This is a genomic window from Sandaracinaceae bacterium, assembly GCA_016706685.1.
Classification (GTDB): Bacteria; Myxococcota_A; Polyangia; order Polyangiales; family Houyiibacteriaceae; genus JADJJE01.
In genome coordinates this window covers 1-56,935 of the sequence record JADJJE010000003.1, presented here as the reverse complement: position 1 = coordinate 56,935, position 56,935 = coordinate 1, and the positions used below count along the sequence as shown (strand labels likewise).

At 70.3% G+C, this 56,935-nt stretch carries 49 protein-coding genes and 2 pseudogenes (1 of these 51 cut by a window edge); 29 read left to right on the top strand and 22 right to left on the bottom strand.

Annotation, left to right across the window (positions count from 1 at the left end):
• Together IPI43_06065 and glgC are read right to left on the bottom strand one after the other, a co-directional pair.
• Window positions 1-183 carry the 5' portion of a hypothetical protein gene (locus IPI43_06065; GenBank protein ID MBK7773688.1) on the bottom strand. 84 nt of this gene lie to the left of the window's left edge, so 183 of the gene's 267 nt are visible here — the first part of the coding sequence; its start codon is at window positions 181-183; the stop codon falls past the left edge of the window.
• A 42-nt stretch (window positions 184-225) separates the two neighbouring features.
• Window positions 226-1,488 (bottom strand): glucose-1-phosphate adenylyltransferase, encoded by a 1,263-nt coding sequence (glgC, locus tag IPI43_06060; protein ID MBK7773687.1) that lies wholly within the window; start codon window positions 1,486-1,488, stop codon window positions 226-228.
• Window positions 1,489-1,597: 109 nt separating this feature from the next.
• Between glgC and IPI43_06055 the strand changes: the two genes are divergently transcribed.
• From IPI43_06055 to IPI43_06045, 3 genes are all read left to right on the top strand, one after another.
• Window positions 1,598-4,111: a glycogen/starch/alpha-glucan phosphorylase gene (locus IPI43_06055; GenBank protein MBK7773686.1), complete on the top strand. Its 2,514-nt coding sequence runs from the start codon at window positions 1,598-1,600 to the stop codon at window positions 4,109-4,111.
• Between the two features lie 34 nt (window positions 4,112-4,145).
• Window positions 4,146-5,954: a hypothetical protein gene (locus IPI43_06050; protein ID MBK7773685.1), complete on the top strand. Its 1,809-nt coding sequence runs from the start codon at window positions 4,146-4,148 to the stop codon at window positions 5,952-5,954.
• 108 nt (window positions 5,955-6,062) lie between these two features.
• Window positions 6,063-6,506: a hypothetical protein gene (locus IPI43_06045; GenBank protein MBK7773684.1), complete on the top strand. Its 444-nt coding sequence runs from the start codon at window positions 6,063-6,065 to the stop codon at window positions 6,504-6,506.
• 25 nt (window positions 6,507-6,531) lie between these two features.
• Here IPI43_06045 and IPI43_06040 read toward each other — a convergent pair whose 3' ends face one another.
• A complete protein-coding gene (locus IPI43_06040) occupies window positions 6,532-6,960 on the bottom strand; it encodes a hypothetical protein (GenBank protein ID MBK7773683.1) in 429 nt (142 codons plus the stop codon).
• 101 nt (window positions 6,961-7,061) lie between these two features.
• Between IPI43_06040 and IPI43_06035 the strand changes: the two genes are divergently transcribed.
• The 3 genes from IPI43_06035 to IPI43_06025 all read left to right on the top strand — a co-directional run bounded on the left by IPI43_06035 (window position 7,062) and on the right by IPI43_06025 (window position 10,174).
• A complete protein-coding gene (locus tag IPI43_06035) occupies window positions 7,062-8,933 on the top strand; it encodes a DUF1266 domain-containing protein (protein ID MBK7773682.1) in 1,872 nt (623 codons plus the stop codon).
• Complete coding sequence (locus tag IPI43_06030) at window positions 8,878-9,318, top strand: hypothetical protein (GenBank protein MBK7773681.1); 441 nt, start codon at window positions 8,878-8,880, stop codon at window positions 9,316-9,318. The genes IPI43_06035 and IPI43_06030 overlap by 56 nt, the downstream gene beginning before the upstream one ends.
• Window positions 9,319-9,862: 544 nt before the next feature.
• Window positions 9,863-10,174 (top strand): hypothetical protein, encoded by a 312-nt coding sequence (locus tag IPI43_06025; protein ID MBK7773680.1) that lies wholly within the window; start codon window positions 9,863-9,865, stop codon window positions 10,172-10,174.
• Between the two features lie 234 nt (window positions 10,175-10,408).
• Here IPI43_06025 and IPI43_06020 read toward each other — a convergent pair whose 3' ends face one another.
• Window positions 10,409-11,872, bottom strand: a complete 1,464-nt coding sequence (locus IPI43_06020) for a C1 family peptidase (GenBank protein ID MBK7773679.1) — start codon at window positions 11,870-11,872, stop codon at window positions 10,409-10,411.
• A 71-nt stretch (window positions 11,873-11,943) separates the two neighbouring features.
• The gene (gene glgX, locus IPI43_06015; GenBank protein MBK7773678.1) at window positions 11,944-14,055 is read right to left on the bottom strand and encodes a glycogen debranching protein GlgX; all 2,112 of its coding nucleotides are present in this window, start codon (window positions 14,053-14,055) and stop codon (window positions 11,944-11,946) included.
• Between the two features lie 42 nt (window positions 14,056-14,097).
• Between glgX and glgB the strand changes: the two genes are divergently transcribed.
• The 4 genes from glgB to IPI43_05995 all read left to right on the top strand — a co-directional run bounded on the left by glgB (window position 14,098) and on the right by IPI43_05995 (window position 23,181).
• On the top strand, window positions 14,098-17,901 hold the full coding sequence (gene glgB, locus IPI43_06010; protein ID MBK7773677.1) for a 1,4-alpha-glucan branching protein GlgB: 3,804 nt from the start codon (window positions 14,098-14,100) through the stop codon (window positions 17,899-17,901).
• Between the two features lie 5 nt (window positions 17,902-17,906).
• The gene (locus IPI43_06005) at window positions 17,907-18,911 is read left to right on the top strand and encodes an ROK family protein (GenBank protein MBK7773676.1); all 1,005 of its coding nucleotides are present in this window, start codon (window positions 17,907-17,909) and stop codon (window positions 18,909-18,911) included.
• A 116-nt stretch (window positions 18,912-19,027) separates the two neighbouring features.
• The gene (locus IPI43_06000; protein MBK7773675.1) at window positions 19,028-21,799 is read left to right on the top strand and encodes a vanadium-dependent haloperoxidase; all 2,772 of its coding nucleotides are present in this window, start codon (window positions 19,028-19,030) and stop codon (window positions 21,797-21,799) included.
• Window positions 21,800-22,392: 593 nt separating this feature from the next.
• On the top strand, window positions 22,393-23,181 hold the full coding sequence (locus IPI43_05995) for a hypothetical protein (GenBank protein MBK7773674.1): 789 nt from the start codon (window positions 22,393-22,395) through the stop codon (window positions 23,179-23,181).
• Window positions 23,182-23,282: 101 nt separating this feature from the next.
• Here IPI43_05995 and IPI43_05990 read toward each other — a convergent pair whose 3' ends face one another.
• Window positions 23,283-24,119, bottom strand: coding sequence for a 2,3,4,5-tetrahydropyridine-2,6-dicarboxylate N-succinyltransferase (locus IPI43_05990; protein ID MBK7773673.1), 837 nt, complete (start codon window positions 24,117-24,119; stop codon window positions 23,283-23,285).
• A gap of 67 nt (window positions 24,120-24,186) precedes the next feature.
• Between IPI43_05990 and IPI43_05985 the strand changes: the two genes are divergently transcribed.
• Window positions 24,187-24,711 carry a hypothetical protein gene (locus IPI43_05985; GenBank protein MBK7773672.1) on the top strand — a complete coding sequence of 175 codons (525 nt, stop codon included), beginning with the start codon at window positions 24,187-24,189 and terminating at the stop codon, window positions 24,709-24,711.
• 28 nt (window positions 24,712-24,739) lie between these two features.
• On the opposite strand, the gene IPI43_05980 is transcribed toward IPI43_05985, so the two are convergent.
• Window positions 24,740-25,192, bottom strand: a complete 453-nt coding sequence (locus tag IPI43_05980; protein ID MBK7773671.1) for a hypothetical protein — start codon at window positions 25,190-25,192, stop codon at window positions 24,740-24,742.
• A gap of 111 nt (window positions 25,193-25,303) precedes the next feature.
• Between IPI43_05980 and IPI43_05975 the strand changes: the two genes are divergently transcribed.
• Together IPI43_05975 and IPI43_05970 are read left to right on the top strand one after the other, a co-directional pair.
• Window positions 25,304-25,567 (top strand): hypothetical protein, encoded by a 264-nt coding sequence (locus IPI43_05975; GenBank protein MBK7773670.1) that lies wholly within the window; start codon window positions 25,304-25,306, stop codon window positions 25,565-25,567.
• A gap of 15 nt (window positions 25,568-25,582) precedes the next feature.
• Window positions 25,583-26,242 (top strand): annotated as a pseudogene (locus IPI43_05970) (hypothetical protein).
• A gap of 45 nt (window positions 26,243-26,287) precedes the next feature.
• On the opposite strand, the gene IPI43_05965 reads toward IPI43_05970, so the two are convergent.
• The 4 genes from IPI43_05965 to IPI43_05950 are packed head-to-tail and all read right to left on the bottom strand — an operon-like array spanning window position 26,288 to window position 29,564.
• Window positions 26,288-27,550 (bottom strand): TPM domain-containing protein, encoded by a 1,263-nt coding sequence (locus tag IPI43_05965; protein ID MBK7773669.1) that lies wholly within the window; start codon window positions 27,548-27,550, stop codon window positions 26,288-26,290.
• A 5-nt stretch (window positions 27,551-27,555) separates the two neighbouring features.
• Window positions 27,556-28,158 carry a hypothetical protein gene (locus IPI43_05960; protein MBK7773668.1) on the bottom strand — a complete coding sequence of 201 codons (603 nt, stop codon included), beginning with the start codon at window positions 28,156-28,158 and terminating at the stop codon, window positions 27,556-27,558.
• Window positions 28,155-28,583 (bottom strand): TPM domain-containing protein, encoded by a 429-nt coding sequence (locus IPI43_05955; protein ID MBK7773667.1) that lies wholly within the window; start codon window positions 28,581-28,583, stop codon window positions 28,155-28,157. Before IPI43_05955 ends, IPI43_05960 begins: the two co-directional genes overlap by 4 nt.
• 33 nt (window positions 28,584-28,616) lie before the next feature.
• On the bottom strand, window positions 28,617-29,564 hold the full coding sequence (locus tag IPI43_05950; protein ID MBK7773666.1) for a LysR family transcriptional regulator: 948 nt from the start codon (window positions 29,562-29,564) through the stop codon (window positions 28,617-28,619).
• Between the two features lie 103 nt (window positions 29,565-29,667).
• On the opposite strand from IPI43_05950, the gene IPI43_05945 reads away from it, so the two are divergent.
• Window positions 29,668-30,096: a DoxX family protein gene (locus IPI43_05945; protein ID MBK7773665.1), complete on the top strand. Its 429-nt coding sequence runs from the start codon at window positions 29,668-29,670 to the stop codon at window positions 30,094-30,096.
• Window positions 30,097-30,120: 24 nt separating this feature from the next.
• Here the strand turns inward: IPI43_05945 and IPI43_05940 are convergent, their stop codons facing one another.
• Window positions 30,121-30,444, bottom strand: a complete 324-nt coding sequence (locus IPI43_05940) for a hypothetical protein (protein MBK7773664.1) — start codon at window positions 30,442-30,444, stop codon at window positions 30,121-30,123.
• A gap of 4,378 nt (window positions 30,445-34,822) precedes the next feature.
• On the opposite strand from IPI43_05940, the pseudogene IPI43_05935 reads away from it, so the two are divergent.
• A pseudogene (locus IPI43_05935) lies at window positions 34,823-35,002 on the top strand (hypothetical protein).
• Window positions 35,003-35,317: 315 nt separating this feature from the next.
• Here the strand turns inward: IPI43_05935 and IPI43_05930 are convergent.
• Window positions 35,318-35,560 (bottom strand): TIGR02647 family protein, encoded by a 243-nt coding sequence (locus IPI43_05930; protein MBK7773663.1) that lies wholly within the window; start codon window positions 35,558-35,560, stop codon window positions 35,318-35,320.
• 53 nt (window positions 35,561-35,613) lie between these two features.
• On the opposite strand from IPI43_05930, the gene IPI43_05925 reads away from it, so the two are divergent.
• The 6 genes from IPI43_05925 to IPI43_05900 all read left to right on the top strand — a co-directional run bounded on the left by IPI43_05925 (window position 35,614) and on the right by IPI43_05900 (window position 39,308).
• Window positions 35,614-36,747 carry a J domain-containing protein gene (locus IPI43_05925; protein ID MBK7773662.1) on the top strand — a complete coding sequence of 378 codons (1,134 nt, stop codon included), beginning with the start codon at window positions 35,614-35,616 and terminating at the stop codon, window positions 36,745-36,747.
• Entirely contained in the window at window positions 36,744-37,025 is a 282-nt protein-coding gene (locus tag IPI43_05920; GenBank protein ID MBK7773661.1) for a hypothetical protein, read from the top strand. Before IPI43_05925 ends, IPI43_05920 begins: the two co-directional genes overlap by 4 nt.
• Before the next feature lie 27 nt (window positions 37,026-37,052).
• Window positions 37,053-37,370 carry a quaternary ammonium compound efflux SMR transporter SugE gene (gene sugE / locus IPI43_05915; protein MBK7773660.1) on the top strand — a complete coding sequence of 106 codons (318 nt, stop codon included), beginning with the start codon at window positions 37,053-37,055 and terminating at the stop codon, window positions 37,368-37,370.
• 51 nt (window positions 37,371-37,421) lie between these two features.
• Complete coding sequence (locus IPI43_05910) at window positions 37,422-37,958, top strand: pyridoxamine 5'-phosphate oxidase family protein (protein ID MBK7773659.1); 537 nt, start codon at window positions 37,422-37,424, stop codon at window positions 37,956-37,958.
• Window positions 37,959-38,047: 89 nt separating this feature from the next.
• The gene (locus IPI43_05905) at window positions 38,048-38,653 is read left to right on the top strand and encodes a hypothetical protein (protein ID MBK7773658.1); all 606 of its coding nucleotides are present in this window, start codon (window positions 38,048-38,050) and stop codon (window positions 38,651-38,653) included.
• Between the two features lie 61 nt (window positions 38,654-38,714).
• Window positions 38,715-39,308, top strand: a complete 594-nt coding sequence (locus IPI43_05900; protein MBK7773657.1) for a hypothetical protein — start codon at window positions 38,715-38,717, stop codon at window positions 39,306-39,308.
• A gap of 11 nt (window positions 39,309-39,319) precedes the next feature.
• Here IPI43_05900 and IPI43_05895 read toward each other — a convergent pair whose 3' ends face one another.
• The 3 genes from IPI43_05895 to IPI43_05885 all read right to left on the bottom strand — a co-directional run bounded on the left by IPI43_05895 (window position 39,320) and on the right by IPI43_05885 (window position 43,886).
• Window positions 39,320-40,987, bottom strand: coding sequence for an FAD-binding protein (locus tag IPI43_05895; GenBank protein ID MBK7773656.1), 1,668 nt, complete (start codon window positions 40,985-40,987; stop codon window positions 39,320-39,322).
• Window positions 40,988-41,057: 70 nt separating this feature from the next.
• Window positions 41,058-42,572, bottom strand: a complete 1,515-nt coding sequence (locus IPI43_05890) for a hypothetical protein (GenBank protein ID MBK7773655.1) — start codon at window positions 42,570-42,572, stop codon at window positions 41,058-41,060.
• Window positions 42,573-42,650: 78 nt separating this feature from the next.
• Window positions 42,651-43,886 (bottom strand): hypothetical protein, encoded by a 1,236-nt coding sequence (locus IPI43_05885; protein MBK7773654.1) that lies wholly within the window; start codon window positions 43,884-43,886, stop codon window positions 42,651-42,653.
• A gap of 95 nt (window positions 43,887-43,981) precedes the next feature.
• Between IPI43_05885 and IPI43_05880 the strand changes: the two genes are divergently transcribed.
• The 3 genes from IPI43_05880 (at window position 43,982) to IPI43_05870 (ending at window position 46,227) form a co-directional block, all read left to right on the top strand.
• Window positions 43,982-45,070 carry a DUF2786 domain-containing protein gene (locus IPI43_05880; GenBank protein ID MBK7773653.1) on the top strand — a complete coding sequence of 363 codons (1,089 nt, stop codon included), beginning with the start codon at window positions 43,982-43,984 and terminating at the stop codon, window positions 45,068-45,070.
• Window positions 45,071-45,349: 279 nt separating this feature from the next.
• The gene (locus IPI43_05875; protein ID MBK7773652.1) at window positions 45,350-45,721 is read left to right on the top strand and encodes a hypothetical protein; all 372 of its coding nucleotides are present in this window, start codon (window positions 45,350-45,352) and stop codon (window positions 45,719-45,721) included.
• Between the two features lie 185 nt (window positions 45,722-45,906).
• Window positions 45,907-46,227: a ribbon-helix-helix protein, CopG family gene (locus IPI43_05870; GenBank protein MBK7773651.1), complete on the top strand. Its 321-nt coding sequence runs from the start codon at window positions 45,907-45,909 to the stop codon at window positions 46,225-46,227.
• 71 nt (window positions 46,228-46,298) lie between these two features.
• On the opposite strand, the gene IPI43_05865 is transcribed toward IPI43_05870, so the two are convergent.
• Both IPI43_05865 and IPI43_05860 read right to left on the bottom strand, forming a co-directional pair.
• On the bottom strand, window positions 46,299-46,742 hold the full coding sequence (locus tag IPI43_05865) for a PIN domain-containing protein (GenBank protein ID MBK7773650.1): 444 nt from the start codon (window positions 46,740-46,742) through the stop codon (window positions 46,299-46,301).
• A 5-nt stretch (window positions 46,743-46,747) separates the two neighbouring features.
• Window positions 46,748-47,692 (bottom strand): hypothetical protein, encoded by a 945-nt coding sequence (locus tag IPI43_05860; GenBank protein MBK7773649.1) that lies wholly within the window; start codon window positions 47,690-47,692, stop codon window positions 46,748-46,750.
• Between the two features lie 146 nt (window positions 47,693-47,838).
• Here IPI43_05860 and IPI43_05855 point away from each other — a divergent pair, with 146 nt between their 5' ends.
• Complete coding sequence (locus tag IPI43_05855; GenBank protein MBK7773648.1) at window positions 47,839-48,276, top strand: hypothetical protein; 438 nt, start codon at window positions 47,839-47,841, stop codon at window positions 48,274-48,276.
• 155 nt (window positions 48,277-48,431) lie between these two features.
• Window positions 48,432-49,301, top strand: coding sequence for a hypothetical protein (locus IPI43_05850; protein ID MBK7773647.1), 870 nt, complete (start codon window positions 48,432-48,434; stop codon window positions 49,299-49,301).
• 365 nt (window positions 49,302-49,666) lie between these two features.
• On the opposite strand, the gene IPI43_05845 is transcribed toward IPI43_05850, so the two are convergent.
• The 4 genes from IPI43_05845 to IPI43_05830 all read right to left on the bottom strand — a co-directional run bounded on the left by IPI43_05845 (window position 49,667) and on the right by IPI43_05830 (window position 53,143).
• Window positions 49,667-50,353 carry a phospholipase D family protein gene (locus IPI43_05845; GenBank protein ID MBK7773646.1) on the bottom strand — a complete coding sequence of 229 codons (687 nt, stop codon included), beginning with the start codon at window positions 50,351-50,353 and terminating at the stop codon, window positions 49,667-49,669.
• Window positions 50,354-50,553: 200 nt separating this feature from the next.
• Window positions 50,554-51,642 carry a virulence RhuM family protein gene (locus tag IPI43_05840; protein ID MBK7773645.1) on the bottom strand — a complete coding sequence of 363 codons (1,089 nt, stop codon included), beginning with the start codon at window positions 51,640-51,642 and terminating at the stop codon, window positions 50,554-50,556.
• A 292-nt stretch (window positions 51,643-51,934) separates the two neighbouring features.
• Window positions 51,935-52,240, bottom strand: a complete 306-nt coding sequence (locus IPI43_05835) for a hypothetical protein (protein ID MBK7773644.1) — start codon at window positions 52,238-52,240, stop codon at window positions 51,935-51,937.
• A 393-nt stretch (window positions 52,241-52,633) separates the two neighbouring features.
• Complete coding sequence (locus IPI43_05830; protein MBK7773643.1) at window positions 52,634-53,143, bottom strand: MarR family transcriptional regulator; 510 nt, start codon at window positions 53,141-53,143, stop codon at window positions 52,634-52,636.
• Window positions 53,144-53,186: 43 nt separating this feature from the next.
• Here IPI43_05830 and IPI43_05825 point away from each other — a divergent pair, with 43 nt between their 5' ends.
• The 3 genes from IPI43_05825 (at window position 53,187) to IPI43_05815 (ending at window position 56,410) form a co-directional block, all read left to right on the top strand.
• Entirely contained in the window at window positions 53,187-53,408 is a 222-nt protein-coding gene (locus IPI43_05825) for a hypothetical protein (GenBank protein MBK7773642.1), read from the top strand.
• Between the two features lie 110 nt (window positions 53,409-53,518).
• Complete coding sequence (locus IPI43_05820; GenBank protein ID MBK7773641.1) at window positions 53,519-55,024, top strand: hypothetical protein; 1,506 nt, start codon at window positions 53,519-53,521, stop codon at window positions 55,022-55,024.
• Between the two features lie 69 nt (window positions 55,025-55,093).
• Window positions 55,094-56,410, top strand: coding sequence for a hypothetical protein (locus tag IPI43_05815; protein MBK7773640.1), 1,317 nt, complete (start codon window positions 55,094-55,096; stop codon window positions 56,408-56,410).
• Window positions 56,411-56,935 lie beyond the last annotated feature (525 nt).

Sequence of the window (56,935 nt, the reverse complement as noted above, 5' to 3'; positions counted from 1 at the left end):
GTCGGGCCACGAAGGGTCCACCGCGCGGGCGTGTTCCCAGAGGGCGGCGCCCGCTCGTAGTCCGGCGAGGGGGCCGCGGGTGGCGTGGTCGTCGGCCCAGAATTGTTCCTTCGCGCGGCGCACGCTGGCCCAGTCGCGGTCGCGGAAGGCGCGCAGGGCGGCGGGGTCGAAGGGGCTGGTCATGTGGGGTCAGGATAGCTCACGCGACGCTCGGGTTCGACAGCCTCACCCCAGCGCGTCGATCATCTCTCGGCTGATCAGGCAGACCCCACCCGGGGTGCGCTCGAAGCGGCGGGCGTCTAGCTCGGGGTCTTCGCCCACGATGAGGCCTTCGGGGATGTCTACGCCGCGGTCGACGATGACTCTCGAGAGGCGGGCGCGGCGGCCGATGTTGACCTCGGGGAGGATGACGGCTTGGTCGAGCCAGGCGTAGGAGTTCACGCGCGACTGGGTGGAGAGGAGGGAGCGGCGCACTTCGGCGCCGGAGACGACGACGCCTTCGGAGACCACGCTGTCCACGGCCATGCCGCGGCGGCCCACGTCGTCGAAGACGAACTTGGCGGGGGGGAGCTGTGAGCCCTGGGTGAAGATGCGCCAGTTGGGGTCGTAGAGGTCCAGCTCGGGGGTGACGCTGGTGAGGTCGAGGCTGGCCTCCCAGTAGGCGTCCAGCGTCCCGACGTCGCGCCAGTAGGAGCCGTGCTCTTCGCCGCTGCGCTGGCAGCTCTTGGTGAACTCGTGGGCGTAGAGCTTGGCGCTGTTGACGAAGCGCGGGATGAAGTCGCGCCCGAAGTCGTGGGTGGAGCCCTCGTCCATGGCGTCGCGCACGAGCGAGTCGTACAGGAACTCGGCCGTGCACACGTAGATGCCCATGCTGGCGAGCGACACGTCGGGGCGGCCCGGCATGCAGGGCGGGTTCTCCGGCTTCTCGAGGAAGCTGATGATGCGGCCGGTGGCGTCCGTGTCCATGACGCCGAACTCGCGCGCCTGATGCCGGGGCACCTCCACGCAGGCCACCGAGCAGTCCGCGCCGCGGGCCACGTGCTCCTCGATCATGGCGCCGTAGTCCATCTTGTAGATGTGGTCGCCGGCCAGGATGACCACGTACTCGGGGCCCTCGGCGCGCAGGATGTCCAGGTTCTGCCAGACGGCGTCGGCGGTGCCGCGGTACCACATGGACTCGTCCACGCGCTGCTGCGCGGGCAGGAGGTCCACGAATTCGTTCACCTCGGCGCGCAGGAACGACCAGCCACGCTGGATGTGGCGCAGGAGGCTGTGCGACTTGTACTGCGTGAGCACGTAGATGCGGCGCAGCCCGGAGTTCAGGCAGTTGGACAGCGCGAAGTCCACGATGCGGTACTTGCCGCCGAAGTGGACGGCCGGCTTGGCGCGGCGGTCCGTGAGCTGCTTGAGGCGCGAGCCGCGACCCCCCGACAGGACGAGCGCCACCGAGCGTGAGGCGAGTCTGCGGTTGTCTCCGTTGCGTGACATGCGTGTTTCCCGTTCGTACAAGCCGCGATCCGCACAGGACAGCGGGCGCGCGAGAGATATAGTCCGTCTCCGCCCCCGGGCGCCACTCTTCGGCTGGAGCTCCCCCCGCATGACGCCATCTCGCCTTCGCTCGTCCATTGCCCCCGCCGACGCCGCCGACCACTCTCGGGTGGGCATGGAGCCCGACGCCCTCGAGCGCGCGGTGCTGGACCACCTCTACTACACGTGCGCCAAGGACCGCGACTCGGCCACCACGAAGGACCTGTACACCGCCATGGCCCACGCCATGCGGGACCGCCTGCTGCACCGCTGGCTGGCCACGCGGCGCACGTACCGCACGCACGACGTGAAGCGCGCCTATTACCTGTCGGCGGAGTTCCTGCTGGGGCGCGCCATGAGCCAGAACCTGCATGGCCTCGGGCTCTACGCCACCGCGGAGCGCATGCTGGGTGACGCGGGCGTGAAGCTTGCCGACGTGCTGGAAGAAGAGCCCGACCCGGGCCTGGGCAACGGCGGCCTCGGGCGCCTGGCGGCCTGCTTCCTGGATTCGTTGGCGGCCCTCGAGCTGCCCGGCTTCGGCTACGGCATTCGCTACGAGTACGGCATCTTCGAGCAGACCATCGTGGACGGGCGCCAGGTGGAGCGCGCCGACTCCTGGCTGCGCGAGGGCAACCCCTGGGAGATCCCGCGCCACGAGCTGGCCGTGCCCGTGAACTTCTACGGCCGCGTGGAGCAGCACCACGACGACGCCGGGCGCGTGTGTCACCGCTGGGTGGACACCCAGACCGTGGTGGGTGTGCCCTACGACCTGCCGGTGGCGGGCTACGCCAACGACACGGTGAACACGCTGCGGCTCTGGTCGGCGCGCGCGTCCAACGAGTTCAACCTCGAGGTGTTCAACGCGGGCGACTTCCGCCGCGCCGTGGAGGAGAAGGCGCTGTCCGAGGCCATCAGCCGCGTGCTCTACCCGGCGGACCACTCGGCCGAGGGCCGCGAGCTGCGCCTCAAGCAGCAGTACTTCTTCTGCGCCTGCGCCATCCACGACATCGTGCGCCGCTTCCAAGAGACGCACAGCGACCTGCGGCTCTTGCCCGACAAGGCCGCCATCCAGCTGAACGACACGCACCCGTCCATCGCCATCGCCGAGCTCATGCGGCTGCTGCTGGACCGCGAGCACCTGGGCTGGGACGTGGCCTGGGACATCACGCAGCGCACGTTCGCGTACACCAACCACACGCTCATGCCGGAGGCCCTCGAGAAGTGGCCCGTGGCCATGTTCGAGCGGCTGCTGCCGCGGCACCTCGAGATCCTCTACGAGATCAACCACCGCATGCTGCGCCGCGTGCACCTGCACGCGCCCACGGACAACGCGCTCAAGGCGCGCATGTCGCTGATCGAAGAGCACCCCGAGCGGCAGGTGCGCATGGCCCACCTGGCGGTGGTGGGCAGCCACAGCGTGAACGGCGTGGCCGAGCTGCACTCGGAGCTCGTGAAGACGCGCCTGCTGCCGGACTTCGCTCTGCTCTGGCCCGAGCGCTTCAACAACAAGACCAACGGCGTGTCCCCGCGGCGCTGGCTGATGGTGCCCAACCCGGAGCTGTGCGCGCTGTTCGACCGCAGCGTGGGGCCGGCATGGGCGGGCGACCTGCGCAAGCTGCGCGAGCTCGAGGCCGTGCCCGACCAGGGCGCGCTGCTGGACGAGCTGGGCCGCATCAAGCGGCTGCACAAGCAGCAGCTCTCGCAGCACCTGCACGCCACGAGCGGCCTCGGCTTCGACCCGGACTCCATGCTGGTGGCGCAGATCAAGCGCATCCACGAGTACAAGCGGCAGCTCATGAACGCGCTGCACATCATCGCGCTCTACCAGCGGCTCAAGCGCGACCCGAGCGTGGGTGACCCTTCACGCACCTTCTTGGTCGCGGGCAAGGCGGCGCCCGGCTACCTGCGCGCCAAGCACCTGATCAAGCTCACCAACGACATCGCCTCCATCGTCAACGAGGACCCCGCCACGCGTGACCGCCTGCGCGTGCTGTTCGTGCCCAACTACTCGGTCACGCTGGCCGAGCACATCATCCCGGCGGCCGACGTGTCGCTGCAGATCTCGCTGGCCGGCACCGAGGCCTCGGGCACCGGGAACATGAAGCTGGCCATGAACGGCGCGCTCACCGTGGGCACGCTCGACGGCGCCAACATCGAGATCCGCGACGCGGTGGGCGCCGACAACTTCTTCCTGTTCGGCATGGACACCGACGAGGTGGGCACGCGCCGCGCCGCCGGCTATGTGCCGCAGCGCTTCATCGACGCGAGCCCCGTGCTGCGTGACGCCCTCGCGCTGCTGGCTGCTGGCTGCTTCTCGCCCGACGAGCCCACGCGCTACCACGACATCGTGAACGACCTGCGCCACCACGACGAGTACATGACCTGCGCCGACTTCGACGACTACGTGCGCTGCCACGACGAGGTGGCCCGCGTGTGGCAAGACCGCACCCGCTGGCAGCAGATGAGCCTTGCCAACATCGCCCGCATGGGCGGCTTCTCCAGCGACGAGACCATTCGGCGCTACGCCGACGAGATCTGGGGCGTGGCCAGCATCCACGTGGAGCTCGGCCCCGAGCGCCAGTGAGTCCGTCTGCCGTCCGGCGTGTATCCTCGCCGGAATGCGCAGCCGCCCCGATCTGAGCGTGTATCTCACCCCGACGCACGTGTGCCCCGGCGAGCGGCAGCGGGCGCGGGTGGTGCTCACCAGCCGCAGCGAGACGCCCTTCGACGGCATCGACGTGGTGCTGGTGGGCAAGGAGTCTCGCTACAAGTCCACGACGAGCAACGGGAACAACTCCACACGGCACTACCACCGGCGCGAGATCCTACGGCTGGGGATGCGCTTCCCCGCGGGCGTCCTCACGCCCGGCACGTGGGAGCGCGAGGTCACCTTCGACATCCCGCGTGACGCGCCGCCGTCGTATCGCAGCACGCTCGCCACCATCGTCTACGAGCTGGAGGTACACGTGCACATCCCGTGGTGGCCGGACCGCCGCGAGCGCTACGCCGTGACCGTGGAGACGCTGGCGGTGGACCCGGGGCCGCCGCGTCCGCAGATCTTCACCACGCAGGCGGGCGAGGTGCGCGGCGATGCCCCGGTGTTGGAGCTGTCGCTCGAGGATGACCGGCTGCGCCTCGGCGGCAGCCTGGCCGGCGCGGTGGCCATCACGGGCCTGCGCGGACGGCGGCTGCGGCGCATCGAGCTGGCCTGCGTGACCGTGGAGACGGCGCTCGTGAAGAGCGGCGCGGGCCCGCGCGACGTGGACCGCCGCACGTGGATCCTCCATGACGGCACCCCCACGGAGGGCGCGGCCATCCCGTTCCGCTTGGCCATCCCGAAGGAAGTCCCGGCGGGCTTTCGGTCCCCGTTCATCCAAGTGGAGCACGCCATCGAGGCGGTGGCGGTGGTGGCGCTGGGTAAGGACATCGCGCTGCGGGTGCGCGCGCAGGCGCTGCGCTCGGCGGCGGCTCGCCCCGGCGCGCCCGTCCCACTGATTGGCAGCGCCCGTCACCTGGGCGTGTGGCAGGCCGCGGTGGAGCAGGTGCGGCTCACGGGGGTGGGCGGCGTGAAGGACTTGCACTTCGACCCCACCGAGGGCGCGGCCAGCTTCGCCGTGGGTGATGTGGCGGTGACCGTGGTGGAGGAACAAGGCGCGGTGCGAAAGCGGCGTGAGCGCCCCGGCGTGGCAGGTGGCGTGCCGTTGTCCGACAGCGGCCCATGCTTGGTGGCCGAGCTCACGTGGCCTTCGCTCGGTCTCGACCTGCGCCTGGCCGAGCGGCGCTGGACGGACTTCGGCCCGAAGCTTCCGGCCTTCGATGCCGGGCTGACCAAGCGCTTCACGCTCCAGGCCCGCGAGCCCGAGCAGGCCGCCCGCTTCCTGGACACTCCCCTGCGCGATGCCGTGCTGGCCTTCGACGAGGCCGGCCTCGACGACGCGGGGGCGGTGGTGCTGCGGCGCGGGGGAGTCTACAAGGTGGATGGCCTGGTGCGCTTCCTGGCCCAGGCGCATCACCTGGCCACGCAGGTCGCGCGCGCCACGGCCGTCATCCCGCCGCCCGCCGGGTTGGTGGCCACCGCCGACGCGTGGCGCAGCTTCGCCGCAAGCCGCAGTGCACGGCTGCGCCCCGGCGACCTCGCGCTGGTGGACTGGTCCCTGCGCGGGGTGCCGCTCACGCTGACCCGCCGCTTCGAGGCGGAGCGGGTGGTCGCGAGCGAGCTGGGCACCAGCCTCCCCGTGGGCGCGGACGCCGCCACCTGGCAGGACGTGCTCGCGAAGGCCACGGGCTGCGCCAGCTTCGTCGAGGCAGGGCAGGTGGGCGTCACGCTGCCGGAGCTCACGGATCCGCGCGCGCTCCTGACCACCGCCGAGGCGTTCACCATCGCGGTGGGCCAGCTGCTGGGTGGGGAAATCAGCCCCTACCGCTGACCGTGCGAGTTTCCGCTAACCCCGGGGGCGCTTGCACCGTAGAACTGGCCGATGGCGTTTGCCTCGTCCCCGCCAGAGCCACTGACATCCGTCTCGGTCGACCACTCCGTGGGTGCCTGGAACAACGTCCTCATCGCCTACTTTCCCGACCGCGTCACGGTGGCGGCGCTGGCGGCCGTGCACGACGCCAACCTGGCCCTGCGCGCGAGCTACCCCGCGGGCACCACCACGCTGAGCATTCTGCGCGCTGGGATGCCCATGCCACGGCCGGATGCGCGCGCCTTCGCTGCCAAGATCGGCCGCGAAGCCACCACCCACCTGCGGGGTGAGTGCATCATCATCAACGGGCATCCGCTCTGGGCGCGCACGGCGCGCGCGGTGCTCTACAGCATCGAACTGGTGGTCACGCCGCTGCACCCGCGAGCGGTGTTCGAGTCGGTGGAACAAGCCTACCCGTGGGCCTTGGGTAAGGCAGGCCATCTGCTGAGCGAGACGCCCGCGCTGCACCATGCGACCAGCGCGGTCATCGCCGCCAACCACAGCTTGCGTTGACCGAGCTCGCCAGGCGCCGAGCGCGTCAGTCGGCGCAGCCCACGGTGACCTGCGCCACGCCGGCGGGCGGTGGCGTGAGCGTCGCTGCGAAGGCGTCTGCTGCCTCGCGGGTCTCGAACATCACCGACACCGCGTGGGAGTCCGGCGCAGCGCCTAGCGCCTCGGCAGCCCCGGCGTCGCACGACAGCTCACCCACCGACACCTGGATGGACCGCTCGCGGAGAGGCGCGGCGGCCTCCTCGAGGGCGGGCGAGCCGGCCTCGGCCACCACCACGTACACCCCGAAGAGCGACGCGCCGTGGGAGGGCGCCACCTCACCCACCGCGGTGGTCTGTGACATGGACTCGCTGCCCGAGGTCGACTCTTCTTCGCCCTCCGCGGTGCCGGAGTCCCCGCACGCGGCGAGGGCAAGGAGCAGGGAGGTCATGGTGGCGAGGCGGAGAGAGTGGCTCATGGGGCGCGAGGGTACACCCACGTCCTCGGTCTGGGAAAGTGCGTGAGCGTGCGAATTCCGTGACGGAATGCGCCGCACGGACCGAGCTACCCTGAGCCCTCATGCCCCGAGCGAAACGAAGCGAACGCGCCCCCACGGAGGTGAGCGAGGCCCAATGGATGGTGCTCGGGGTGGCGGCGCCCCTGGTCGCCATGAACGACCTGCCCCCCGCGCGCTTCGGCGGCTATCGGGTGGGGGAGCCGAGCGCCACGCATCAGATGGCGGGGCTCTCCATGCTGCCGCGCGCCGAAGGACGGCAGCGCATCGAGAAGATGCTCGCTCGGGGAGGCGCCGACGAGCCCGCGTGGTGCTTGGGCCGGGCCGCGGCGTGGGCGTCCTTTGCCTATGCGGCCCGCCTCTTCGAGGCACCGGACGCGTGGGGCTACATGGTCCGGGCCGCGCGCAGCGTTCAGGCCGCGTACGCCGGGTGGGAAGACTTCGCGGCGGCCTATGCGGCGTCGCGCGTGGCGTTCCGGGGCAAGACGGGCGAGCCCAAGGGCTACGAGACAAAGCTCTTCGCCAAGCTCTTGCGGGACCCCGAGTCGCCGTGGGTTCGGGCCCGCTTCGGGGTGTCCCTCGCGGATGACCTGCCACCGCCCGTCGAAGCGCCGCGCACGCTGCGCGTCCGTGGCAGCGCGGCCCTGCACGCGGCGCTCGCGGCGGCGCAACCGGGAGACCACCTGCTGCTCGCTGCGGGTGAGTACGCGGGGCCGTTCGAGCTCGGGGCCGACATCACCCTCACGGCGGCGCGGGTCTCCGCCGCGGTGCTCTCGGGGCCGGTCGTGGTCGACGACGCGGGCGTCTTGCTGGACGGCGTGGTGCTGCGGGGCGGCGGCCTGGTCGCACGTGGCGAGGCGGTGGTGCACCTGCGGCGCTGCCGCGTCGACGGGGGCCGTGTCGGGATCATCGTGTCGGGCAAGGACACGCACCTGTTCGCCACCGATGTGCGGGTCGAGTCACCCGACGAGTACGGGGTCATCGTCGACCGCAGCGCGTATGCCGAGCTCGAGCGGGTGCGCGTGCGCGGGGGGAAGAACAGCGCCGTCTCCGTCGAGGCCAAGGCCAAGGTCCGGCTGCGCGACGTGGACTTGGGAGGAGCAGGCGAGGCTGGCCTCCAGGTGCATTCCGCCACGGCGACCCTCGAGGGGGGGCTCATCGCACGGACGGGATACTCGGCGCTCCTGGTCAGGGCCAAGGCGCGGGTGAGCGTCACGGGGGCTCGCTTCGAGCGATCGGCGCAGTCGCTGGTGGCGGTGCGCGACGGCTCCGATGTGGTGCTGGAGGACTGTATGCTCCGGCGCGCGAAGGTGGCGGGCATCGACGTTGGGGGCAGCGGGTCACGGGTGGTGGCGCGGCGCTGCCGGGTCGAGGAGGTGCACAGCAGTGGGGTGGTGGTGGCCGCAGGCAGCGCGTCGCTCCACGAGTGTGTCTTCGCGGGCGCCCGCTACGACGCCATCACGGTCCGCGAAGGGGGGCGCGTGACGGTGTGGGGAGGGGAGCTGCGTGACGCGCGCGGCGCTGGGCTGAGCGTCGCGGCGGCATCCCACCGCGGCCCAGCTGCGATCCTGGAGGTGGGCACGGGCGTGCGGATCGAAGCGAAGGCGGGCGCGGGGCTCGAGCGCGTGCGGGTGAGCGCGCGGGAGACGTCGGTCACGATGCGTCTGGGTCGCTCGCCATGCTCTGGAGTGCACGCTCGTGGGGCGCGCGGGCGCAGCTCGAGGTCCAAGGTGGGCGTGTCTCCGCCTTGCGCATGCTTCCCTGGACGTCGTCGACATCGGGGTGGCGACGGCGGGAGACGCGCGGGTCGCGCTGCACGAGTGTCATCTGAGCGGAGGAGAGCTGCTGGTGCTCGCCGAGGGCGAGTCCTTGGTGCGTGCCGTGCAGTCACAGCTCCTGGGCAGCTCGTTGGCCGCCGTGTCGGCGCAGCCCGGTGAGGTCCACCTCGAGCGCTGCGTGGTGCGCGGCCGCGGCAATGGCGTGGAAGCGGTGGGGGGCCGCCTCGTGCTCGCCGACACGGTGGTGGAGGTCGCCGACGCAGCCATCTCGGCGTCGGACGCGGGCGTGGTCGAGGCCCAGGGCGGACGCTACTTCGGTGAGCGGGCCGACCTTCGAGGCCGACCCCGGCGCGACGGTGCGCGTGGAGGGGCGAAGGTCCCTGCCGGGAAGAAGGGCCTCATGAGCGGCGACGTGATCATGACGGGCTGCCCTGAAGGGCGCGCGGACGTTCACGAGGGCGAGCCGTGCTCGCCAGCCGCTGCCGGCGCTCCCCTTCCTGCCCTGTGGGAGGACCACTTCTGCGCGTTGGTCAGCGGACCCTGAGCGCGTTCCTCGCCCCGTGCCCGGAAGCGCTGGCGAGTACGAAGACGCCAAACGGGCACGGTGTCGGCTGGCTGGTGGAGCGCATCGCGGCGGCGGAGTCCTCAGGGTGTCCACACCGACCCCGAGGCGGACGGCTGCACCATCTCTCCGCGGACTTCGGCGTGCTGCGGCAGGTGCTCAAGAGCCTGGCCTTGATGCTGGCGCGACCCTGCGCGCCTCCGTGCGCTGGCCGCCAGCCACCCGAGTGAGGCCGACCAGGTGGCTCTGGCCTTGCGGACTTCCGCCCGCAGCCCCGATTCTGAGGTGTGTCCTCGCGGCACCCACACCACCAACGCCGCGCGGGGCCCGTAGGCGGGCCCACGTTGTTCCTAGCGTTCACGTTGGCCGCGCTGCTGCGGGAGCCCCGCGCGGGCACGCGCACAGGCCCCGTGTGACCGCGACGCCCTGCTCGCTGCCGCAGCCACGCTCACGCCGCGCGATGTTCGCGTGCCGCCTCACAGCGAGCGCAGTCGCCAGGTGCTTGCGGGTCAGCGACGGAGGGGTGGTGCTCGGGACGCCCGTCGCGGTGTCTCTGCCCGGGGCAGCCTGCGCCCTGGCGGTCACGTTCCGGCACACCATCGTGCGCAGCGAGACGTGTGGGTACGACGTGCACTACGAGCCGCTCGAGCTGACCGGCGTGGCCATCCTGCGCCGCTCGGGGCGCCGCTTCCGCACCGTCGCCGCGGGGCACTTCGTCATGCGTGACCTCGGCGCGCTGAGCGCGAACGAGGACGGGACGTTGATGCTGCTGCACGGCCAGCAGCTGCTGCTGCGAGGTGGCCGCCTGGCGCTGACCAACGAGTTCCCGCTGCGCTGATCACGCGAGGGGCCAGTGCACTGCTTCCACGTGGGCGTGGGCGTGGGCGTTGTCGGCGACGGCGACGGCGACGGGTTCTTGCAGGCGCTCGCCGGACCAGGATTCCTGTCCGCGAGAGCCCGCTGAGGACTGCGGTAAGTCGCGCCGCCGCCGAAGGGCTCGTCAGATGGCGTTGTTCGTCGTCCGTCGTCGTCGCCGTCGCCGTCAAGGACAACGACAACGACAACGACAACGTCAGTCGTTGCGGATGCCGTCCCAGCCGTCGTCTTCTTCCTCGTCGTCCTCGTCGTCCTCTTCCTCTTCGCCGTCTTCCTCTTCGCCGTCGTCCTCTTCGCCGTCTTCCTCTTCGCCGTCGTCCTCCTCCTCTTCCTCTTCGCCCTCCTCCTCCTCTTCCTCACCCTCGCCGTCGTTCTCCCCCTGAGGGTCCACCTGCCAGGCCTCCACCAGCATCGCGAGCACGGTCTCCTCCTCCTCGGTGTCCACGCCCACGATGTCTTGCACGGCGCTCACGATGGACGCGAGCACCCGCGCCGGGACGTACTCCGCAAAGACCGCCACGCTCTCCTCGAACGCGTCATCCTGCTTCTCGATGCGCTTGCTGGCCTTGCGCAACACCTTCTCGGCGTCGAGCGCGATGCCCAGCCCTTCGTGCACGCGTTCCAGCACCGTCACGATGCCGGTGAGCTCGTCGTCGTCCACCTCGCCGTCCGAGGCCGCGGCGAACAGCAGGATCAACGCCAGGCGCGTCTCGAACGGGATGTCGCCCATGGCGTCGCGCATGGTGGCGAAGTCCTCGTCGCTCATCGCGGCCAGCTCGCTGTCCACCTCTTCGATCAACGACTCCTCGTCATCCTCCCAGGTGCTCTCGTCGATCTCGGGCTCCTCCACGCGCCGAATGATCCAGCTGTCGCCGTCGTTGAAGCGCGAGTTCATCAAGTACGCATATGGGATGTAGCAGTAGCCCTGGTCGCCCCACTCGTCGCCCCACGAGTTGCGCACGATGAAGACCTGGTCGCGGTCCGAGTAGCCCACGCACAGCATGGCGTGCCCGCCGTGGTCTTCGCGGGACGCCTCTCGCGGTGACGGCGCGGGCACCATGCCCGGGCGGCGGTGCGCGTCGAAGCTCTCGTACAGGTTCAGGCCGAAGACGATCGGGTGCCCCTCGGCCAGCGCCGCCTTCCACGCCTCGAGGCGTGTGGGCACCTGCGCCACGTCTTCCACCAAGAACCCACTGGCCTCCTCGAAGGCGTCTCCCGAGGGGGCGTCGTTCACGATGTCCTCATCGAACGGCCAGGTCTCTTCGGAGCACGCGCCGTACTGCTTGAGCGCCTCGATGGCGGCGCCGATCATGGTCCCGCCGTCCTCGAGCTCCGGCTCGTCGGCCGGGTCCACCTCGTCGGCGATCGCGCGCGCCACGTAGTAGATGAAGAGCCGGCTCACGTCGTAGGCGTCGTCCTGACGGTGCTGCTTGACCAGGTACTCGTAGGCGCCCGCCACCGCGTTCGCCACACAGCTGCTGGTGGCGCTCTGGTTCTCGACGGGCGTCATGTGCTGGCGCAGGTCCACGCGCTTGGGCAGCGTGGCCGCGCTCACGCGTGAGGCGCTGAAGCGCTTGCCCTGCCAGGCGCGGTTGGGCTTCTTGTAGCCAGAGAGCTTGCGAAGGGTTCCGTCGGGGCGTTCGTAGAAGTGGTTGGTCACGAGCGCGAGACTACTCAGTTCGCGTGCCGCCCACGTACCAATTTGGTGCCCATGGTGGATTCTCTCCTTAACTACTCCTCGCTGGGCAGCCCGACCTGGCGCCGGCGGTGCAGCCGCAGCGTGTGGGGGGCGATGTCCATGCCCACGCCCGAGGTGCAGCGCTGCCCCTTGGGGACGAAGCCCACCTCGGTGTCCAGCACTAGCTGCCAGTCGGGTTCGCCCAGCTCTTGCGGGATGACGTACGAGACCGGCGCGCTGCCCGCGTTGAAGAACAGGTAGAAGCTGTCGTCCGTGAGCCGCTCGCCACGCGGGCCGGGGGCGGGCAGGGCCTCGCCGTTCAGGAACACGCCCAGTGAGCGCGCGAAGGCCACCTGCCAGTCGTGCTCGCTCATGGGTCCGCCGTCGGGCTTGAACCAGCCGATGTCCGAGAGGTCCGACGAGTGCACCTGGACGCCCTCGAACCAGCGACGGCGCCGGAAGATGGGGTGGCGGCGGCGCAGGCGGATCAGGCGTCGGCAGAACTCCTCGAGCTCCGCGTCCTTCTTCGCCCAGTCCACCCAGGAGAGCGCGTTGTCCTGGCAGTAGGCGTTGTTGTTGCCCTGCTGGGTGCGCCCGAATTCATCGCCGGCCAGCAGCATGGGCACGCCCTGCGAGAGGAACAGCGTGACCAGGAAGTTGCGGGTCTGACGCCTGCGCAGCGCGAGGATGACCGGGTCGTCCGTGTCGCCCTCGGCGCCGCAGTTCCAGCTGCGGTTGTAGGACTCGCCGTCGCGGTTGTGCTCGCCGTTCGCCAGGTTGTGCTTGTCCTGATGGCTCACCAGGTCGCGCAGCGTGAAGCCGTCGTGGCACGTCACGAAGTTGATGCTGGCGTGGGGGCTGCGCCCGCCCGACGCGTAGAGGTCGCTGCTGCCCGTGAAGCGGAACGCGAACTCGCCGAGGGTGCGCTCGGCGCCGCGCCAGAAGTCGCGCACGGTGTCGCGGTACTGCCCGTTCCACTCCGACCACAGCGGCGGGAAGTTGCCCACCTGGTAGCCGCCCTCGCCCACGTCCCAGGGCTCGGCGATGAGCTTCACCTGGCTGATGACGGGGTCCTGCTGGATCAGGTCGAAGAACGCCGACAGCCGGTCCACCTCGTGCAGCTCGCGCGCCAGCGCCGAGGCCAGGTCGAAGCGGAAGCCGTCCACGTGCATCTCGGACACCCAGTAGCGCAGCGAGTCCATGATCAGCTGCAGCACGTGGGGGTGCCGCATGTTCATGCTGTTGCCGCAGCCGGTGTAGTCGATGTAGCGCTCGCTGTCCGGGGCCAGGCGGTAGTAGGCCGCGTTGTCGAGCCCGCGGAAGCACAGCGTGGGCCCGTTGTGGTCGCCCTCGCCCGTGTGGTTGTAGACCACGTCCAGGATCACCTCGATGCCCGCCTCGTGCAGGCTGCGCACCATGGCCTTGAACTCGGCCACCTGGCCGCCGCCGTCGCCCGCGCTGCTGAACTCGCCGTGCGGCGCGAAGTAGCCGACCGAGTTGTAGCCCCAGTAGTTGCGCAGGCCGAGCTGCGCCAGGCGGTGGTCGTGCACGTACTGATGCACCGGCATGAGCTCGATGGCCGTGACCCCCAGCATGGCGTAGTGCTTCAGCATCACCGGGTGGGCGAGCCCGGCATAGGTGCCGCGCAGGGCCTCCGGCACGCCCGGGTGGGTCATGGTCAGGCCACGCACGTGGGCCTCGTAGATCACCGTGTCGTGCCAGCTGGTGCGCGGCCGGCGATCGTCGCCCCACACGAAATAGGGGTTCACCACGATGGAGCGGGGGACGTGGGCGGCGCTGTCGGCGCTCTGCCGGCCGGCGTGCAGCGGGTGGGAGAAGACGTGCTCGCTCCAGTGCACCTCGCCTTGGATGGCCCGCGCGTATGGGTCCAGCAGCAGCTTGGTGGGGTCTGCCCGCAGGCCGCGCTTCGGGTCGTACTCACCGTGCACCCGGAAGCCATAGCGCTGCCCCGCGATCACCCCCGGCAGGTAGCCGTGGAACACCCCGCCGGTGGTCTCGGGCAGCGCCACGCGGCGCTCGGTGCCCTGCTCGTCGAAGAGGCAGAGGTCCACCGAACGGGCGGAGTCGGAGAAGACCGCGAAGTTGGTCCCCGCGCCGTCGAACACCGCGCCGAGCGGGTAAGGGACTCCAGGCCACACAATCATGTCGAACCGTTCGCGAGGGAGGGTACAGTCGAGGAAGCGTTGATGCACGAACTCGAAGAGCTACGGCGACGGTCGCGCGAACGCGGCGTCGAGACACACTACCACGACATCGACGGCGTCCTGCGCGAGGCTTCCGAGGAGGCCCTCCGCGCGATGCTGGCCGCCCTGTCGTCCGACGGCGATGAGGTGGCGGCCTGGCTGCCGCCCGTCACCGTGTTCTGGGACGGCGCCGGGGTGCTGCCCCTGCACGCGCCCCCGGGGACCCAGCGCGTCACCCTCACGGTCACCCTCGAGGGGGGCGAGCACTTCACCGAGGAGCGCGACCTGGCTTCCCTGTCCGCGCTGGATGCCGCGGAGGGGGCCGGGGGCCGACGCGTGTTGCTCTCGCGCACCCTGCCGTTCGGCTACCACCAGGTGTGCGTGGCCATCGGCGAGCAGGCGCAGACCGCGGCCATCTTCTCGGCGCCGCAGCGGGTGTTCCAGGGGCGCGAGGGGCGCAGCTGGGGGGTCTTCGCGCCCACCTATGCGCTGCACTCGGAGCGCAGCCTGGGCATTGGAGACCTGGCGGATCTCGAGCAGCTGGCCACGTGGGTGGGCCATGCGGGTGGGGCCACGTTGGCCACGCTGCCGCTCACGGCCACCTTCGTCAGCGAGCCCTTCGACCCGAGCCCCTACGCGCCCATCAGCCGGCTGTTCTTCTCGGAGCTGTACCTCGCGCTCGACAACCTGCCCGAGCTGGCCCTCGCGGGCGCCGAGGTGACTGAGGCGCTCGCCACGGCGCAGGCCGAGGCCGCGGCCCTCGCCAGCCCGTCGGTGGACTACGCCCGCGCGGCGCGCGTGAAGCGCCAGCTCACCCAGCAGCTCGGCCAGGTGGTGGACGCGCACGCCGCCCTGCGGGCGGAGCTGGACGCCTGGATCGCCGCCCACCCCAGCGCGCTGCACTACGCGTGCTTCGTGGCCACGCACGAGGCGCCCGGGGCGTCGTTCGGGCGCTGGCTGCCCGAGAGCGCGTGGTTTCCGCCGGAGCACCCGAGCGTGCGTCACCACGTGTACGTGCAGTGGCGCCTGGCCGACCAGCTGGCCGGCGTGGCGCAGCGCGCGCTCGAGCACGGCGTGGGGCTCTACCTGGACATGCCGCTCGGCGCGCACCCCAGCGGCTACGACGCCTATCGCTACCGCGACGCGCTGCTCACGGGCTGTGGGCAGGGGGCTCCGCCCGACACGCTCTTTGACGGCGGGCAGGACTGGGGCTTCGCGCCGCTGCACCCGAGGCGCTCGCAGGAGAGCGCGCACGCCTACTTCCGCGCGTCGGTGGCCAGCCAGATGCAGCACGCCGAGGTGCTGCGCATCGACCACGTGATGGGACTGCACCGCAGCTACTGCGTGCCCAGCGGGCTCGGCGCGCGCGAGGGTGTCTACGTGCAGCAGCCGGCCAACGAGCTCTATGCGGTGCTCACCATCGAGTCGCACCGGCACCAGACCTACGTGGTGGGCGAGGACCTCGGCACGGTGCCCGACGAGGTGCGCGCGGCCATGGCGCGGCACGGCATCGGGCGCCTGCACGTGGCGCAATACGAGGCCGACGCGGCGGCCAGCGGCGCGCTCCCCGAGAACGCCATCGCCAGCTTGAACACGCACGACATGCCGCCCTTCGCGGCCTTCCACGCGGCGCGTGGCGGGGACCCGGCGCAGGCCGAGCAAGCGTTGCTCACGGAGCTCCACACCCTCGGCGCGTCGGGTGCGCGCCGTGTGCTGGTCAACCTCGAAGACCTGTGGCTCGAGACGCGCCCACAGAACGTGCCCGGCACGGGCCCCGAGTCGCCCAACTGGCGGGGTCGCCTCGCGCTCTCGCTCGCCCAGCTGCCCCACGACCCACGCGTGGCTGCCGGTGTCGCCGCCCTGGCGCGCACGTCGCAGCCTCTCGTGCTGCGCGCGTCGGGGCCCCGTGCCGCGGCGTCCATCAACGCCTCGCGGGCCAGCGAGCTCGACCTCTACCTGTTCAACGAGGGCACGCACGAGCGCCTCTTCGACGTGCTGGGCGCGCACCCGGGGCAACACGCGGGTGCCGAGGGCGTGTACTTCGCCGTGTGGGCACCCAACGCCGCGTGGGTGTCCGTGCTCGGCTCCTTCAACGACTGGTGGCCCGAGCACCAGCCCCTCTTCCGCCAGGGCGCGTCGGGCGTGTGGTCCGCGTTCGTGCCCGGTGCGCGCGTGGGCGACCTCTACAAGTACCGCGTGGTCACGGCCGAGGGGGCGCACCTCGACAAGGCCGACCCCTTCGCCATCCGCTTCGAGCAGGCTCCGCAGACCGCGTCCATCGTGCATGCGCACGACTACACGTGGCGCGATCACGACTGGATGTCGGCGCGCGCGGAGAAGCAACGCGTGGGCGCTCCGGTGTCCATCTACGAGCTGCACCTGGGCTCGTGGCGCAGGCGCGATGACGGCACGCTGCTGAGCTACGCCGAGGCGGCGCCGCTCTTGGTGGAGCACGTCACACGCCTGGGCTTCACGCACGTGGAGCTGCTGCCCGTCATGGAGCACCCCTTCTATGCGTCGTGGGGCTACCAGATCACGGGCTTCTTTGCGGCCTCGTCGCGCTATGGCACGCCCGAAGAGCTCATGGCGCTGGTGGACGCGCTGCACGCGGCCGGCGTCGGCGTGATCCTCGACTGGGTGCCGGGCCACTTCCCGTCGGACGACTTCGCGCTGGCCCGCTTCGACGGCACCTGCCTCTACGAGCACGAGGACCCGCGCCGTGGGGTGCACCCGGACTGGAAGAGCCTGATCTTCAACTACGGGCGGCGCGAGGTGCAGTCGTTCCTGATCTCGAGCGCGGTCTACTGGGTGGAGCGCTTCCACATCGACGGACTGCGCGTGGATGGCGTGGCCTCCATGCTGTACCTCGACTACTCGCGCAAAGCCGGCGAGTGGATCCCCAATGAGCACGGCGGGCGCGAGAACCTGGACGCCATCCAGTTCCTGCGGCGCTTGAACGAGGTGCTCTACGGGCGCCACCCGGACACGCAGACCACGGCCGAGGAGTCCACCTCATGGCCCATGGTCTCGCGGCCCACGTGGGTGGGCGGCCTCGGCTTCGGCTTCAAGTGGGACCTGGGCTGGATGAACGACGTGCTGCGCTACTTCGGGCGCGACCCGGTGCACCGCCGCTTTCATCAAGAGCAGCTCACGTTCCGCAGCATGTACGCGTTCCAAGAGAACTTCGTGCTGCCGCTCTCGCACGACGAGGTGGTGCACGGGAAGGGCTCGCTGCTGGGCAAGATGCCCGGCGACGTGTGGCAGAAGTTCGCCAACCTGCGGCTGCTCTATGCGTTCATGTTCGCGCAGCCGGGGCACAAGCTGCTGTTCCAGGGCGCGGAGCTGGCGCCCTGGGACGAGTGGTCACACGACCGCCCGCTCGACCTCGGGCTGCTCTCCTGGTCCACGCACCACGGCATCTTCGACCTGCTGGCGGCGCTCAACCGCGTCTACCGTGAGGAGCCCGCGCTGCACGAGCTGGACTTCGTGGCCACCGGCTTCGAGTGGGTGGAGACCCGCAACCCCGAGTGGAGCGTGCTGGCCTTCGAGCGCATCGCGCGGGATGGCGCGCGCGTGCTGTGCGTCTTCAACTTCACGCCCGTGCCGCGCGAGGGTTACCGCGTGGGCGTGCTGCAGCCAGGCACCTGGACGGAGATCCTGAACACCGACGCCGGCCTCTTCGCGGGCTCTGGCGTGGGCAACGCCGGCGCCGTGGCCAGCGACGCGGTGGCCGCTCAGGGCCGCGCTCACTCGCTCGCGCTGCGCCTTCCGCCTCTCGGGGCGCTCTACCTGCGGTCGCCACGGTGAGCGGGGTGTCGCGAGACGCCCTCATCCTGGCCGGCGACATCGGCGGCACGCACACCCGCTTCGCGTTGGTGGCCGTGTCCACGCAGGCCCCGCAAGAGCCGCGCACGCTGGCGCACGAAGACCTCGCGAGCGTGCTGCTGGCCGAGCGCGGCAGCCTCGAAGACGCCGCGGGGGCCTTCCTCGCGCGCGCCGGCCGCGGCACGCCAGACGCGCTGGTCATGGCCTGTGCGGGCCCCGTGCGCGGAGGCGAGAGCCGCATCACCAACCTGCCCTGGGTGGTGCGTGAGGATGCTCTGCGCGCGGCCACGGGCGCCACCCACCTGCGCGTGGTGAACGACTTCGAGGCCATGGCGCGCGGCACGCTCACGCTTCACGAGCACGAGCTCGAGGTGTTGCAGCAAGGTGAGCGCGACCCTCACGGCGCGCGCTTGGTGCTGGGCGCGGGCACCGGGCTCGGGCAGGCGTGGGTGCTTGCTTCGCCCGGCACTCGCCCGCGCGTGCTCACGTCGGAGGGTGGTCACGTGAGCTTCGCCCCGCGCGATGCCTTCGAGGACGGCCTCTTGGTGGCGCTGCGCGCGCGCCATGGGCGCGTCAGCGTGGAGCGGGTGGTGTCGGGCCTCGGGCTCGTCCACCTCTACGAGCACATCGTGGACACGGGCGTGGCCAGCACCACGGAGGCGCTGCGCCTCGCGGTCGCGCGTGACGGCGCGCGGGCGGTGGGGGAAGCGCAGGAAGACGCCGCAGCAACGCTCGCCGTGCAGCGCTTCGCCTCGCTCTACGGCGCGCACGCGGGCGACGCCGCGCTCTCGCTCCTGCCCCGCGGCGGCGTGGTGCTCACGGGTGGCCTCAGCGCCGCGCTCTTGCCCACGCTGCGGCACGCGTTCGTCCCGGCGTTCCTCGACAAGGGCCGCCTGCGCCCCGCGCTCGAGCCGGTGCACGTGGCGGTCGCCCTCTCTTCGGACACGGGGATGCGCGGCGCCATCGCGCTGGCCATCGACATGCTCGCGTAGCCCATCGCCATTCAGGGTATTGACGCGGATCAAGCGCCTGGCACCATTCGCCGATGGGTCCTCTTGGATGGCGTCCTCTCGGCGCGGCTTCGTCGCTTGCCTTATTGCTCACCTCGGTGAGCGCGTGCTCTGGTGGGGGAGACATCCGCCCCGCCCCGCCCTTCGATCCAGCCGCCAGCGATCCGCGCGCGGCCGTGCTGTCCGTGGCCGCATCGGCGCCGAACGACGTCTGGCTGGTGGGGGCACAGCCCGCGCCCGCCGCGCGCCCGCTGGCGCTGCGCTTCGACGGCGCCGACTGGACCACCGTGGACACCGGCATCCTGCACGACCTCTGGTGGGTGCACGCGTTCCCGGACGGCCCCGTGTTCCTCTCGGGCGGTGGGGCCAGCGTGCTGCGCATGGACGACGGCGTGGCCACGCGCCTGCCCACGCCGCCCTTCTTCGGCAACACGGTCTTCGGTGTGTGGGGCGCCACCCCGGACGACATGTGGGCCGTGGGCGGCTTCGCCGGTCGCGACGGCTTCGTGTGGCGCTGGAACGGCACCGCCTGGAGCGAGGTGGGCCTGCCCAGCGACATCCCGCGCACCGACACGGGCGAGCTGCCCGCGCTCTTCAAGGTGTGGGGCCGCGACGCGGACGACGTCTGGATCGTGGGCAGCAACGGCACCATCCTGCACTGGGACGGCGACGCCCTCGCGGTGGTGCCCTCGGGTACGGACGCCGTGCTCTTCACCGTCACCGGAAGCCGGCGTGAGGTGGTCATCGTCGGCGGGCGCAGCACGGGTGTGGTCCTGCGCGGCGGCGAGAGCGGTTTCGTGGACGACGCGCCCGTGGGCGCGCCGCTGCTCCAGGCGGTGACCGTCGCGGCCGACGGAACGGTGTGGGTGGCCGGCGAGGGCGCGTACGCCGCACGTAGCGCGCGACGCGGGCGCTGGGAGGAAGTGGACCTCGGCTTCGAGACGCCCCCCAACTCGGTGCACGCGCTCTACAGCGCTCCGGACGAGAACCTGTGGGCCGTGGGCGGCGCAGTGCTCACCCCCGCCCTGAACATGGGCGTCGTGTGCACCTCGGCCGATGTGGCCACGCCGTGGGTGCCCGATCCCGTTGTCCCGCCCTCCACGGTGTGTCCCCCGGCGGCCATCGACCCCGAGCCCACGGGCAGCATGGCGCGTCGCTGGCAGGAGCAGCTGATCAACTCCATTCGCCGCGACATCCCGCACCCCCCCAAGCACGCGCGCAACCTGCACCACGTGGCCGTGGCCATGTACGACGCGTGGGCTGCCTACGACGCCACGGCGCGGGGCGTGGTGCTCGACGAGACCCAGACGGCCAGCCTGCCGTCCGACGTGGACACCGCCATCTCGTACGCCGCGCTGCGCGTGCTGCAGCACCGCTACGCCACGGCCATCGGCGGCGCGATGTCGCTCGACTGCTACCAGGAGTTCATGGGCGTGCTGGGCCTCGACCCGGACGACGAGACCGCCGTGGGCAACACGCCCGTCGCCGTGGGCAACCGCATTGGCTACGGGGTCATCGCCAACTTCGCGAACGACGGCGCCAACGAGGCCAACGGCTACATGGACACCACCGGCTGGACCCCGACGAACCCGCCCATGGTGGTGGACCGGCTGGGCACCAACGCCACCAACGTGGACATCTGGCAGCAGCTCAACCTGTCCACGGCCGAGACCCAGAACGGCATCGTGCTCGAGACCAGCGTGCAGCCCTACATCGGCGCGCACTGGCGCGAGGTCGAGCCCTTCGCCGCCACGCGCGACATGACCTCCGGGCTCTACGGCGACCCGATGGGCACGTACCCCAGCATCGACGACACGGAGATGGTGGACTGGGTGGTGCAGGTCATTCAGCGTACGGCGCACCTCGACGTGGACGACGGCGTGATGATGGACATCTCGCCCACCGTCTTCGGCAACAACCCGCTCGGTTCGGACGCGGGCACCGGCTACGGCAACAACCCCGTCACCGGCCAGCCCTATGCGGCCAACATGGTGCCGCGCGGCGACTTCGCGCGTGTGGTGGCCGAGTTCTGGGCGGATGGCCCGGCCTCGGAGACGCCGCCCGGTCACTGGGCCGTGCTCGCCACCGACATCAGCGATGAGCTCGCCCCCGCCGACCTGCGCCCCTTCGGAGGCGCAGCGGTGGACCGCCTCGCGTGGGATGTGGGCCTCTACCTGACGGTCACCGGGGCCACGCACGACGCGGCCATCGTGGCCTGGGAGCTGAAGCGCGACAGCCTGGCGCCCCGTCCCATCACGCTGATCCGCCACATGGCCCAGCTCGGCCAGCGCACGGACAACACACTGCCCAACTTCAACGCCGGTGGGCTCCCGCTCATCGACGACCTGATCGAGGTCATCACGGAAGAGAGCTCGGCCCCCGGCGAGCGCCACGAGCACCTGCGCTGGTACGTGGGCGAGCTGGCCGTGCGCGCCTGGCGTGGCGAGCCGGGTGACCGCGCCAACACCTACACACCGGTGGGCTGGATGCGCGCCCTCGAGTGGATCCCGTATCAGCGCCGCACGTTCGTGACGCCCGCGTTCCCGGGCTTCATCTCGGGCCACAGCACGTTCAGTCACGCCGCCGCGGCAGCGCTCACCGACTACACCAACAGCCCCTACTTCCCGGGTGGCTTCCACGAGTACGTGGCTCCGGCCAACCAGTACCTCATCTTCGAGAACGGCCCCAGCGTGGACGTGCGCCTCCAGTGGGCACGCTACGCGGACGCCGCCGACCAGGCTGGTCAGTCGCGCCTCTACGGCGGCATCCACATCTGGCCGGATGACCGCATCGGCCGCATCAACGGCGCCACCATCGGCGCCGAGGCAGCGGCCCTGGCGGAGCAGTACATCACCGGCACCATTCCCTGAGCGCGCACCACGCGTGAGCCCCTGTCAGAACGGCAGCCAACGCGAGGGCGGGGCTGCCGTTCTGGCGTTCGGGGGCCGAGGGTGGTCGCGAATACCCGCACTTCAACCTGCCCGCACGCGTGGCACCGCCGTTGCACTGCGCCCTCCGGCATGGACCACCACGACCCAATCGCTGACTTCGAGCCCCCCGCAGCCCACCCACCGCGCTCGCCCACCGAGGCGCTGCTGCACCGCTGGCTGGTGGAGTACAACCCCTTCTACCTGCTGAGCGCCGCGCTGGTGCTCGCCGGCATCTGGCTCATCTCCCGCGAGGCCGCGCGCGTCGCCAACCTGAGCGGCGCGCTCGCAGTGGGTGCGCTCGCCGAGGTGTACGCGCTGTCACTCATCGCGGGCGCCGCGTTCCTCACGCGCATCGGGCAGCGCCGCTCCGCGGTCATGCTGGGGCTCATCGCGGTGTTCTATCAGGGCGACCTGACGCTCCACGTGGAGACCTGCACGTTCCTCGGGACTGCGGGCTTGGTCGCATCTGCCATCTCGCGCTGTTCGTGGCCAAGCTCGCGGGGCTCGCGCTGGCGCTGCAGCTACGGCCCTCGGTGTCGGCGAGCGCCGTTCCGTTGCTGGGCGCCGTGGGCCTGGCGTTCATCCCGCACGTGCTGCGCGAGCTCGCCCCTGGCGCGCGCGCCGTGCTGGTCTGCGGGTGGACCTTCGCCGTGCTGGCGGGCGCGCTGTGGACCGACCGCAAGGTGATCAGCCGCGCCGGCTGGGACGACCGCGGCCGTCGCGCCATGCACGCCACGTGGGCCATCTGGGGCGCGCTCTTGCTGTGCCACGTGCTCTATTGGGCCCCCACCTACCGCGTGTCGCTGGTGCTGCTGCCGGCGGGCTTGCTCCTCGCGGTCCCCTTCATGCGCCACGAGGCTCACGTGCACGGGCTCGCGGCGTGCGCGCTGGCGCTGGGCTGCCTGATGGCTCCGCAGCACTTCTGGGTCACCGCGCTCATGACGGCCGTCACGCTGGCCGTGGGTGCCGGGCGCTCGCTGCTGGTGAAGGCGGCGCCCCCCGCCGTGCAGGAGGCACCGCACCCGTACCGCAACGTGCCCATCGTCGACCACGTGCCCGCACCCACACGCTTCGTGGCCGACGAGCGGGCTCGCCCGCGGCTCCTGCTGGGTGCGCTCGCGTCGCTCTACCTGGCGGTGTGGACGCCAGATGCCGGCCAGGCGCTCACCGCCGTCCACGCGGTGGGCCCCCTGCTCGCGGTCTCCGCCCTCGTGATCACACTGGCGTTGCGCACGCGGCAGCCCGCGCTGACCGCCTCGCTGCTGCCCTTGGTGTTCCACGCGCCGCGGGGCCGCCCCCCCCGAGACGGCGCTCGCGGCTAGGGGACAGGGTTCGCAGTGCTCTTTGGGGCTCTCGGCGCGAGCTGGTACGTGGGACGCCGTCAGCTCGCAAGGGTTGCCCCCAACACCTCGGACCAGACGCCTTAGACGCTGACGCCGAAGTCGCGCAGCGCCTCGTTGAGCGACACCTTGGTGTCCGTGCTGGCCTGACGGCGCCCGATGATGAGCGCGCAGGGCACGCCGTACTCGCCGGCCGGGAACGTCTTCGGGCGCGTGCCCGGGATGACCACGGAGCGCGGCGGCACGAACTTGTGGTGCTCCACGGGCTCGGGCCCCGTCACGTCGATGATCTTGGTGCTGGACGTGATGACCACGTTGGCGCCCAACACGGCCTCGCGGCCGATGCGGCAGCCCTCCACCACGATGGCGCGCGAGCCGATGAAGGCGCCGTCCTCGATGATGACCGGCGTGGCGCCCGGCGGCTCGAGCACGCCGCCGATGCCCACGCCGCCCGAGAGGTGCACGTGCTTGCCGATCTGCGCGCAGCTGCCCACGGTGGCCCAGGTGTCCACCATGGTGCCCGCGCCCACGTAGGCGCCGATGTTCACGTAGCCCGGCATCAGGATGGCCGTGGGCTCCATGTGGGCGCCGTAACGAACGGTGCCCGGCGGGACCACGCGCACGCCCTGAGCGGCCAGGTTCTTCTTGAGCGGGATCTTGTCGTAGAACTCGAACGGGCCGACCTCCATGGTCTCCATCCCGCGCACGGCGAAGTACAGCAGGATGGCCTGCTTGATCCACGCGTTCACGGTCCACTCGCCGTCCTCGGTGGTGGGCGGCGTGGCCACGCGCAGCTTGCCCTTGTCCACCAGCTCCACCGTCTCGAGCACGGCGTCGCGGTGGGCAGCGTTCTTCAGCTGCTCGCGGTCCTGAAAGGCAGCCTCGACGAGAGACTGAAGCACGGTGTTCGGTTCGCTCATGGCAGCCCGTATAGCAGCGACCCGCCGGAGACGCGAACGAGCGTGCCCACGTGTTCTATGCTGTGGCATGCCTCGACCGCGCTCCCTCCCGACGCTCGCCGTGCTCCTGTCCCTCGCTGCTGCCGCGTGTGCCAGCTCGCCCGCGCCCGCGCCGGCCACCGCGCCCGCCGAGCAGCCGCAGGACTTTCCCACCGCCACGGCGTTCGTGCAGCACCTCGGGAGCCTCGCCGCTGCGGGCGATGACGGGGGCCTCGCGGCGGCCGTCGACGCAGAGTTCGCGGAGCGGCTGCCCTCGGGGCCGGAGCTCCAGACGCTGTTCGGTGCCGTGCCGTCAGGCTGCACGCCCGAGCTGAGCGAGGGGCCAGGCTACTCCGCGATCGCCATCCCACCGCCCATGGTGGACGACTCCGACGAGGAAGCGGCGCGCATCGAGGCGCTGATCGAAGAGCTGAGCGCCACCACCGAGGTCGACGCGTCGTGCACCGTCACGGGTGAGGAGGGCGAGGAGACGTTCATGCTCTACACCGTGGCCGTGCGCCGCACCGCTTCAGGGTGGCGCGCGCTCGCCTGGCGCGACCATCGCCGCGAGTGACGCGTGCGCCTCCTGGGCGCCGAGTGACTCAGGGGGCCGTGGTCGGATAAGTCTGCGTGGGTGTGCCCAGCGCGCGACGCTCGGTCTCGAGGCTCTCGCCCCCGGCGAAGCGGGTGCAGGCCTCCACGCGCGGAGCAGCATCGGAGCCGGCCGTGTAGAGGATGTAGCGCTGGCCCACCTCGAGGTGCGGCGGGCACATGGTGAGCCCGATGGTGGCCTGCACCGTGAACGTGCGGCTGACGCGACCCTTCCACACGCGGTCTACGCGGAAGACGGCCCGTCCGGGAGCGGCGTCGCTCGCGGGGATGGCGTTCACCAGCACGCCCTCGAAGACGTGTATGGCCTGGTCCCGCGCGGTGGGGGCATCGAACCACGCACACGAGCAGGCCGCCACCGAGGCAGGCGCCAGCACGAGGCTGGTGAGCACGAGCACCGCGCCGAGCGCGAGCGCGAGGGGGGCACCGAGAATGCGTCGGGACATGTGCACAGCGTCGCCGCCCGCAGCGCCCACGGCAAGGGTCTGGCGCTTCCGGGTGGGCGCCCCGCCGTCGTCGCCTGTCGCGGCCCCGGAATTGTGCATGCTGGCCCGACCATGAAGTCTCTCCTCAACAAGACCCCGAAGCCGATGCGCCTCAGCCTGCCGGGCGGCAAGACGCTCTTCCTGGGGGGCACCCGCCAAGCCAACGTCCGCGAGGACGCGCTCGAGCACCCGCCCATCAAGAAGCTCATCGAGGCCGGCACCCTCGAGGTGGTGGAGGGCGCTTCCACCAAGCGCGCGGCCAGCAGCAACCAGGCCCTCGCTGGCGGCGGCCAGGCCCACGCGCCGCGCGCCAAGGTACAGAGCGGCGACCGCTAGGCGCTGCGGCCAAGCATGCGCCCCGTCCTGATCGACACCGCCTCGCTGCCCGGCGAGAGCGGCAGCCTGGGCCTCTACCGCGACGGCGAGGACTTCGTCATCCGCATCGAGGGCGGCACCAACGTGCCGCTGATGAGCACGCGCATGCACGGCTCGGAGGATGCCCTCGGGAAGCTGGCCTGCGAGCGCGTGGCCAGCCGTGCACACACTCGGGTGCTGGTGGGCGGTCTCGGCATGGGCTTCACGCTCGCCTCGTCGCTCGCGGCGCTGGGCCCACGGTCCACGGTGGTGGTCGCGGAGCTGGTGCCCGGCGTGGTGGAGTGGAACCGCGGGCCGCTCGGCGAGAAGTCCGGCATGCCGCTCTCGGACCCACGCACCGAGGTGCGCATCGTGGACGTGGCCAAGCTCATCAAGAGCGAGCCGGCCGGCTTCGACGCCATCATGCTCGACGTGGACAACGGCCCCGACGGGCTCACGCAGCGCCGCAACGGCTGGCTGTACACGCCCGCTGGCTTGCAGGTGGCGCACGAGGCGCTGCGTCCTGCGGGGGTGTTGGCCATCTGGTCTGCCGAAGCCGACGAAGCGTTCGCCAAGCGCGTGGCCAAGGCGGGCTTCGACGTGGAGGAGGTGCAGGTCTACGCGCACGGCAAGCGCGGCACGCGGCACACGCTGTGGTTCGGCACCAAGCGCTCTCGCGCGCCCGGCGGTGCGAAGGCTGCCTCACCAGCTCGAGCTGGCGCCGCCTCCCCCAAAGCCACCGCCGCCGCCGCTGTACCCCGAGGAGCCTCCCGACGATCGCGATGAGCTTCGGGACGAGCTCGATGAGCTTCGGGACGATCGGGAGGATCCGGAGGACGAGCCTGACGATCCAGAGGACGAGCCCGACGACCCGAACGACGATCCCCAGAACGACCTCGATGGACTGCTCGATGAGTATTTGGCCCGCAGGAGGTCGTGGAATTCCTTCCCCTCGTCCTTCACGCCGCTCGCCGAAAAGCGGGTGTGGCTGCCGCGGTCCACGCCGCCGTACATTCTCGTGATGAAGACCTGCGCGGCGAACGCCACCAAGAGTCCGAGCACAGGCTCGCCGGAGAGCCCGGTGATCGAGTTCGTGGTGACCACCGTGAACATGGTGACCATGAATAGGTAGTGCCCCGTTATCGGGATGCTGTCCCAAGCGAAGCGCCAGCCCGCCAGTAAGCCCACGAACGCGCCCAGGTAGTGGAACCAGCCGAAGCCCAGCAACCCGGCCCCGGTCCCGCTCACCAGGAGGTAGAGCGCCATCCACAGCAGGCCGTGGTGTGCCGACGAGGTGAGGCCCAGCGCCAGCTCCTGGGTGCGTGCCGCCGCTCCCTTGCGTCGGAGGCGGCTCCCGATGAACGTGCCCAGCAGCGCAATGCCAGCATAGACGAACCTTCCGCCGAGCCCGCCCAGCGTGCCGGGTTCGGGGGGTAGAGGCTCGTCGATGGGCGCCATGTCGCCCGTGACCACGACCACGCTGCGCACCACCGCCTCGACGGCGCCTTGGTAGGACTCGCGGCGCAGGTACGGGATGGCCTCTTCGAGGATGCGCGCGGCCACGCGGTCGGGGATGCGGCCCTCGAGCCCGTAGCCCACCTCGAGGCGCTGACGTCGGTCCTGCACGGCCAGCACGTAGAGCGCGCCCTCATCACCGGTGGCAGTGCCGCCTCGCCAGTGGGTGGCTACGCGCAGCGCGTAGTCTTCGATGGGCTCGACGCCCGTGCTGTCGACGACCAGCACGGCCAGCTGCACCCCGGTGGCCTCGCGGTGGCGCACCAGCTCCGCCGACAACGTGCGGATGGCCTCGCTGCTCAGGACGCCGCTCAGGTCCGTCACGGGCGCGTCGATGAGGGGCACGTCCACGCCCGGGAACTGCGCTTGCGATGGAGCCGGCAGCAGACCCACGAGGCACAGCGCGAGCCATGCGATGACGGCGAATGGCCGCGCGAGGTGGTGTGGCATGCGGCTCACCAGTGTGCCTCGTTCGAGAGCGCCGCGCGCTCGGGCAGGCCGGACGCCGTCACGCACAGGCCCGCCCACGCGCTCCCGGCCGCCGCGTTGTAGGCGGCAGCCGCCTCGTCATAGCGCGCTCGCTCGATGCGCACGCGGTTCTCGGCGCCGCTCAGCTCGGCCTCGCGCCCGGCGCTGGCCTCGGCGCTGGCCAGGCGCGCCACCACCGCCACCTGGCGCTCTCGCACGTTCTCCACTTGGGCACGTGCGCGCTCCACCTGGGCGTGGAGGTCGCGCAGCTCCGCGTGGGTGTTGGCGCCGGCCATACCCAGCAGCACCAGCAGCGCGAGCGCGGCCACGGCCGCGAACAGGCGCACCTGCTTGCGCCGCTCCTCGCGCAACCGCGCCTCGTGACGCTCCCGCGCCTGCTGCTTGCGCAGGAGCGCAAGCGCGCGGTCGTTGACCACCTCGCAGTAAGGGCACGTGGCGCGATCGAGGAGCGTGCCGCTGCCCGAGCCATCCCCCACGTCCTCGAAGGACACCTGCGCGCCGCAGCCCACACACAGAAACACGTCGGGCGTCAGCTCGTCGAGCGCGGTCTCGCTGGCTGCGCCGGTCATGCGGTCTCCTCGGTGTGCAGCGTGTCGGGCCGCTCGTTGCCCGCGGCATCGCGTCCGGGCAGCAGCGTGCGCAGCAGGTCGCCGATGTGGCCGAGCGCGTCGCAGATGCCATCCACCGGCTGCCCCGTGCGGTACCCGGCGGCCACGCGGTCACTCACGCCCTGCCAGAAGCTCGCCTCGGAGCGTGTGTGCACTCCGGCCCCGCAGTACACCGCCGACACGCGGCTCTCGCTCGCGATGTACAACAGCACGCCCGTGTCGTCTTCGGTGCCCTCGAGCCCGGCCAGCTTGTACAGCGCCTTCGCCCGGGTGAGCGCGTCCCCCGCGCAGCGCCGCTCCACGCGCACCTGCACCTCACCGCGGTTACCGCGCTCGGCGTTCGCGATGGCCCTCACGACGCGCTGCTCTTCGAGCTCGCTGAACATGCCCGCGAGTGTCCCACGCCCGTGCCGCAGCGTTCAGCTTTTTCGCCGCCGCGCCGGGCTCGCCTTCGGTGGCGGGTCCGTGCGGTAGCGCTGCGAGAACTCGGCGATCAGGAAGTCACGCAGCAGGGTGACCCGCAGCGGCGCGTGTTCGAGCGGCGGCGTCACCACGAACAGCGAGCCGCCCACGTTGGCGTACTCCGGGAGCACGCGCACCAGCTCCTCGGAGCGCGCGTGCGCGTTGCAGCGCGTCTCTACCAAGATGGGCAGGAGCCCAATGCCCATGCCGCTCTCCACGGCGCGGCGAATGAAACCCAGGTCGTCGGCCATGAGCACGGCGCGCAGCTCCACGCGCTCCTCCACGCCGTTCGGGCCGGTGAGCCGCCACGCCGCGCGCGCCTCGCGACCCTTGTAGTAGATGCAGTCGTGCTCGCTCAGCTGGTCCAGCGTCTGCGGCGCACCGCGCCGCGCCAGGTAGCCCGGCGCCGCGTACAGAGCAAAGTCGGTGGTGCCGATCTTGCGCGCCACCAGCGTGGAGTCGTCCAGGCGCCCGCCGCGAATGGCGAGGTCGAAGCCCTCTTCCACCAGGTCCACGAAGCGCCCCGAGAGCGCCACCTCCACGGTGATCTCGGGGTGGTCGCTGCGAAAGCGCGCCAGCATGCCCACCAGCTCCATGGCCCCCATGTCGGGCGGCGCCGTCATGCGCACCAGGCCACGCGGCTCGAGGGTGTCGCCCGCGGCATCACTGGCGGCCTCGCTCAGCGCCCCGAGCGCCCGCTGCACGCGCTCGTAGTACACGCGCCCCGCGTCGGTGAGGCCCAGCGCCCGCGTGGTGCGATGCAGCAGCCGCACGCCCAGGTCGTCCTCGAGGCGCGCCACCGTGCGGCTCACCGACGACTTGGGCAGGCCCAGGCTGGCGGCCGCAGCGGTGAAGCTCCCGGCGCGCACCACCTCGGCAAACACGGCAACGTGGTTCAGGTCCATCGTTGTCCTGATAGCAACAAAGAGTTGGCAAGGCACGCTCTACCGCATCTCAGAGCAACAACTAGATTCCAGTCACCTCTTCCAACCACACAAGGTGACCACCATGAACAAGCTCCCCACCATCGCTCGCCTCGGCCTCGGCCTCGCGTTCCTCGTCTTCGGCCTGAACGGCTTCCTGCAGTTCCTCCCGCAGCCCCCCATGAGCGGCGCGCCGGCCGACTTCCTCGGCGCGCTCTTCGTCACCGGCTACATGTTCCCGCTCATCAAGGGCACGGAGGTGCTGGCCGGCGCGCTGCTGCTCAGCAACCGCTTCGTCCCGCTCGCGCTCACCCTATTGGCCCCCATCCTCGTGAACATCGTCGCGTTCCACGCGCTGCTCGCCGGTGGCGGGTTGGGCCTCCCCTTGGTGCTGCTCGCCCTCGAGGTGGCGCTGGCCTACTTCTACCGTGACGCGTTCGCCCCCATGCTGCGCGCTCGCGTGGAGCCGGCCGCGCTCAGCACCCCGAGCGCTGCCGCAGTGCCCGCGCACTGAGCGCCCGCTGAAGCACGCCGCATCTCACGCGGCGTTGTCGGCGCCCGACAACAAGTCGCGAATGCGGAGCAGCTCCACCTTGAGGTCGCCCCAAGCGTGGATCAGCTCCCCTTCCGCGTTCTGCAGCTCCACCTTCGCGTCGGCGCCGAAGGCCAGGGCTTGTTGCTCGAACGTGAACAGCCGCTCCTCGGCGCGCGCCCAGGCGTCTTTCGCGTCCATGCCGCCCAAGTGGGCGCGCACGCGGATCTCGTCGGCCAGCGTGCGGAGCTCGTCGCGCACCGCGTGCAGTGACTCGCGCAAGCTGGTGGGTTCGAAGGGGGTCTCGGGGGTGGTCTCGGTGTTGGGCATGATCCGGCAAGCCAGCAACATCCGGGCCACGCCTGCTGGAGGGGTGCAGCGCGCGAAGTTCGCTCAGAACGGTGCAGTCGCCGTCGTCACGACGTCATCGTGATGGAGCGCACCTGCCAGAAGCGGGCGGCTGGCGCCGGGCGGCCAGTGTCGGTATTCTCGTGATGCAGCGCACAGCGCTGTCACCCGCTCGGGATGGACTGGATGAACTGAGGTGGACGACGGTCTGCCTCTCGGCATGGCTGGGAGGCAGGGCACGGGGTCGATCGGGTTCGGGTGGTCCATCGCCTCCCCCACTCGGTCCCGCCCCAGGAAGTCAGCCATGACTCACAGCCTCGCTTGCCCCCTCGTCCCGCGCGTGGCGCGCGCCGTCCTCGTCATCGGCCTCCTGGTGGCCGGGTGCGAACACGACGAGACCGCGTCTCCCACGGGGTCCGCGAGCACGCGCCCCGTCGCCACCACTCCTGCGCCGGCGCTCGTCGTCACCCCCGACGCATCCCAGCCCGCCGCCTTCCGAGACGGAACCACCACCCTGCGCGATGGCACGCGCGTCGCGCTGCTCGCGGAGGGCATCGAGGTGCGTCGCCCAGCAGGCGCGGCGGCTCTCACGCTCGCCACCACCCGTGTGGGGCGCGGCCGTTCGATGGCCAACGCGCGCGACGCGGCGTGGACCGAGGGCGGTGACGCCACCCGCATGCAGACCGAGCGCGGCGAGGTGACCGAGGTCATCACGGCCTCCGCAGGGTCCGTGGAGCAGTCGTGGCTCATCCCGTCAGAGCCCGAGGGGCGCGGCGACTTCGTCATCGAGGTGGCGGCCAGTGGCCTCGGGGCAGCGCGGCGGGCGGAGCAGGGCGTGCTCTTCGGTCACGGCGACGACGCCATCGCGTACTCCGACGGCGTGCTGATCGGCGCCGACGGGGAACGCTTCGCGGTGCTCTCGATGCCGACCGAGCGGGGCATCGAGCTGCGCATCGACCCGTCGGTGCTGGCGCGCGTGCAGTACCCGGCCGTGCTGGACCCCACCATCGGGCCTCCGCTGCGCCCCGTGGTGCGCACCCCCACCACCATCTCGTCCGTGTACAGCAACGTGGAGGCCGTCTGGACGGGCAGCACGTACTTGGTGCTGGCCCGCATGGCGAGCACGTCCTTCAACTACCGCCTCTTCACCGTGCCCGGCCCCGGCCTCCTGGACACGCTCCCCGTGGAGGTCACCGGGTTGGCGTCCACGTGTGCCCCGCTCGACACGTTCTGGAACGGCACCGAGATCGTGCTCTTCTGCCTGAGCGGGACCACGGTCAACGTCCATCGCGTGGGCACCAATGGTGCGCTCGTCTCGTCGGTGGCGTTGGCGCTCACCGCGGGCAGCGACGTGAAGGTGGCGCGCGGCGCCTCGGGATACCTGCTCACCTGGACGCAGGGCAGCGGCACCACGCGCAACGTGCTCGGCGCACGCGTCGCCACCAACCTGACGCTCACGGACATGACGCCGCTGAACATCGCCACCGCGGTGGGTGCCCAGTACTCGCCCGCCGCCGTGGCCACCCCCTCGGGGTATCTGGTCGCCTACACGGACGACCGGTTCATCGACGCGCCCACGCTGGACATCCGCACCACCACCATCGCCGCCGATGGCACCGTGGGGAACGCCGACGGCGACCCCTTGTTCACCGTTGCCAACGAGACCGAGTCCACCCCGCTCTTGTTCGCCAGCGCAGGTCGGTTCTTGATGACGTCTCGCATCGGGGCGTCCGCGCGCACCCAGCTGGCCGAGGTGAACGCCCAGGGCGCCCTGGTGGGGACGCCGCTCACGCTCACCAGCCTCTTGCCCCTGCACTCGGCCATCTTCCAGGACGGGGCGTTTCAAATCTACGTGCTCGGGACCACCCACAGCCTGAACGTCTGGGTGCCGTCCGCGCCGGCCGTCAGCCCCTATCCGCGTCTCACTCCTTCGTTCTCGTTCGGCGACATCGCGTGGGGCGACGACGAGGCGTTCGGCGTGGTGGAGTCCACCACCGTCTCGGCGTACTTCAACGACCTGAGCCAGCCCGCCACCGCCCCTCCCACGGCCACCTTCGAGTACCAGCGGCCCGTCATGACGGCCCAGGGTCTGGCCAGCGACGGGAACGCCTATGCCCTGCTGCACCACGAGTCGGGCTCGCTGTACGCCGAGTGGCTCGCGCTGGACGGCACTGTGATCAACGGCCCGGTCGTTCTCTCCGCGACGACGCTGGCAGACGAAGTACGCATGCGCGGGCACGTCGAGGCCACCGCCAACGGCTTCGCCATCGCCATGCCGTCTACACGCATCTACCTGTTCTCGCCCACGGGCACCCAGACGGCGAACGTGTTGACCAGTGCCACCTCCGACTCGCCGCGGCTCTCGTTCGACGGCAGCGGGCTGATGGCGTTCTACAACGGCTCGATCGCGCGTGTGGTCAGCCCGACCGGGGCGCTCGGGGCCTCGTACACGGTCTCTGCCGCGGCGGGCACCAAGGAAGACATCACCGCCGATGCCTACCAGGGCGTGCACCTGGCGGTGTGGACCGACGGCCGTAACTCGGCGACGACGGGCCGCGACATCTATGCGCTGCGCATCCTCTCCAACGGCACCCGTCTGGACCAGAACGCCATCACCATCACCACCGCGGCGGGCGACGACACCATCCCCGAGGTCACGGCCACCGACCAGGGCTGGCTCGTCTCGTGGCGCACCTCCGCAGGGACGCTCGGTGTTCGCAGCGTGCTCGAAGACGGCACCACGGGCGCGGAGCTGGCCTTCACCTTCGGCGTGCAGCCCGTCACGCAGCAGTCGCTCGCGTGGGGCGGCACGCAGGCGCTCCTGGTGGGGCACTCCACCAACGGAAACGGGCTCGCGGGCTACCTGCTCAACCATGACGGCGGGCTCGTGGAGGGGCCCTTCGACCTCGGCACGGTGCGCGCCGCCACGGGTCTCGGACAGGTGGCGTCCGTGGGCAACAACGAGTTCCTCGTCGCTTACGAGTCGTTCGACGCGCTCTCTCGGTCGGACCAGCTGTTCGTGCGGCGCGTCTCGCCCATGACCCCGCGCGGTGAGGCGTGCAGCACTGGCGCACAGTGCAGCTCGGGCATGTGCGTGGACGGCGTCTGCTGCAACTCGGCGTGCGGCGGCGGCGTGGCGGGCGACTGCGCGGCGTGCAGCATCGCGGCGGGCGGCTACGTGGACGGCAGCTGCGTCTTCGCTTCGACCGCCACGGTCTGCCGTGCCGCGACGGGGCCCTGTGACAACGTGGAGATGTGCCTCGGGACGTCGGCGGCCTGCCCCACCGACACGGTCACGTCCGCTGGGGTGGTGTGCCGCCCCGGTACGGTGCCCTGTGACGCCGCAGAGGCATGCGACGGCGTCCAGGTGTCGTGCCCGACGGACGCGGTGGCCACCGCCGGGACGGTCTGCCGTGCGGCGGTGACTGGCGGCTGCGATGTGGCCGAGACGTGCGACGGGAGCACGCTGACCTGCCCCATGGACGTGGTAGCCCAGGCTGGGACGGTGTGTCGCTCCGCCGCCAACCTGTGCGATGTGGTCGAGACCTGCACCGGGATGTCCAACGCCTGTCCGGGCAACACCTCGCTGGCTCCCGGCACGGTGTGCCGCCCGGCCACCGGGCCGTGTGACGCGCAAGAGGTCTGCCAGGACCAGCTCTTGGTGTGGCCGGTCTTCCCCACGATCTGCCCTTCGGACGCGCGGCGCCCCAACGGGTCGGCCTGCCCCGACGGAATCGTGTGCAACGGCAACGAGACCTGCTCGTCCGGCGTCTGCCAAGTGGCGGCAGCACCCTTCAACTGCAGCGACGCCAACGTCTGCACCACGGACACCTGCGCCGAGCCGGGCATGTGCAGCAACACGGCCATCGCGGGCTGCTGCACCGCGGCCGCTCAGTGCAACGACGGCAACGCGTGCACCACGGACGTCTGCACCGGCAACGCGTGCGCTCACAACCCCATCCCGGGTTGCTGCGCCGCCTCGGCCGACTGCAACGACGGGAACCCGTGCACGGCCGACCTGTGCAGCGCGAACACCTGCGTCTTCACCGTCATCGGGGGCTGCTGCACCTCGGCCGCGCAATGTGACGACAGCAACGCGTGCACCACGAACGTGTGCGCAGGCAACGCGTGCTCCTTCAACGCCATCGGGGGCTGCTGCACCTCGGCCGCGCAGTGCGACGACGGCAACGCGTGCACCACCAACCTCTGCACCGGCAACGCGTGTGCGTTCGACCCCATCGGGGGCTGCTGCACGTCGGCCGCGCAGTGCGGTGACGCCGACCCCTGCACCATCGATGCCTGCACGGGCAACGCCTGCAGCTACACCACCAACCCCGCGTGCGTGGACGGGGGAGTCGTGCTGCCGGACGCGGGCACCGCCACGGACGCAGGCACCAACACCGATGCAGGCACCAGCATGGACGCAGGCACCACCACGGACGCAGGCACCGCCACGGATGCAGGCACCGTCACGGACGCAGGCACCGCCACGGACGCAGGCACCATCACCGATGTGGGCGTGCCCACCGACGCGGACACGCTCCCCGATGGGGGCGAAGTTAGCGACCAGGGCGCTGACGCCGAGGTGTCCGATGCCGGCGACGACGCGGCCATGATGGACGCGTCTTCGGGCGACCAAGGCGGGGGCGTGGACGCAGGCGAGACGCCACCCACGAGCGCGGGGGGCTGTGGCTGCCGTGTCACCACCAGTGCGAGCCAAAGCAACGCGCTGCCGCTCATGGGAGCCATGAGCGTGCTCGGCCTGATGGTGGTGCGCCGCCGCCGCCGGGTCGCGAAACCCAACGCGGGCGCCTGAACGGGAGCGGGCCGGGCGTGATGCCTGGCCCGCCTCGCTTCACATCTCTTCGTAGCGCAGCACGCGCAGCAGCGTCTGGGCTTGCTGTGCCGCGTCGAGGCCCAGCGGCGTGAGGTAGCCGCCGTCCACTTGGGTGGTGAGCCCCTTCTTGTAGAGGCGCGCCGCCGCCGAGACGGACTCGGGCGCCGCCGTGGAGTGCACCTTGATGCCAATGGACGGGTCGCCCGCTTCGAACTGCGCCAACAGGTTCAGCTCGCTCAGATGTTCCGGTTTGAAGAGCATCCCTCACCGATAGATGGGATGGACCGCCGTGTAAAGAGGGTATCCTTGGCCCCATGGCGAATGCAGACGACCTTTATGCCCGCCTGGGGCTGACTTCGGCGGCCACGCCCGAGGAGATCAAGAAGGCGTACCGAAAGCTCGCCCGCAAGTGGCACCCCGACCTGAACCCGGGCAACCCCGAGGCCGAGGAGAACTTCAAGCAGATCGCCGGCGCCCACGAGGTGCTGTCCGACCCCGAGAAGCGCAAGCTCTACGACGAATTCGGCGCGGACGGCCTGCGCGGCGGCTTCGACCCCGAGCAGGCGCGCGCCTACAAGAAGTGGAGCGAGCAGCAGCGCTCCCGGCCCGACGGCGGCGGCGCTCGGCGTGGCGGTGGCGGTGGCGGGCACGACTTCGACTTCGACATCGACGAGATCTTCGGGCGCCGCGCCAGCCCGCGGGCCGCCGCACCCCGAGCGGGCCACGACATCGGCGCGCGCGTGGAGCTGCCCTTCGTGGACGCGCTGCGCGGCGCCGAGTTCAAGGTGGACGTGCCCAGCGAGACGCCCTGCACCGTGTGCGCCGGGAGCGGCGACGAGCCGGGCACCAGCCCCACGCCCTGCAGCGACTGCGGCGGTCGTGGGCGGCGCAAGGTGGTGCAGGGGCCCATGTCGTTCGTCACCACCTGCCCCACCTGCGACGGCGAGGGCACCGTGCGGACCGCGTGCCACGCGTGCGAGGGCGAGGGCGTGCTGCACGACCAGCGCACCATCACGGTGCGCATCCCTCCCGGCGCCGAAGACGGCAGCGTGCTCACGGTGCGCGGGAAGGGCGGCCCCGGCCGCAACGGGGGCCCGCCCGGAAACCTGGTCATCGAGACGCGCGTGCAGCCGCACCCGCACTTCCGCCGCGAGGGGCTCGACCTGTTCCTCACGCTGCCGGTCACGGTGGCCGAGGCGTACAGCGGCGCCAGCGTCTCCATCCCCACGCTGGACGGCACGGTGCAGCTCAAGATCCCGCCGCGCTCGCAGACCGGCAGCAAGCTGCGCCTGCGCGGCAAGGGCGTGGCCCGCAAGGACGAGCGCGGTGACCTCATGGTGGAGCTGAGCGTGCGCCTCCCCGACCAAGCCGACGAAGCCTTCGCCACTGCCGCGGCTGCTGCGTCCGCGCTCTACAGCGAGCCCGTGCGCGAGGAGATTCGACTGTGACCCGAGCCATCCCACTCCTCGAGCTGCTCGAGCTCCTGCACCACGACATGCAGCTGTTCGAGCAGCTGTGCGACGACGGCCACCTCGAGCGCGACGCCGAGCACTACACCGACGAGCAGGCCGAGGTGGCGCGCGTGGTGGGCACGCTCGTCCACGAGCTGGACGTCAACTGGGCCGGCGCCGAGGTCATCTTGCGCATGCGCTCCGAGATCGTGGCCACGCGCCGCCAGGTGGTGGAGCTGCTGGCGCTCTTGCAGGCGCGCCAGGTGGGCGACTGAGCGCGGCGCGGCTATCGTAGGGCCAACATGGCCTGGTTCGCGCTCGTTCTCGCAGGAATTCTGGAAGTGGTCTGGGCCGTGGGGCTGGTCTACACCAAGGGCTTCACGCGCCTGGTGCCCTCGGTGGTGACCGTCGTCGCGCTGGCCGGCAGCATGTGGCTCTTGGCGTTTGCCACGCGCACGCTGCCCATCGGCACGGCCTACCCCATCTGGGTGGGCATCGGCGCGCTGGGCGCCGCGTGCGCGGGCGTGGTGCTGTTCGGTGAGGCCGTGAGCCCCGCGCGCGTGGTGTTCGTGGTGCTGCTGGTGGTCAGCATCGTGGGGCTGAAGGTCACGGCCGCCTAGGGTGCGCCGGTGACGCCGCAGCGGGGCACGCATGTTGCAACCAGGCCCGCCATGGCCAACCAACTCAATCAAAAAGGTGCTCGCGACGGCGAGGACCACACCACGAAGACCCCCGAGGACATCGTCGCGCTCGCCCGAAGCTTCGACACGGCCATGCTCGTGACCCACGGCGCCGACGGCTCCTCGCGCGCCCGCCCCATGAGCGTGGGGAAGGTGGAGGACGACGCGCGCCTGTGGTTCATCACCAGCACCACCAACGACCTGGTCACCGAGCTCGCGCGCGACCCACGTGCCCTGGTGGTGATGCAAGGGCGCTTGGTGTACCTGTGCATCGAGGGCGAAGCCAGCACGCACCACGACCGTGCCAAGGTGGCCGAGCTGTGGAGCGAGCCCATGCGCGTGTGGTTCCAGGACGCCAACGACCCGAACATCCTCCTGCTGGAATTCCGCCCCACCGCCGCGGAGTACTGGGACATGGCGGGCGCCAAGGGCATCAAATTGGCGTTCCGCGCGGCCAAGGCCGCGATGAGCGGGAAGCCGATGCAGGACGACGACTCGGCGGAGAACCACGGTAAGGTCGCGCTGTAGCGCGGTCCTTCGCTCGGCACGGTGGCCTTTCGGTGCAGAACCGGCTAACCCTGGACTCGAGGGGCCCCTTCGGCCCGTGAGCCCACGCGATGCTGTTCACTGATTCGTCGGCGCGATGGACCCCGTTCGCGGTGCTCCTGCTCGCGCTGCTGGCCTGCAGCACGCCCGAGCCCCATGCCGCACGCGACGCAGCACCGGATGTCCCAGAGCCGGCAGCCGTGGTGGTGCCCGCACCCGTGGCCGACAGCGAGGTGCCCAGCCTCCCCGTGGGCGAGGCGCCTCCGCCGCCAGGCACGCACTTCGTCGACGTGGCGCGGGCCACGACCGTGCGGCGCGCTCACTACCCGCCGTTCGTGTACCACCTGCCAACGAGCGAGTGGCCACCCGTCGCCTACCGGCACGGCCTCGGCATGCGGGTGCGCTGGTCGGTGATCCACAGCTGCTTGGATGGCGTCCCGGGTCGTGTTCAGCTGCGCGACGGCGTCGTGTTTTTCCCGTGGGCCGGTGGCATCCCCGCGCACTGCGGAGAATCCCTCTCCGAGTTCGAGACCACGCTGCCGCCGGGCAATGACGCGGTGCACGCGCTGCGCGGCCCGAGTGGACGCGTTCAGCCTCTGCCGGATGTCCTCTCGGCGGACCCCCCGCAGCGCGCCCCACGCCGGACGAACCATGTGTTGGACCCGTGGGACGACTAGGCGCTGCCACCTGCGCCCACCCACCGTGCGTTGCCACCACTCCCTCCGGTACGCTGTGGGAATGACACCCGCCACGCCACTCGGTCTCGTCTGCGTCAGCCTCTTGCTCGCCTCAGTGGCATTCATGGGCTGCGCCCAGTCGCACGACGCGCTCGGTGATGGTGGGCGTCGCGACAGCGCGGGCGGCGGCGCCTGCAGCGTGTCATCGGACTGCACGCTGCTGCCCGAGACCTGCTGCGGCAGCTGTGGGGCCGCGACGGCCACGGACATGGTCGCGGTGGCCGACGACGAGGTGGAGGCCAACCGCACGCGCGCCTGCCGCGACACGGTGGGCTGCCCAACGTGCTTCATCGAGCAGGACCCCTTCCTGTTGGCGGTGTGCAGCGCCGGAGAGTGCGAGGCCCGCAACCTCCGTGCGGACCCGCTCACCTCGTGCACCAACCGCGACGAGTGTCAGCTGGCGCCCCGGGAGTGCTGCGCCTGTGGCGTGCTGGGCCGTGCCGAGGTGGTGGCGTTCAACCCTGCGCGCGGAAGCTATGCCGCCCTGGTGTGTGACCCGGCCGCCGAGTGCCCGCCCTGCGTGCCCATCCTCGATGGGCTGCGCGCGGAGTGCGTCTCGGGGCACTGCAGCGTGATCGAGCTCGCCGTGCCCTGAGCGCAGCCCCGCTACGAGCGGAGCCCTGCCCCCGCGCGGGCCGCGCGCTCGGCCGCGTCACGGCCCGCGTTCCTCCCGCTGAAGACGCAGTCCGCGAGCGACAGTCCGCTCACGTAGGAGCGTGAGGCCACGCCCACGGCGCTGCGCCCTGCGGCGTAGAGGCCGGGGATCTCGCTGCCGTCGGCGCGGAGCGCGCGCCCGCATAGACCGTCCACGCGCAGCCCTCCGAGCGTGAGGCAGGGGCCTGGAAAGAGCGCGCTGTCGAGCGAGCAGTCGATCGCGTCGAAGGGCGGCTGAAGCAGCGGCGCACACGACTCACGGGCCTTCCCGAACGCGTCGGGCTGGCCGCTGGCGAGAGCGGCGTTGTACTCGCGGACGGCTGCCACCAGCGCCCCGGGCGGCATCGCGAGGGCTTGCTCGAGCGCCTCGAGCGTGGGCGCGCGGCGACGGTTCACGTGGCGGTTGGTCAGGTAGCAGTAGTTCCGGAAGAGCAGGTGGTTGGCGTGCCCCGCGGCGAGCTGCCCCAGCGTGAAGTCACGCACGCGCTCCTCCTGCTTCATCTGCTGCTCGGCGCGGCTGCGGATGGCGGCGTCCGTGAGCATGTACGCCACCCCGCCCGGGCGCTCGCTGATGGCCTTGCTCAGCGTGGCGCCGTACAGCGTCTCGTCGCAGAAGCGGCGGCCCGTCTCGTCCACCAGCGCGCCGGTCACCAACGCCTCGGGCGGAGCGATGAAGCGGGACGCCGCGCAGCGCTCGGTCTCGCCGCTCACCGCTCCCACCGCCTCGCCTAGGCGGATGGCCGTGCCATCGTCCCCCGCCGTCCCGAGGGGCATGCACTCGGCATATCGTGGTGCACGCTCGTGGAGCAAGGCCTGGTTGAACACGAACCCGCCACTCGCGAGGATCACCCCACCTCGCACGTCGATCCGGGACACCCGCCCCCAGCGGCGCTCGAAGGCCGCGAGGGCCTCACGCGCGCGCTCGGCTCGCTTGGACCTCGCCGAGCGGAGGGCTTCGAACACCCCCCTCAGTCCCAGGTGCGCCGCACGCAGGGGCTGCGAGGCTGGCAGCGAGAGGAGCTCCACGCCCACCACCGTGCCGTCGCCGGCCACCACCAGCGACTGCGCGCTGGTGTGCCTTTGCACCTCGATCCCGCGCCGCGCGACGGCCTCCGCGAGCGCTGCGAAGAGCACATGCCCGGTCATGCCGTCGCCATCCACCACGTGCCCGCGCGGCGCGGGCTTCGCCGCGTGCGCCCGCTGCTTCTCGTTGCCCGACCAATAGAGCCCATAGCCGTCAGGCGGCTGCGTGGTCTTCGCCGCGAAGAAGGGCAGCGTGAAGCGCGCGCCCTGCGCCTCGAGCCAGGCCGCGTTGTCGAGGCTGCGCGCGCAGAACGCACGCAGCGTCTCTTCGCTCACGGCGTCCTCGGTCTCCTCGCGCAGGTAGCCGTACATGGCCTCCACAGAGTCGTCCCAGCCTGCGCGCCCCTGCGAGGGCGAGCCCCCTCCGATGTAGACCACCCCGCCGCTGCGCGCCGTCGCCCCGCCACCGTCGAAGCGCTCCACGATCACGACCCGGGCGCCCGCATCATGGGCCTCGATGGCGGCGCAGGCCCCGGCTCCCCCGAAGCCCACGACGAGGACGTCGCAGTCGTCTCGCTGGTCTCGCGTGTCGCTCATCGCGGGACGCTACGCGGTCGGCTGCGTGACGTCCATCGGCGCTCGCCGCCCACTGGGATGGCGCCTCGCCTCAGAAGCGCCCGTAGCTGAGCTGGGTCATGCAGATGAGCGTGCTCGCGGTGCACGCATCGCTCGTTGCGGGGATGGCCGGGGCGGGAAGCGAGTAGGGGTCCACCACGTCTTCTTCGTTCATCAGCGGCCCGTAGCGGAAGCGCATCGTCGAGGTGGCCGGGTCGAAGCGGTAGGCGATGGCCTGGTACTGCACCGTGTAGGTGTGCCGCCACTTCACGCGCAGGACGCCGCTGGTGGGGTCGGGCACGGTGGGCGAGAGGATCTCCGCGAAGCCCAGGAAGTGCGACGTGTCGCCCGTCAGTCGGCCGCGGTGCAGCAGGTAGCGCACGTCGGCCTCGTGATAGTTGGCAGGGTCGTAGTAGGCCCCCTCGGTGTGGACGGGGAAGATGGACAGCACCTCGGAGCACTCGGCCGTGTCGTACGGGTTCGCGTCGCAGACACCGCTCTCCGGGCGCTGGAACCACCCGCCCACGCCGGACAGCAGGCCCGTGGACTCCGTGCGCGCGAAGGGCGACGTGGCTTCGAGCACGTGCTCGGCCGTCCACAGCCAGCGCGCCGGCGCCTCGTAGCGAAAGTCGTCCACGGGGCCGGCCTGGGCCTCGAGGATGTCGCCCAGCGCCTCGCGCAGCGCAGGCTCCATGTACGAATACTCGGAGCGCGCGATGCCCGCCGTGCTGTCGCCGCGGTGGTTGGCCGTCCACTCGATCTGCGCCCACGGCACCTCGGGCACGGAGTCGAGCCCCGTGCGGTACGCCGCGTTCTCGGCGATGACGCCAGCCTTGATCTGCGGGCGAGCCAGCGCCATCCCGGCGGGCGCGTCGAAGGTGTGGCCCTCGATGAGGTTGACCCCCACGGGCGGAGCCACGCGCGGGTCGATGCCCCCGGCGGCCACCATGGCGTCGGCCAGCTCCGGCGCGATGGCCCCCACGTGCCCGAGCACGTAGCGGTAGGGACACAGGTCGAGCTCCACCTCCCACGACTGACCGTCGTACGGGTCCGAGCTCTGGACGCCCAGCAGCTCCACGCGCACCAGGCGCACGCTGTCGGCCGGGAAGCGGTACCAGGGGATGCGCGCCTCGAGGTGGCTCGTGGACACACCGCAGCGCGCCCCGGGGTCGCAGCCACCGGGGGTCACGGCGCCATCGTCCCACGACACCTCCACCAGCCCCGGCGACGTCCGCGTGGGCGTCCAGAGCCCATACCAGTCGGCCTTCACGTTCCCCTCCGGGTGCCCGGTGTGCGGCTGCACGTGCGCGCCCCACGGCCCGATCATCACGGCGATGGGCCCGCCATCGGTCGCGACGGAGAGGTGGTCGCTGGCCAGCTCGTAGTCGAACGGGATGGGCAGCGGGCGCACGGCGGCCTCGCATGCGTTGGCGGGGTCCATGGGGCCCGCGTCCGGCTGCGGCGTGTTGGGCGACGCGTCCTGGCAGGCGGTGAGCGCGAGCAGCGAGGCGAGGGTGGCGAGGGTCCGCGGGGCCGTGTGCCGGCGCGCGAGGGTGGAGGCAGTCATCGAGTGGGTCCTTCGCGCGGCGATGGAGGGCGCGCCTCGATGAAGTGACGACCGACGGCGATCGGTTCACGAGATTCGTCAGCGTCGTTCGCGAGTGGGCGGCGGGTAGCGCGCGTAGTCGGGCGTCGCGTCGCACGGCTCGGTCGCGATGTGGTTCTGCAGCCGGTCCAGCAGCCCCTGCGCTCGAAGGGCGCGCTGCCCGGCCAGGTCGAGCTCCTCGATGACGTAGCGGCGGAACGCGAGCGCCTCCGGAGTGAACGGGTTCGCCTCGGCGTATCGGTCGAAGGCGTCTTCGTCCTCGGGCTCGCCCTGCGTGATGCGCGCGTAGACCACCCTCATGCGATGGTACTCGAGCACGTCTCGCGCCCCGTCCATCGCCACCTCCCACTCCCGACGCAGCCCCGCGAAGCCGCACGCCTCGAAGACCACGTTGGCCCATGCGTCGACGGCCTCGAGGTCGGCGCCGTCCGCGTTCGCCTCGCGCTCGGCGCGGAGCAGGGCTTCGAAGGCATCTCCGCCCGCCCCCATGATCTGCAGCGAGGCGTTGGCCACGATGCGCTCCTCCTGTGCCGCTCGGAAGCGCGCTTCGGGTGTGTCGTCGGCTCCGGGCAGCACCAGCGGCCGGCGCCCCAGCCGATACGTCGGGGTGCGCGGGCCCACGCTCGCGTCCACGCGCCCGAGCAGGTGGAGCTCGCTCAGCCACAGCTCCCGGGGGATGGCGCCTTCGGGGCTGTCCACCGCGTCGACCCCGATCATCACGTTCGCGGGTCCGTCGATGCGCAGGTCTGCTCGCTGGAGCGCGGCCGACGCAGCATCGAACTCCGGGCTCGCGAGGATGGGAGCGTTCATGTCGCCCAGGCTGACGAACAGAGACCGCACGCGCGGGTGACGCTGGAAGAGGGCACCCTCCGAGTCGCGGCCGCCGTGCCCAACGATCAGCTCGAGGCCCTCCACGTGAACGCCGGCCGGGATGCTGACCACGAACCACGCGCTGTCGACGTCTCCGGTGCCGAAGCGGTAGGCGGTGTTCGCGTCACCGTCCACGAGGTTGGCGAACTGGCTCGGGTCGGCCCTGTAGGCGCTTGACGCGTGCAGCGTCACCGGCCCGGCGGCGAGCAGGTTGACGACAGCGTCGCTCGCTGGGGCAGCGGGAGGCGCGGCCACCTCCGAGGGCGCCGCCGCCGGGGCAGCAGCTGTGGGTGCCGCTGAGGCGCGCTCGGCGTCCGTGGCGTTGCCTCCGCACGCCACCAGGCAGCTGAGCCACAGGGGCGCGAGCATCACCCGCGGGACGTTCGACGCTGCTGCGCTGGTCATGACCCGAGAGACTACACGGCAGGAATGGACCAGCGCCGCGATCTCATCGCCGCGGCGCCTTGAACCCACCCCGCCCTCAGCAAAAGCTGCCCGCCATGCCGGCCCCCCATGCGCTGAACGACGAGCTCGAGCGGTTGATCCTCGAGGAGCTCCGTGACCGCTGGAAGAGCACCAACTGGTCGCTCTTCGAGGACCGGATGCGCCCGCCCGTGTTCTCGCTCTCGGACCTCACGTCGGTGCTCGCGCGCTTCGTGCCCGAGACGCGGGCCATCGAGGTGTCCCGGCGGCTGGTGGTGGAGCACCCGTGGGCGGAGGTGCTCGAGGTGCTCAAGCACGAGATGGCGCACCAGTTCGTGGCGGAGGTGCTGTGCGTGTCGGAGACCTCGCATGGGCCAGCGTTCCGCGCGGTGTGTGAGGCGCGCGGGATAGACGCCCGAGCGGCGGGCGTGTCCTCGGCGCCCGGAGATGGCGCGACGCCCACGGAGGCAGCCCGGGTGATCGACAAGGTGCGCCGCCTGCTTGCGCTCGCCGGGAGCGACAACCCCCACGAGGCGGATGCCGCCATGCAGCAGGCGCGGCGGCTCATGCTGGAGCACAACATCCGCGAGCGCGACACGCGCGTGGACGACCGGGACTTCACCTTTGCGCACGTGGGTCCGGTCAAGGCGCGGCACGACGAGCACGAGCGGGTGCTCGCTTCCATCCTAACGAAGCACTTCTTCGTGGAGGCCATCTGGACCCACTCCTTTCGCCCGCTCGAGGGGCGGCGCGGAGCGGTGCTCGAGATCTGCGGCACGCGCGCCAACGTTCGCATGGCCGAGTACGTGCACGGCTTCCTCCTGCAGGCGGGCGAGGCCGCGTGGAGGCGCCACCGCGCGGCGCATGCCGTGAAAGGCGATCGCGACCGCCGCACCTTCCTGGTGGGCGTGATGCGCGGCTTCCGAGACAAGCTCGAGCGAGAGCAGCGAGTATCGGCCGAGCAGGGCCTCGTGTGGGTCGGCGACGCGGGCGTCTCGGCGTACTACCACCGACGGCACCCGCGGGTGCGCACCCACCGGCGCTCAGGCCGGGCGCGTAACGCCGCGTTCGCGCACGGGCAGGCAGCCGGGGAGGAGCTGGTGCTGCACCGGCCGGTGGAGGGCGGCCGCGGTGGGGGTGGTGGCGGTGGGTTGCTGCCGCGCTGACCTATGGCGTCTCTCGCAGACGACTTGGTACGTAGACTTCTCGGACACTCAGGAGACACGATGCAGATCAACAAGTACGACAAGCGGTTCCTGATCATGTGGGCCGTGATGCTCACACTGGCTGGGCTCGGCGCGCTCCTGAAGTGGCTCGGCGTCGGCGTCGAGTGAACGGCGGGTAGACTCTGATCGCTCTCCATGGCGAGGCGCACTGGCTCGGGATCCGTCTTGGCCATCGCTCGACCCTCTACCGCAGGCCCGAGGCGGTGGTAGGGTGGTTGGATGTCCACCGATCGAAAGACCCTCATCGCGAGACGGGTTCCGAGAGACGAGGTCATCCTGGGGCGCGCCTATGTGATTCATGCGCGGAACGGCGGTGTTGGGGTCGCCCGGCAGGGCGAAGATGGCGTGCTCAGCTACACGCTTCACCGCGAGAAGTTCGGACACCACTACCTCTTCGACGAGTACGACTGGGAGGACGACGACCGCTACGGCACGGCCATCCCGCTGCGGCTGCTTCCGGATATGCCGCCGGAGGACGAGCAGCTGCTCGACTGGCTGGCGGAGCGAGAGGTCGAGAACGAGGCAGAGATCGCCAACGCGTGGCACGAGGTCTTGGGGCCCCTCGCTGTTGGGCCCCTGCGGTTGCGGTGACGCCCGCGATAAGACCCAGGGATAGCCAGCCTCGACGAGGACGTGCTCGTGGCCCTCAGTGCTCGTGAAGCAGGATTCCCCTTGTTTCATGCGGTTCGCGCACTGGCGCGGTTGGGGCGGGGATTGACGCGTCCGTCGCCGAACGTATACGTTCACATATACGCCCTTCTCGTGGAGAGCCGCGCATGTCCCGAATCACGCTCTATCTGGACCCTGAGACGCACGCGTTGGTGGAGCGAGCCGCGCGGGCCAGTGGCCTGTCCAAGAGCCGCTGGGTGGCGGAGGCCGTCCACAAGTACGCCGCAGACGAGTGGCCTGCCAGTTGTCTGGAACTTGCCGGGCGCTTTGGCGATTTCCCCTTACGTGAGGGCTCCGTGCCGGCTGCGTTGGATCGCGAGTGGGACGACGAGATCGCCCGGCGTGTGAGGAGCATCCAGGATGGCACCGCCGTCCTACACTCTGATCAGCACGTGGAGCAGCGCATTCGCCAGCTTCTTGCACGCTGATGCTCACCGTTCGTTGGCCGGATGAGCGTGGCCGGCAGACGGAGGTTGTGACGCAACGACCCGCTGCCCCGCTACGCCTCAGGCAGCGTGGAGGCAGGATCGACGTACTCGACGGAAATCATGCCTGGGGTGAGGTGATCGAAGTCCTTGTCGGTCGTCAGGAGCGTGGCGCCCGAAGCCTTCGCACACGCGGCGATCCAGAGATCGTTCTTGCCCATGTTCCGCGCACCGTCAGGGTGCTGCTGGGAGTAGACGTCGATCTCGACGTACGCGTCGATGACCTCCGCGACATTGATATCTACCGTCACCAGGGCATTGAGCGCGTTCTGAAGCGCCGCGAGCTTGGCCCCGCCCCACCCATTGCGGCTGGCGAGAACGCGCAGCTCACCGTGCGTGACGACGCTGATCGCTGGACGACGCTTTCCCGCGCTCAGACGGAAGGAGGTGTCGATGTATGTCCCCAACGCGCTGCCGCGCACGAGCGCGAGAACGACGTTGGTGTCGAGCAGGTACAACCCGCTCATCCGATGGCCCGGAGCGCCTCGAGCAGCTCGGAGTCGGAGTCCTCACCGGGCCAGGTCCCGAAGAACGCGGAGACCCCTGATGCGTCGCTTGGCCCAGTCGGTTCCCACACGACCTTCTGCTTCCGCGCGACGGGCGCCTTCTGGAAGACCCGGTCTTCGGGGCGCGCGACGTCGAGAGCTTCGACGTCCAGCAGGAGGAGGCGACCGGAGGGCCGGTAGTGGGCCATACCGGAGACGACGACCTCTTTGCCGAGCACCGACCGAAGCGCTTCCAGGTTGTGCTCCTCCATCCGCCCCGGCACGCGCGTCCCGTCTTTCAGCGTGAGCACCACGTCGGGTCGCGATGCAGACACCGTGTCGAGTGTGCCCGCGACTCGCGCAGCCTGTGGCCTTGGGATCTCGTCGCGCAGGAGCTCGATGTGGGGAGCGTCCCTGGGAGTGATCACGAGAGGCGAGGAACGCCCGCGCAGCCCCTCGAGCCGGAGCCCGTCGAGCCCGCGGCCAGAGACTCGAGCGAACCTGGCGCAGCTCTCGAGCAACGGGCGATCCGCAACGACATCGTCTGCCTCGCCCTCGAGGATGGTGGCCAAGACCCGACCGAAGATGTCGATCGCTGTCTGTTCACCGAAGTGCTCGTCGGCCTCACCAAAGAGCGACTGCTGAGCGCCAACGCCGAAGCGGGCTGGGTCGACCTGTTTGAGAGTGTCTGCCTCCATGGTGATGACGGCTGACCCAGGCGTGAGCGCCGTGACATCGAAGTCGCACGCGGCGTCGAGCCAGGCCGGTCGCGGCCCCTTGCGCACGCTCTCCCCCTCAACCGCGAAGCGCGTTGCGAGCCGCGCGCCTTCGATCAGGGCCCCCACCGCTTCATGCAGGACCGTCGCGGAGATCCGTAGTTCGCCGGGGAGGCCACCCAAGAGTACTAGCTTGTGCTTGTTCATGTCAGCCTCCTTCCGTTGGGTGTCTGGTCGCTTCGGACGTCGTTTGAGAAGGGCGCGGAGCCCCGCTTCGTGGTTGGTCAATATGCCAGGGCAGCGTGTCGGGGTCACGCTGCGCGTTCGCGGTCGCTACACTGAGCTGCATTCTGATGTGTACCGCCCTCTACCTCGCCGCCGCTACGGCTCCGCCGCTCGTCCCATGGGTCGAAGCCAAGCCCGGGCTGCATGTGTACGCCCCCGATGGCGGGCACGAGAGCACACGGACCCAGTTCACCCTTCCGTACGTGGTCCAGCTTGGGGCGTACTCGGGGTGTGCCTGCGGCTTCGGGTACTCGAGTACGCCCGCGCTCTCCAAGCAACATCGCGACGAGGAAGAAGCCTCACATGCGTGCCTCGCAGCCCTAGCGGACTACCTCGATGCGTTGATCGCCGTGGCTGGGCCCGTGCAACTACGCATGAGCTACTACGCGGGCGACAACCGTCCCGCCGAACGCGTTCTGCACCGGACGACCGGCTGGTTCCGCGACCGCGCGGCGTTCGACATGGAAGAGGGCGACCTCGTGCATGTTGGTAAGTGCGTTGGCTGAGGGCACATCTCCAAGCGAATGAGTGGGTGTGCCCGCCAGTCACAGAGGTGTGCCGCGTGGACCTCATCACGCCCACGAAGCGCCCCACGCTGCGCGCCCTCGCGCTTCCCTGGAGGGGCGCCTCGCTCGGCACGCTCTGTGCTCCCCTGAGACACATGCGCCAGACTGAGCCCAACATCATCGTCCTCGCCGGGTTGTTGCTCATCTGGCCAACACTCGTGGGGTGTGCTCCGCAGACGCAGTACCGGCGCACCGCGCTCGTGGCCGCGCCCGTGAGCGAGACCCTCATCCGCCAGCCGCGTGGGACCGTGCAGGTGTTGGGCAGCGTGGAGGGAGGCGTGCAAGACACCGACAACTTCCCGGAGGTCGGTGACCCGTCGGTCCTGAGGCCCACCCTCTGGACGAGCGGTGAGCTGCGCATCCGCGTGGGCGACTACGTCACGCTCGGGATGCAGGCCACCTACGCGAGCTCGCGCGTGAGCGACGGCTCAGCCTACGGAACGCCACCCCTCGACAAGCCGCGGTCCTACGGTGGGTTCGGCCCCAACCTCGCGGTGCACATCCCGCTCTCCGACACCACGCTCCTGGGCTTCGCCGCGGCCGTGACCCTGGGCGTCATGCCGTGGACCGTCTACGAGCGGACGCGCCCGCCCGGCGCCACGGAGCACGGCTTCGACCCGAGCTCGCATCGCATCGTGGAGTCCGGCCACGACGTGGCGCCGCTCATGCGTCTCTCGGTCGGCGCCAACCACCGCTTGGCCCCGTGGGTGGACATCGACTACGGCCTCTCGCTCCAGAACGCCGCCATCAACGTGGGCTTCGACGAGGTCGCCGCGGAGGGCAGCACCCTCACGTTCGCCACCTTCGGCGTGGTGCCCTGGTTCGGGCTCAGCCTGCGCACGCCGCAAGGGCTGCTCTTCCGCGCGAGCTACGCCTACCCCCTCGGCTTCACGGACTACGCCGGCGATCAGGGCGGCACCGGGACGTTCCTGGTGGCCATCGGCGCCGACCTGGACGTCGACTGACCTGGGCCAACCTCGCAGGAGCCACGGCTGGCGGAAGTGCTTCGCTAGCGTCGCACCGCTACTGGGAACGTAGATTTTTGGGTACTCAGCAGCGGCGCTTCTTGTCTACCATGACCTCCCCCCCGAGAGAGCAGACGACCCGAGCCCGCGGAGACACGATGCAGATCAACAATTCCGACAAGAGGATCCTGATCCTGTGGGCCGTGATCCTCACACTGGCAGGGGTCGGCACGCTCATGAAATGGCTCGGCATCGGCGTCGAATGAACGGCGAACTCGTCGCCGCCGAGGAGCGTCTCTAGAGCGCTCGCACCGATCAGCTCGATCCCACCCTCCACTAGCGCGTGGAACGAGGTCCTGGGGCCGCTAGGCCTCAGTGGAGTGAGCGCGGATTCGGAGCACGATCGACCTTCCAGGCTCGACTGTGACGCCGGGCAGTCTCGCGAGCACCGCGCACACGAAGCTCGATCGATGGATGCGCAGCTCCTCGAGCATCTCGCGGTTGCTCAGGCGGCCGCGCGCGCGGAGCGTGTCCCACGCCAGGTTCAGCATCCGAGGCGGGACCAGCTGCGCGCCCGCGCTCCGCTCGCGGCTCCGCGCCGTCTCGACCCAGAGGCCCGAGGCCGTGACGTCGGCGACGACGTTCTCCGCGGCAGACGGACCGAGCGTGTAGACGCGAGGGTTCTCTCTGGCGACGGCGGCGAGCATGGCCAGCAGCTCCGGCTCGATCGGCTCGTCGAGGCCAGGCTCGATGACACCACTCCACGCCGCTGCGCGATCATGGCCCCAGGTGGTCTCGGCCCAGTTCCAGAGGTCGGCGAGTGGCCGGTCGTCGATCGACCCGCGCATGACCGTCGCCACCTCGATGTTCGCGACGAGGCCCGACGTGAGATTCACCGAACCGACCACCGCCTGGATGCTGTTGGCGGTGCGGCCGAGATACACCTTCGGGTGGTACGTGCCACCGACCGGATTGAGGACACGCAGGTCTGCACCGGTCTGTTGGATCGCCGCGAGCGCGGCGGGCGCGGTGGACCCGAACGTGGTGACCATCACGCGTGCGCTGCCGCGGGCGGAGGCCCGCTCGAGCTCCTTCGCGACGAGGTGCACACCGCGGGTCTGAGCGAAGGCCACGCAGAGGAGCGCTTGGTCGCCGTGGTCGAGCACGGACCGGACGGCGGCGAGCATGCCTCCTGCGGGTGCGGTGACGGTCTCGATCTGCACGCAGGGATCCTACGCGAGGACGGCTTCGCCTACGCCTCTCTCCCCCTTGGTTTTCCCGCCTTCCCTCGTGCGGCCCCTGTGCGTCCCGCGCCTCTCTTCGGCGCAGGCTTCTGCAGCTGCTTGGCCACCTTCTCGAACTCGCCATCAATCGCGCGCGGCTGCGCGTCTTGCAACGCGTGGTAGCGCGCATGCTCGCGCTCGGCCTTGGCTTTGGCCGCCGCGGCAGTGACCGTGCCCGCATGTTCCAAGAGCTGCCGCCCGGACACCTTCAGGAACTCATCCAGCTTGGTGATCCAGTCGCGCATAGTCATGGGCTTGCGCTCGAGGGCCTGCAGCTCGGCGTACTCGATGTACAAGCTCACGATGCGGTTCAGCACCTGCAGCTCGGTCTCGCTCAGGTAGTTCTTCGCCACCGACGCATCGGCCTTGTGGATGATGCCGCCGGGCCGCGTGGTCTGCATACCCATTAGCGGCTTGCTGGCGTCCGCACGCTCGACAATCACCTCGGCGGCCGTGTGCCCATGCGTCGCGAAGTGCATCTTGTTCTGCACCGTGGCGAAGAACTGCTGCGACTGCTCCGTGTCGGCTCGGTAGTCCACGCTGGTGGCGTAGATGTCGAGCACCTTCTGGTAGAAGCGCCGCTCCGACGAGCGGATGTCGCGCACCCGCTCGAGCAGCTCGTCGAAGTAGTCCACCTGCCCAGGACCCGGCGGGTTCTTCAGCCGCTCGTCGTCCATGGTGAACCCCTTCACCAGGTACTCACTCAGGCGGGCAGTGGCCCACTGACGAAACTGTGTGCCCCGGTGGCTGCGCACGCGGAACCCCACCGCTAGGACGGCCTCCAGGCTGTAGTGCTCGATCTCTCGCGCCACCTCTCGTGACCCTTCGATTCGAACTATTCGATGGCGTCGAATAGTTGCCTCGGGCGAGAGTTCCCGCTCCTCATAGATGGCCTTCAAGTGGTGGTTGACCGTCCCAACCCCGATCTCGAAGAGGTCGGCCATCAGCTTCTGGGTCAGCCACACGGTCGCGTCTTCGAAGCGGCACTGGATGCGCGTACGCCCGTCCTCGGTCTGGTAGAGGATGAGCTCCGAGGTAGTCGTCGGGTCGTCCGTCATCCCACTCGCTCCTTCACTGGCACGGCACCATGCGGCCAAGCTACCTCAGCGGACCCTCTCCAACCTCAGGTTTCGCCTGTGAACGCAGCCCCAAACCAAAACGGCCGGCTAGCGCAAACTAACCGACCGGAATCACGGGCAAATCTGGGAGCGGGAAATGGGATTCGAACCCACGACTTCAACCTTGGCAAAGGCCGTGCGTTCCCGTCGCAAGCGAACAAACCTCGACCTTTTTCAGGGAGAGCGGGTCCGCGTGGGTACAGACGGGAACGGGCGGGAACCAAGGCTGGAGTCAGCGGGGCAGGGCAGCGATCTCGCGCAGCAAGCTCAGCGTGCGGCTGGCGTCGGTGGCTCCGGCCGGGGTGCCCGGGAAGTGCGCGCGCGCGCTTCGCGTCAGCGGTCCAGTCGGGTGCGTCCAGCGAGCGAGGGTGTCGACGAGGAACGACCTGACAGCGAGGTCGGAGGCGTCCACCTTGGCCACCAGGTCGTTGGCTCCAGCGGCCACGGTGAGGATGTCCTCGATGTCGTGACTGAAGTCGAACTCGCCGTTGCCGCGGCCTAGGAACGCTTGGATCTTGGTCGCCAGAAAGTAGGGCACGCTGACCACTCTCACCGTCAGGTCTGGGGTGAAGCGTGACGGGCTCCGCGTTCGCGAGCGCGCCGGGGTACCACGGGTTGCTGAACCCGAAGCCCGCGTCGACTCGGGACATCACGTCGGCAATGCCCGCGTCCTTGTGGCGCCAGCGACAGCGGGGTGCGTCTTCCGAGTCGTCCTCGCTCCAGCCATGCGCGCGCAGGACGGACGCGACGTCGTTCTCGTAGGCAACCGCGGAGTCGACCGGAGCCACGAGGTCGACGTCCTTCGTGAGCCGCGGCGCTGGCGCATGGATGAGCAGACCGGTGACGGTCCCGCCGACGAAGACCACGTCGTCGATGAGCGGTCCCAACCGCTGCGCCACCGCGATGAGGCGGTCCCTGTTCGGATCGCCCGTCACGCGAAGGCGCCCACCTGGGCGAGGGCGTTGGCGAGGTAGTTGGATGCTGCTTCGCGCTCCCGGGCGCGTTCCACACGCAGCGCGTCGATCGCCGCGAGCACCGAACGGAGGGTTGGATCTACGCGGGCCAGAGCTGGGGCGTTCTCCGCCAGCGGCTCGATGGGGAAGCCTCTGTCGGGGCCGCGCGCTTGCGCCCATACGAACGGCGTCGTGCCGCCGACGAACTCCGCATCGAACGGGGGCGCGTAGGATCCGGTGGCCAGCCCGCGTGCCTGCTTGTCCCCAGCGCCGGCCGGCACGATGTACTTCACGGCGTGCCGCAGGAACTCGAGCGCGCGCGACCCATCGATGCCATCGCCCACAATCAGCCCAGCCGCCCGGAGGCGGTCGAGGCTGCGGGCGACGTTGCTGCGAGGGAGGTCGAGCGCTTCGGCCAGCGGGCGCACCGAGATCTCTGCACCCGAGATGAGCTTTGCGAGAACGAGGATGTCGCTTCCCTTGAGCATAGGATCAGGTGTCCCAACATTCGGGACGGTGCAAGGAGTGCGGATGAACGTGTCGGGCCGGTGCCCCACCCACTGGAGCTGGCGCCTGGTCGCGTGCGTTCTGCACCAGCTGGAAGCCGCGATGGGCGGCCAGCTCGCGCGGCTGTGTTCGGAGCGCGCGCGTGCTTCGGTAGTGCTCGCTCGACGCCTCGTGCTCGCCAGACTCGAAGACGAGCTCATCGTCATCGCTTTGCACCATCCCTCCGTCCACTCCGCGGTTGGCTGAACGCACGAGCGTCGGCCAAGGGGCTCGATGGCGACGCCCACCGGTCGACACAACGATTGACGCATCTCAGACGCCTGGTCCATGCTGGGACGGAGAAGGAGCGCCGAGGGATGGTCTCATATCAACGGCAGGTGGCTGGGTTCTTGTTCGCGGTCGGTCTGTATGGCTGCGATGCTGGTGGGGGCCGCGAACCTTGCCCGGAAGGGATGTGGCTCGGCGAGGCCGAACTGGGAACCGTCTGCGAACCATGGACGACCTGTGAGCCGGGGGAGTACACGAGCGAGGTCGGGACGTCGCTGGAGGATCGACGGTGCGCGGCGTGCTCACCGGGCGAGTACAGTGCGTCGACGAACGCGGTCGCCTGTCTGGTATGGCAGGTGTGTCCAACCGGTCTCATCGAGGGAACGCCCGGCACGACCACGGCGGACCGGAGCTGCGTGTCGTCCGACTGGACGCGGCAGTTCGGGAGCACCGGAAGCGATGGCGCATGGGCGGTTGGCGTCCACGTGGACGGCAGCGTTGTCGTCGCTGGATACACGACAGGCTCAATCGAGGGCGCCGGCGCAGGAGGTTTCGATGGTTTCGTCCGCAAGTACGGCGCCACTGGAGCACTGCTCTGGACAAGACAACTCGGCACCGCCGGGGACGAAGCGGCGACTGCGATTTCCGTCGATAGCGTCGGTGCCGTCGTCGTGGCGGGGTACACGACCGGCGCGGTGGAGGGGGCGAGTGCAGGCGGGCTGGACGCCTACGTTCGCAAGTACGACGCCGACGGCGCGCTCCTGTGGACGCGGCAGTTCGGAACGGTCGCCGCGGAGCTCGCCTACTCCGTCGCCATCGACGGCCAGGACAACATCATCGTGACCGGCTACACCGAGGGAGGGCTCGAAGGCGCCAGCCTCGGCGGCCGTGATGCGTATGTTCGGAAGTACGACTCCGCTGGCGCAGTGCTCTGGACGCGGCAATTTGGCACAGCGCTGATGGACACGGCTCACTCCGTGGCCGTCGACGACGAGGGAGCCGTCATCGTCGTCGGGGACACCTTTGGGCAGCTGGACGGCACGGCCTCAGGCAACCAGGACGCGTACGTCCGGAAGTATGACGCGACAGGTGTCGTTTTGTGGACGCGCCAGTTCGGGACGATGGGCGTCGACGCCGCGAACGGCGTAGGCGTCGACGGGGCCGGCGACGTCATCGTCGCGGGGGAGACCTCGGGTGCGCTGGAAGGGGCGGGCGTCGGACGAAGCGACGCCTACGTGCGTAAGTACGGAACGGCAGGCGATGTGCTCTGGACCCGACAGTTCGGCACCACCGACGACGACTACGGCAGCGCGTGTGCGGTGGATGCAGCGGGCAACGTCGTAGTCGTCGGGGACACGTTTGGAGCGCTCGAGCGGCCGAACATTGGCATCGATGCCACCGACGTCTACGTGCGCATGTACGACAGCAGCGGCGACCTACTCTGGACTCGACAGGGTGGCGGCCAGGCCGACGAAGACGCCACCTCGGTGCGGGCCGTGGGACGAAATGTCTATGTGGTTGGAAGCACAGCCGGCGTCTTCGGAGGCGCCAGCGCCGGTAGCCATGATGCCTACGTCTGGATGATTGAATGGTAGTATCGAGCACGGACCCACACGGACAGGTCGACGGTTGACACCGTCCGCGCCTTCGCTGACCCTGAGCGAATGCAGGGGATTCGCGGGACAAGTTGGGTGGGGCTGTTCGTTCTCTCTGTCTGGGCCACCGGTTGCGGTGGTGACACGCCACCCGCTGGCGACGCGGGGCCCCGCGACGCCACCATCGACGACGTTGGGCCGCAGGATGGCGGTGCCGGGGACGCGAGCGTCGTCGACGGCGGGCCCCTCTGCGGGGCCAACTGTTCGGGTCCGCCCATCCCGCTTGACGAGATCCGCGATGTCGTCGAGCGCGACGTCTGCACGGCGCTGGTCACCTGCGGCATCTCGCGCCACGTTGATGTCGACCACTGCGTGCGCGACCAGGAGCTGCGCTACTCCGCCGACTTCACAGCCGCCGTGGCGAACCAGTGGCTCAGCTACGACGCCGACGCGGCAGGTGCGTGCCACGCCTTCGCGACCGCAAACCCGTGCGCGCTGGTGGACTACTTTCTCTGGCTCCCTGATATCTACGACCTCTTCGAGGTGTGTGCGGCCATCACCGGACAGCCAATCATCGTCGGGGAACAGGCTGTCACTGCGCCATGCTCGAGCGACGTCCACTGCACGTCCGGCGGCTATTGCGAGGATGGCGCAGCGTGCCCTGGGGTGTGCGCGGCGCTCGGCGCGGTTGGCGCTGGGTGCGGCTGGGAGGGGGAATGCCAAGCCGGCCTCGTGTGCATGGATGACCTCTGCGCGACCCCCGTCGCTGCCGGCCAACCGTGCTCGTCGGTCTTCGACTGCGCGGGAGAACTCACGTGCACGGGCTCCCCTCGGGTTTGCACGCCGCGCGCCATCGAGGGAGCGTCGTGCTTGGCCGCGGACTGCGACTACGACCTGATCTGTGACGACGGCATTGGCGGGCCGGGTGTGTGCATCCAAGAGCGCACGGCGGGCGAGTCCTGCACGGGCGCTGACTGCGCGTGGCCGCTCCACTGCTACCGGACCGTCGGAACGACAGTGGGCACTTGTATCCCGGAGCGGGAGCTGGGCATGTCCTGCGCATCCGACGGTCGCTTGTGTGCCGGCGACCTCCGCTGCGTGAACGAGGTGTGCACCGCACCCGGCACACAGGGGGACTCTTGCTTCGCAGGCTTCGGCGGCGACGACTGCGCGGACGGCTTTCGCTGCATCTCGAACGTCTGCTACGTGGGACGAGCCTACGGCGAGGCCTGCAACGACGGTGTCGGCGCGTGCCTCGAGGGTCTCTGTCGCAACGACGTGTGCGTGCCACGCTTCGAAGTCGGCGAGACCTGTTCCAGTAACGACGACTGCACCACGCGCGAGTGCGCGATGAGCGTGTGTGTCGACCCCCTCGCCTGTCAATGACCAGCCGGAGCGCGCACCTGCTGCTGCAGCGCGGAGGTGCCCATCGACACGCCCTCGTCGCGTGCACTGAACGAAGCGACGAATTCCCCATCAATCAGCGCAGAGGGTCCAGTGGCGGGCCCAGGGTCAGCGACGCCGCCGACGGATTTGCCACAAGGCTTGTGGCGAATGTCCCTGGTCGTTCCCTCCGACGTCCGGCATCCGAGTCAACGCAGCGCCAGCCGACGCGCTGGAACGAGTGGCTCTCTCTCCCGCCGCCGGGTGCCGCTAAAGCCCGAGGCAACGCAGGAGGCCTTCGGTGCAACCCACTGGGAGTCAACGACAAGGTTGAAGGTCGAAGCACCAGGTACATGAAATTCATTGAGAAACGCGCGCAGAGAATCGGCGCAGGAGTCAACGGAGGAGTCATCCAGGAGTCATCCGCCCCCAAAACGAAAACGGCCGGCTAGCGCAAACTAACCGACCGGAATCACAAGCAAATCTGGGAGCGGGAAATGGGATTCGAACCCACGACTTCAACCTTGG

Bases quoted from the DNA above. Each gene is read 5' to 3' on its own strand.
- glgC (MBK7773687.1), bottom strand. From the start codon at position 1,488: ATGTCACGCAACGGAGACAACCGCAGACTCGCCTCACGCTCGGTGGCG.
- glgX (MBK7773678.1), bottom strand. From the start codon at position 14,055: ATGATTGTGTGGCCTGGAGTCCCTTACCCGCTCGGCGCGGTGTTCGAC.
- IPI43_05855 (MBK7773648.1), top strand. From the start codon at position 47,839: ATGTGTACCGCCCTCTACCTCGCCGCCGCTACGGCTCCGCCGCTCGTC.
- IPI43_05830 (MBK7773643.1), bottom strand. From the start codon at position 53,143: ATGCTCAAGGGAAGCGACATCCTCGTTCTCGCAAAGCTCATCTCGGGT.
- IPI43_05930 (MBK7773663.1), bottom strand. From the start codon at position 35,560: ATGCTCTTCAAACCGGAACATCTGAGCGAGCTGAACCTGTTGGCGCAG.
- IPI43_05845 (MBK7773646.1), bottom strand. From the start codon at position 50,353: ATGGTCACCACGTTCGGGTCCACCGCGCCCGCCGCGCTCGCGGCGATC.
- IPI43_05850 (MBK7773647.1), top strand. From the start codon at position 48,432: ATGCGCCAGACTGAGCCCAACATCATCGTCCTCGCCGGGTTGTTGCTC.
- IPI43_06055 (MBK7773686.1), top strand. From the start codon at position 1,598: ATGACGCCATCTCGCCTTCGCTCGTCCATTGCCCCCGCCGACGCCGCC.
- IPI43_05825 (MBK7773642.1), top strand. From the start codon at position 53,187: ATGAACGTGTCGGGCCGGTGCCCCACCCACTGGAGCTGGCGCCTGGTC.
- IPI43_05925 (MBK7773662.1), top strand. From the start codon at position 35,614: ATGGCGAATGCAGACGACCTTTATGCCCGCCTGGGGCTGACTTCGGCG.
- IPI43_05990 (MBK7773673.1), bottom strand. From the start codon at position 24,119: ATGAGCGAACCGAACACCGTGCTTCAGTCTCTCGTCGAGGCTGCCTTT.
- IPI43_05870 (MBK7773651.1), top strand. From the start codon at position 45,907: ATGTCCCGAATCACGCTCTATCTGGACCCTGAGACGCACGCGTTGGTG.
- IPI43_05875 (MBK7773652.1), top strand. From the start codon at position 45,350: ATGTCCACCGATCGAAAGACCCTCATCGCGAGACGGGTTCCGAGAGAC.
- IPI43_05900 (MBK7773657.1), top strand. From the start codon at position 38,715: ATGACACCCGCCACGCCACTCGGTCTCGTCTGCGTCAGCCTCTTGCTC.
- IPI43_05910 (MBK7773659.1), top strand. From the start codon at position 37,422: ATGGCCAACCAACTCAATCAAAAAGGTGCTCGCGACGGCGAGGACCAC.
- glgB (MBK7773677.1), top strand. From the start codon at position 14,098: ATGCACGAACTCGAAGAGCTACGGCGACGGTCGCGCGAACGCGGCGTC.
- IPI43_05885 (MBK7773654.1), bottom strand. From the start codon at position 43,886: ATGACCAGCGCAGCAGCGTCGAACGTCCCGCGGGTGATGCTCGCGCCC.
- IPI43_05945 (MBK7773665.1), top strand. From the start codon at position 29,668: ATGAACAAGCTCCCCACCATCGCTCGCCTCGGCCTCGGCCTCGCGTTC.
- IPI43_06050 (MBK7773685.1), top strand. From the start codon at position 4,146: ATGCGCAGCCGCCCCGATCTGAGCGTGTATCTCACCCCGACGCACGTG.
- IPI43_05820 (MBK7773641.1), top strand. From the start codon at position 53,519: ATGGTCTCATATCAACGGCAGGTGGCTGGGTTCTTGTTCGCGGTCGGT.
- IPI43_05955 (MBK7773667.1), bottom strand. From the start codon at position 28,583: ATGTTCAGCGAGCTCGAAGAGCAGCGCGTCGTGAGGGCCATCGCGAAC.
- IPI43_05960 (MBK7773668.1), bottom strand. From the start codon at position 28,158: ATGACCGGCGCAGCCAGCGAGACCGCGCTCGACGAGCTGACGCCCGAC.
- sugE (MBK7773660.1), top strand. From the start codon at position 37,053: ATGGCCTGGTTCGCGCTCGTTCTCGCAGGAATTCTGGAAGTGGTCTGG.
- IPI43_05895 (MBK7773656.1), bottom strand. From the start codon at position 40,987: ATGAGCGACACGCGAGACCAGCGAGACGACTGCGACGTCCTCGTCGTG.
- IPI43_05890 (MBK7773655.1), bottom strand. From the start codon at position 42,572: ATGACTGCCTCCACCCTCGCGCGCCGGCACACGGCCCCGCGGACCCTC.
- IPI43_05975 (MBK7773670.1), top strand. From the start codon at position 25,304: ATGAAGTCTCTCCTCAACAAGACCCCGAAGCCGATGCGCCTCAGCCTG.
- IPI43_05815 (MBK7773640.1), top strand. From the start codon at position 55,094: ATGCAGGGGATTCGCGGGACAAGTTGGGTGGGGCTGTTCGTTCTCTCT.
- IPI43_05905 (MBK7773658.1), top strand. From the start codon at position 38,048: ATGCTGTTCACTGATTCGTCGGCGCGATGGACCCCGTTCGCGGTGCTC.
- IPI43_05840 (MBK7773645.1), bottom strand. From the start codon at position 51,642: ATGACGGACGACCCGACGACTACCTCGGAGCTCATCCTCTACCAGACC.
- IPI43_05880 (MBK7773653.1), top strand. From the start codon at position 43,982: ATGCCGGCCCCCCATGCGCTGAACGACGAGCTCGAGCGGTTGATCCTC.
- IPI43_05860 (MBK7773649.1), bottom strand. From the start codon at position 47,692: ATGAACAAGCACAAGCTAGTACTCTTGGGTGGCCTCCCCGGCGAACTA.
- IPI43_06035 (MBK7773682.1), top strand. From the start codon at position 7,062: ATGCCCCGAGCGAAACGAAGCGAACGCGCCCCCACGGAGGTGAGCGAG.
- IPI43_05980 (MBK7773671.1), bottom strand. From the start codon at position 25,192: ATGTCCCGACGCATTCTCGGTGCCCCCCTCGCGCTCGCGCTCGGCGCG.
- IPI43_06040 (MBK7773683.1), bottom strand. From the start codon at position 6,960: ATGAGCCACTCTCTCCGCCTCGCCACCATGACCTCCCTGCTCCTTGCC.
- IPI43_05940 (MBK7773664.1), bottom strand. From the start codon at position 30,444: ATGCCCAACACCGAGACCACCCCCGAGACCCCCTTCGAACCCACCAGC.
- IPI43_05950 (MBK7773666.1), bottom strand. From the start codon at position 29,564: ATGGACCTGAACCACGTTGCCGTGTTTGCCGAGGTGGTGCGCGCCGGG.
- IPI43_05985 (MBK7773672.1), top strand. From the start codon at position 24,187: ATGCCTCGACCGCGCTCCCTCCCGACGCTCGCCGTGCTCCTGTCCCTC.
- IPI43_05965 (MBK7773669.1), bottom strand. From the start codon at position 27,550: ATGCCACACCACCTCGCGCGGCCATTCGCCGTCATCGCATGGCTCGCG.